Origin of the sequence: Sulfurospirillum sp. MES (assembly GCF_000789415.1) — a bacterium.
Lineage (GTDB): Bacteria > Campylobacterota > Campylobacteria > Campylobacterales > Sulfurospirillaceae > Sulfurospirillum > Sulfurospirillum cavolei.
In genome coordinates this window covers 1-56,332 of the sequence record NZ_JSEC01000003.1, presented here as the reverse complement: position 1 = coordinate 56,332, position 56,332 = coordinate 1, and the positions used below count along the sequence as shown (strand labels likewise).

59 protein-coding genes (1 of these 59 cut by a window edge) are annotated in these 56,332 nt (G+C 46.4%); 27 read left to right on the top strand and 32 right to left on the bottom strand.

The window, feature by feature from the left end:
• On the bottom strand, window positions 1-362 hold the 5' portion of the coding sequence (locus OA34_RS05955) for a PD-(D/E)XK nuclease family protein (RefSeq protein ID WP_039673431.1). 661 nt of this gene lie to the left of the window's left edge; 362 of the gene's 1,023 nt are visible here — the first part of the coding sequence; it begins with the start codon at window positions 360-362; the stop codon falls past the left edge of the window.
• A gap of 21 nt (window positions 363-383) precedes the next feature.
• Complete coding sequence (locus tag OA34_RS05950; protein ID WP_039673429.1) at window positions 384-668, bottom strand: hypothetical protein; 285 nt, start codon at window positions 666-668, stop codon at window positions 384-386.
• A gap of 82 nt (window positions 669-750) precedes the next feature.
• Between OA34_RS05950 and cutA the strand changes: the two genes are divergently transcribed.
• From cutA to OA34_RS05930, 4 genes are all read left to right on the top strand, one after another.
• A complete protein-coding gene (gene cutA, locus OA34_RS05945; RefSeq protein ID WP_039673427.1) occupies window positions 751-1,071 on the top strand; it encodes a divalent-cation tolerance protein CutA in 321 nt (106 codons plus the stop codon).
• 45 nt (window positions 1,072-1,116) lie between these two features.
• Window positions 1,117-2,277: a formate-dependent phosphoribosylglycinamide formyltransferase gene (gene purT / locus OA34_RS05940; RefSeq protein WP_039673425.1), complete on the top strand. Its 1,161-nt coding sequence runs from the start codon at window positions 1,117-1,119 to the stop codon at window positions 2,275-2,277.
• Window positions 2,278-2,347: 70 nt separating this feature from the next.
• Window positions 2,348-3,748: a chloride channel protein gene (locus tag OA34_RS05935; RefSeq protein ID WP_039673423.1), complete on the top strand. Its 1,401-nt coding sequence runs from the start codon at window positions 2,348-2,350 to the stop codon at window positions 3,746-3,748.
• Complete coding sequence (locus OA34_RS05930; RefSeq protein WP_039673420.1) at window positions 3,745-4,227, top strand: 2-thiouracil desulfurase family protein; 483 nt, start codon at window positions 3,745-3,747, stop codon at window positions 4,225-4,227. The genes OA34_RS05935 and OA34_RS05930 overlap by 4 nt, the downstream gene beginning before the upstream one ends.
• A 1-nt stretch (window position 4,228) precedes the next feature.
• Here OA34_RS05930 and OA34_RS05925 read toward each other — a convergent pair whose 3' ends face one another.
• From OA34_RS05925 to OA34_RS05910, 4 genes are all read right to left on the bottom strand, one after another.
• Entirely contained in the window at window positions 4,229-5,374 is a 1,146-nt protein-coding gene (locus tag OA34_RS05925; RefSeq protein ID WP_039673418.1) for an iron-containing alcohol dehydrogenase, read from the bottom strand.
• Window positions 5,375-5,451: 77 nt separating this feature from the next.
• Window positions 5,452-5,742, bottom strand: coding sequence for a YciI family protein (locus tag OA34_RS05920; protein ID WP_039673416.1), 291 nt, complete (start codon window positions 5,740-5,742; stop codon window positions 5,452-5,454).
• A gap of 8 nt (window positions 5,743-5,750) precedes the next feature.
• Window positions 5,751-6,110, bottom strand: coding sequence for an MmcQ/YjbR family DNA-binding protein (locus tag OA34_RS05915; RefSeq protein WP_039673414.1), 360 nt, complete (start codon window positions 6,108-6,110; stop codon window positions 5,751-5,753).
• On the bottom strand, window positions 6,100-6,675 hold the full coding sequence (locus tag OA34_RS05910) for a DNA-3-methyladenine glycosylase I (protein WP_039673412.1): 576 nt from the start codon (window positions 6,673-6,675) through the stop codon (window positions 6,100-6,102). The genes OA34_RS05915 and OA34_RS05910 overlap by 11 nt, the downstream gene beginning before the upstream one ends.
• Window positions 6,676-7,007: 332 nt before the next feature.
• Here OA34_RS05910 and OA34_RS05905 point away from each other — a divergent pair, with 332 nt between their 5' ends.
• From OA34_RS05905 to OA34_RS05895, 3 genes are all read left to right on the top strand, one after another.
• A complete protein-coding gene (locus OA34_RS05905) occupies window positions 7,008-8,501 on the top strand; it encodes a peptide-binding protein (RefSeq protein WP_039674000.1) in 1,494 nt (497 codons plus the stop codon).
• Window positions 8,502-8,588: 87 nt separating this feature from the next.
• On the top strand, window positions 8,589-9,599 hold the full coding sequence (locus tag OA34_RS05900; RefSeq protein WP_039673410.1) for an OmpA family protein: 1,011 nt from the start codon (window positions 8,589-8,591) through the stop codon (window positions 9,597-9,599).
• A gap of 24 nt (window positions 9,600-9,623) precedes the next feature.
• Window positions 9,624-10,424, top strand: a complete 801-nt coding sequence (locus tag OA34_RS05895; RefSeq protein ID WP_039673998.1) for a mechanosensitive ion channel family protein — start codon at window positions 9,624-9,626, stop codon at window positions 10,422-10,424.
• A gap of 7 nt (window positions 10,425-10,431) precedes the next feature.
• Here OA34_RS05895 and OA34_RS05890 read toward each other — a convergent pair whose 3' ends face one another.
• Window positions 10,432-11,226, bottom strand: a complete 795-nt coding sequence (locus OA34_RS05890) for a DUF4197 domain-containing protein (protein ID WP_039673407.1) — start codon at window positions 11,224-11,226, stop codon at window positions 10,432-10,434.
• A gap of 62 nt (window positions 11,227-11,288) precedes the next feature.
• Here OA34_RS05890 and OA34_RS05885 point away from each other — a divergent pair, with 62 nt between their 5' ends.
• Together OA34_RS05885 and nifJ are read left to right on the top strand one after the other, a co-directional pair.
• Window positions 11,289-11,933 carry an HAD family hydrolase gene (locus tag OA34_RS05885; protein WP_039673405.1) on the top strand — a complete coding sequence of 215 codons (645 nt, stop codon included), beginning with the start codon at window positions 11,289-11,291 and terminating at the stop codon, window positions 11,931-11,933.
• Window positions 11,934-12,151: 218 nt separating this feature from the next.
• Window positions 12,152-15,718, top strand: a complete 3,567-nt coding sequence (gene nifJ / locus OA34_RS05880; RefSeq protein WP_039673403.1) for a pyruvate:ferredoxin (flavodoxin) oxidoreductase — start codon at window positions 12,152-12,154, stop codon at window positions 15,716-15,718.
• Between the two features lie 57 nt (window positions 15,719-15,775).
• Here nifJ and OA34_RS05875 read toward each other — a convergent pair whose 3' ends face one another.
• Complete coding sequence (locus tag OA34_RS05875; RefSeq protein ID WP_039673401.1) at window positions 15,776-15,970, bottom strand: hypothetical protein; 195 nt, start codon at window positions 15,968-15,970, stop codon at window positions 15,776-15,778.
• A 178-nt stretch (window positions 15,971-16,148) separates the two neighbouring features.
• On the opposite strand from OA34_RS05875, the gene OA34_RS05870 reads away from it, so the two are divergent.
• A complete protein-coding gene (locus tag OA34_RS05870; protein ID WP_039673399.1) occupies window positions 16,149-16,892 on the top strand; it encodes a ferredoxin-thioredoxin reductase catalytic domain-containing protein in 744 nt (247 codons plus the stop codon).
• A 9-nt stretch (window positions 16,893-16,901) separates the two neighbouring features.
• On the opposite strand, the gene OA34_RS05865 is transcribed toward OA34_RS05870, so the two are convergent.
• From OA34_RS05865 to OA34_RS05855, 3 genes are read right to left on the bottom strand one after another with little or no spacing between them, the layout of a single operon-like run.
• Window positions 16,902-17,663 (bottom strand): hypothetical protein, encoded by a 762-nt coding sequence (locus tag OA34_RS05865; protein WP_039673996.1) that lies wholly within the window; start codon window positions 17,661-17,663, stop codon window positions 16,902-16,904.
• A complete protein-coding gene (locus OA34_RS05860) occupies window positions 17,656-17,895 on the bottom strand; it encodes a hypothetical protein (protein ID WP_039673397.1) in 240 nt (79 codons plus the stop codon). Before OA34_RS05860 ends, OA34_RS05865 begins: the two co-directional genes overlap by 8 nt.
• On the bottom strand, window positions 17,892-19,715 hold the full coding sequence (locus tag OA34_RS05855) for a Na/Pi cotransporter family protein (RefSeq protein WP_039673395.1): 1,824 nt from the start codon (window positions 19,713-19,715) through the stop codon (window positions 17,892-17,894). Before OA34_RS05855 ends, OA34_RS05860 begins: the two co-directional genes overlap by 4 nt.
• An 83-nt stretch (window positions 19,716-19,798) precedes the next feature.
• Between OA34_RS05855 and luxS the strand changes: the two genes are divergently transcribed.
• Window positions 19,799-20,302: an S-ribosylhomocysteine lyase gene (gene luxS / locus OA34_RS05850; RefSeq protein WP_039673393.1), complete on the top strand. Its 504-nt coding sequence runs from the start codon at window positions 19,799-19,801 to the stop codon at window positions 20,300-20,302.
• A gap of 95 nt (window positions 20,303-20,397) precedes the next feature.
• Window positions 20,398-21,606 carry a serine/threonine transporter SstT gene (gene sstT, locus OA34_RS05845; protein WP_039673392.1) on the top strand — a complete coding sequence of 403 codons (1,209 nt, stop codon included), beginning with the start codon at window positions 20,398-20,400 and terminating at the stop codon, window positions 21,604-21,606.
• 61 nt (window positions 21,607-21,667) lie between these two features.
• Here sstT and OA34_RS05840 read toward each other — a convergent pair whose 3' ends face one another.
• A complete protein-coding gene (locus OA34_RS05840) occupies window positions 21,668-22,078 on the bottom strand; it encodes a pyridoxamine 5'-phosphate oxidase family protein (RefSeq protein WP_039673389.1) in 411 nt (136 codons plus the stop codon).
• A 95-nt stretch (window positions 22,079-22,173) separates the two neighbouring features.
• On the opposite strand from OA34_RS05840, the gene OA34_RS05835 reads away from it, so the two are divergent.
• Entirely contained in the window at window positions 22,174-22,845 is a 672-nt protein-coding gene (locus tag OA34_RS05835; protein WP_039673387.1) for a rhodanese-like domain-containing protein, read from the top strand.
• Here the strand turns inward: OA34_RS05835 and OA34_RS05830 are convergent.
• The 4 genes from OA34_RS05830 to OA34_RS05815 form a co-directional block, all read right to left on the bottom strand.
• Window positions 22,842-23,267 (bottom strand): bacteriohemerythrin, encoded by a 426-nt coding sequence (locus OA34_RS05830; protein WP_039673385.1) that lies wholly within the window; start codon window positions 23,265-23,267, stop codon window positions 22,842-22,844. The genes OA34_RS05835 and OA34_RS05830 overlap by 4 nt on opposite strands.
• A gap of 40 nt (window positions 23,268-23,307) precedes the next feature.
• Window positions 23,308-24,825, bottom strand: a complete 1,518-nt coding sequence (locus tag OA34_RS05825; RefSeq protein WP_286682882.1) for an MFS transporter — start codon at window positions 24,823-24,825, stop codon at window positions 23,308-23,310.
• A 113-nt stretch (window positions 24,826-24,938) separates the two neighbouring features.
• Complete coding sequence (locus OA34_RS05820) at window positions 24,939-26,111, bottom strand: MFS transporter (protein ID WP_039673383.1); 1,173 nt, start codon at window positions 26,109-26,111, stop codon at window positions 24,939-24,941.
• An 87-nt stretch (window positions 26,112-26,198) separates the two neighbouring features.
• Complete coding sequence (locus OA34_RS05815; protein ID WP_039673993.1) at window positions 26,199-27,083, bottom strand: helix-turn-helix domain-containing protein; 885 nt, start codon at window positions 27,081-27,083, stop codon at window positions 26,199-26,201.
• Window positions 27,084-27,191: 108 nt separating this feature from the next.
• Here OA34_RS05815 and OA34_RS05810 point away from each other — a divergent pair, with 108 nt between their 5' ends.
• Genes OA34_RS05810 through dut form a run of 4 tightly spaced genes read left to right on the top strand, consistent with a single transcriptional unit; the run spans window position 27,192 to window position 30,840 of the window.
• Complete coding sequence (locus tag OA34_RS05810; protein ID WP_039673381.1) at window positions 27,192-28,589, top strand: PhoH family protein; 1,398 nt, start codon at window positions 27,192-27,194, stop codon at window positions 28,587-28,589.
• Window positions 28,586-29,359, top strand: coding sequence for a UDP-2,3-diacylglucosamine diphosphatase (locus OA34_RS05805; protein ID WP_039673379.1), 774 nt, complete (start codon window positions 28,586-28,588; stop codon window positions 29,357-29,359). The genes OA34_RS05810 and OA34_RS05805 overlap by 4 nt, the downstream gene beginning before the upstream one ends.
• Window positions 29,344-30,117 carry a patatin-like phospholipase family protein gene (locus OA34_RS05800; RefSeq protein WP_039673377.1) on the top strand — a complete coding sequence of 258 codons (774 nt, stop codon included), beginning with the start codon at window positions 29,344-29,346 and terminating at the stop codon, window positions 30,115-30,117. Before OA34_RS05805 ends, OA34_RS05800 begins: the two co-directional genes overlap by 16 nt.
• 24 nt (window positions 30,118-30,141) lie before the next feature.
• Entirely contained in the window at window positions 30,142-30,840 is a 699-nt protein-coding gene (gene dut / locus OA34_RS05795; protein ID WP_039673375.1) for a dUTPase, read from the top strand.
• On the opposite strand, the gene OA34_RS05790 is transcribed toward dut, so the two are convergent.
• Entirely contained in the window at window positions 30,837-31,379 is a 543-nt protein-coding gene (locus OA34_RS05790) for a 6-carboxytetrahydropterin synthase (RefSeq protein WP_039673373.1), read from the bottom strand. The genes dut and OA34_RS05790 overlap by 4 nt on opposite strands.
• Before the next feature lie 123 nt (window positions 31,380-31,502).
• On the opposite strand from OA34_RS05790, the gene OA34_RS05785 reads away from it, so the two are divergent.
• The 4 genes from OA34_RS05785 (at window position 31,503) to OA34_RS13590 (ending at window position 34,851) form a co-directional block, all read left to right on the top strand.
• Window positions 31,503-32,081 (top strand): 7-carboxy-7-deazaguanine synthase QueE, encoded by a 579-nt coding sequence (locus OA34_RS05785; RefSeq protein WP_039673372.1) that lies wholly within the window; start codon window positions 31,503-31,505, stop codon window positions 32,079-32,081.
• Window positions 32,081-32,749: a 7-cyano-7-deazaguanine synthase QueC gene (queC, locus tag OA34_RS05780; RefSeq protein WP_039673370.1), complete on the top strand. Its 669-nt coding sequence runs from the start codon at window positions 32,081-32,083 to the stop codon at window positions 32,747-32,749. The genes OA34_RS05785 and queC overlap by 1 nt, the downstream gene beginning before the upstream one ends.
• 192 nt (window positions 32,750-32,941) lie before the next feature.
• Window positions 32,942-34,264, top strand: coding sequence for a DUF2157 domain-containing protein (locus tag OA34_RS05775; RefSeq protein ID WP_039673368.1), 1,323 nt, complete (start codon window positions 32,942-32,944; stop codon window positions 34,262-34,264).
• Window positions 34,261-34,851 (top strand): GDYXXLXY domain-containing protein, encoded by a 591-nt coding sequence (locus tag OA34_RS13590; protein WP_286682881.1) that lies wholly within the window; start codon window positions 34,261-34,263, stop codon window positions 34,849-34,851. Before OA34_RS05775 ends, OA34_RS13590 begins: the two co-directional genes overlap by 4 nt.
• Before the next feature lie 27 nt (window positions 34,852-34,878).
• Here OA34_RS13590 and OA34_RS05765 read toward each other — a convergent pair whose 3' ends face one another.
• From OA34_RS05765 to OA34_RS05745, 5 genes are all read right to left on the bottom strand, one after another.
• Complete coding sequence (locus OA34_RS05765) at window positions 34,879-35,289, bottom strand: low affinity iron permease family protein (RefSeq protein WP_039673366.1); 411 nt, start codon at window positions 35,287-35,289, stop codon at window positions 34,879-34,881.
• A gap of 25 nt (window positions 35,290-35,314) precedes the next feature.
• Window positions 35,315-35,731, bottom strand: a complete 417-nt coding sequence (locus OA34_RS05760; protein ID WP_039673364.1) for an acyl-CoA thioesterase — start codon at window positions 35,729-35,731, stop codon at window positions 35,315-35,317.
• Between the two features lie 30 nt (window positions 35,732-35,761).
• A complete protein-coding gene (locus OA34_RS05755) occupies window positions 35,762-37,156 on the bottom strand; it encodes a sensor histidine kinase (RefSeq protein WP_286682880.1) in 1,395 nt (464 codons plus the stop codon).
• Window positions 37,156-37,827: a response regulator transcription factor gene (locus tag OA34_RS05750; RefSeq protein ID WP_039673360.1), complete on the bottom strand. Its 672-nt coding sequence runs from the start codon at window positions 37,825-37,827 to the stop codon at window positions 37,156-37,158. Before OA34_RS05750 ends, OA34_RS05755 begins: the two co-directional genes overlap by 1 nt.
• Before the next feature lie 67 nt (window positions 37,828-37,894).
• A complete protein-coding gene (locus OA34_RS05745) occupies window positions 37,895-38,563 on the bottom strand; it encodes a phosphate signaling complex PhoU family protein (protein WP_039673358.1) in 669 nt (222 codons plus the stop codon).
• Window positions 38,564-38,701: 138 nt separating this feature from the next.
• Here OA34_RS05745 and olsF point away from each other — a divergent pair, with 138 nt between their 5' ends.
• Entirely contained in the window at window positions 38,702-40,426 is a 1,725-nt protein-coding gene (gene olsF, locus OA34_RS05740; protein WP_039673356.1) for a bifunctional ornithine lipid synthase OlsF, read from the top strand.
• Window positions 40,427-40,447: 21 nt separating this feature from the next.
• Here olsF and OA34_RS05735 read toward each other — a convergent pair whose 3' ends face one another.
• From OA34_RS05735 to pstS, 7 genes are all read right to left on the bottom strand, one after another.
• Window positions 40,448-41,497: a methyl-accepting chemotaxis protein gene (locus OA34_RS05735; RefSeq protein WP_286682879.1), complete on the bottom strand. Its 1,050-nt coding sequence runs from the start codon at window positions 41,495-41,497 to the stop codon at window positions 40,448-40,450.
• Window positions 41,498-41,613: 116 nt separating this feature from the next.
• Window positions 41,614-42,048, bottom strand: coding sequence for a CHASE3 domain-containing protein (locus OA34_RS05730; RefSeq protein ID WP_039673354.1), 435 nt, complete (start codon window positions 42,046-42,048; stop codon window positions 41,614-41,616).
• A 141-nt stretch (window positions 42,049-42,189) separates the two neighbouring features.
• Entirely contained in the window at window positions 42,190-42,966 is a 777-nt protein-coding gene (locus OA34_RS05725) for a dioxygenase family protein (protein ID WP_039673352.1), read from the bottom strand.
• A 77-nt stretch (window positions 42,967-43,043) separates the two neighbouring features.
• Window positions 43,044-43,835 carry a phosphate ABC transporter ATP-binding protein PstB gene (pstB, locus tag OA34_RS05720; RefSeq protein ID WP_039673350.1) on the bottom strand — a complete coding sequence of 264 codons (792 nt, stop codon included), beginning with the start codon at window positions 43,833-43,835 and terminating at the stop codon, window positions 43,044-43,046.
• A 10-nt stretch (window positions 43,836-43,845) separates the two neighbouring features.
• Window positions 43,846-44,694 (bottom strand): phosphate ABC transporter permease PstA, encoded by an 849-nt coding sequence (gene pstA / locus OA34_RS05715; protein ID WP_286682878.1) that lies wholly within the window; start codon window positions 44,692-44,694, stop codon window positions 43,846-43,848.
• Window positions 44,687-45,553: a phosphate ABC transporter permease subunit PstC gene (pstC, locus tag OA34_RS05710; protein WP_039673348.1), complete on the bottom strand. Its 867-nt coding sequence runs from the start codon at window positions 45,551-45,553 to the stop codon at window positions 44,687-44,689. Before pstC ends, pstA begins: the two co-directional genes overlap by 8 nt.
• Window positions 45,554-45,616: 63 nt before the next feature.
• Window positions 45,617-46,612, bottom strand: a complete 996-nt coding sequence (pstS, locus tag OA34_RS05705; RefSeq protein WP_039673985.1) for a phosphate ABC transporter substrate-binding protein PstS — start codon at window positions 46,610-46,612, stop codon at window positions 45,617-45,619.
• Window positions 46,613-46,993: 381 nt separating this feature from the next.
• Here pstS and OA34_RS05700 point away from each other — a divergent pair, with 381 nt between their 5' ends.
• The gene (locus OA34_RS05700; protein ID WP_286682877.1) at window positions 46,994-48,028 is read left to right on the top strand and encodes a substrate-binding domain-containing protein; all 1,035 of its coding nucleotides are present in this window, start codon (window positions 46,994-46,996) and stop codon (window positions 48,026-48,028) included.
• 46 nt (window positions 48,029-48,074) lie between these two features.
• Window positions 48,075-48,884: a hypothetical protein gene (locus OA34_RS05695; protein WP_039673344.1), complete on the top strand. Its 810-nt coding sequence runs from the start codon at window positions 48,075-48,077 to the stop codon at window positions 48,882-48,884.
• Between the two features lie 8 nt (window positions 48,885-48,892).
• Here OA34_RS05695 and OA34_RS05690 read toward each other — a convergent pair whose 3' ends face one another.
• Genes OA34_RS05690 through OA34_RS05680 form a run of 3 tightly spaced genes read right to left on the bottom strand, consistent with a single transcriptional unit; the run spans window position 48,893 to window position 51,771 of the window.
• The gene (locus tag OA34_RS05690; RefSeq protein WP_039673343.1) at window positions 48,893-49,342 is read right to left on the bottom strand and encodes a YaiI/YqxD family protein; all 450 of its coding nucleotides are present in this window, start codon (window positions 49,340-49,342) and stop codon (window positions 48,893-48,895) included.
• A 7-nt stretch (window positions 49,343-49,349) separates the two neighbouring features.
• Window positions 49,350-50,480, bottom strand: coding sequence for a nucleotidyl cyclase domain-containing protein (locus tag OA34_RS05685; protein ID WP_039673341.1), 1,131 nt, complete (start codon window positions 50,478-50,480; stop codon window positions 49,350-49,352).
• Window positions 50,481-50,496: 16 nt separating this feature from the next.
• Complete coding sequence (locus OA34_RS05680) at window positions 50,497-51,771, bottom strand: O-acetylhomoserine aminocarboxypropyltransferase/cysteine synthase family protein (RefSeq protein ID WP_039673339.1); 1,275 nt, start codon at window positions 51,769-51,771, stop codon at window positions 50,497-50,499.
• 72 nt (window positions 51,772-51,843) lie between these two features.
• On the opposite strand from OA34_RS05680, the gene ciaB reads away from it, so the two are divergent.
• The 3 genes from ciaB (at window position 51,844) to OA34_RS05665 (ending at window position 56,001) form a co-directional block, all read left to right on the top strand.
• Entirely contained in the window at window positions 51,844-53,706 is a 1,863-nt protein-coding gene (gene ciaB / locus OA34_RS05675) for an invasion protein CiaB (RefSeq protein ID WP_286682876.1), read from the top strand.
• A gap of 85 nt (window positions 53,707-53,791) precedes the next feature.
• A complete protein-coding gene (locus tag OA34_RS05670) occupies window positions 53,792-55,237 on the top strand; it encodes an acetyl-CoA carboxylase biotin carboxylase subunit (RefSeq protein ID WP_039673337.1) in 1,446 nt (481 codons plus the stop codon).
• A 71-nt stretch (window positions 55,238-55,308) separates the two neighbouring features.
• The gene (locus OA34_RS05665; RefSeq protein WP_039673335.1) at window positions 55,309-56,001 is read left to right on the top strand and encodes an ABC transporter permease; all 693 of its coding nucleotides are present in this window, start codon (window positions 55,309-55,311) and stop codon (window positions 55,999-56,001) included.
• Window positions 56,002-56,332 lie beyond the last annotated feature (331 nt).

Genomic DNA, 56,332 nt, shown 5'->3' with positions numbered 1-56,332 from the left:
ATTAAGCACGTATTAAAATCCGTATTTTTTACAGTTCTTTTTAAATAATTGAGATAGTTACGAGGCTGATTTTCTGTCAGTGAGGTATAGACTTTATTTTTGACTTCAAAAATAATGTTTTTAGTATCCAATTTTAAAAAGATATCAGCTCTTCCAAAGCTTTTCGCTTTGAATTCCAATGGATACTCGGTAGAGAAATGATGGTGTTCAACGATTTCATTTTTCAATATCTCATTTTTTTGTTCAATAAAGTCCAAAAACTTTTTCATAAAGCTTTTTTCATTGAGTAAATTGCAAAAATATTCTTGAAAAATGACTTCTTGGTTTAAAACATTGTAGAGTATAAAATTTTTTCTTGACATAATTTGCCTTTAAACTCTTTATTAATATCCTGCTAACTCTTCAATCAGTGCTTTCACTTCCTCTTCATCAAAAAAAAGATTCATCTTTAACTCTTTTGCAAACGTTTTAAGCAAAGCGATTTTTTTCTCTTGACGTAACGCCGCATCGTCGATCTGCTCTAGCTCAGCCACCAGTTTTTGCGTGTAGTATGCTTTGAGTTCGGCTTGTTTTTGCTCTTTCGATTTGGGTGCTTTTTTCGGGCGTAAAATGACAATTAAGGAAAAAGCCGCTAGGGCGACGATGAGGGTATTGATAAAAAAATCCATAAAAATCCTTACATGTAAAGATGGGTTAATGAGGAACGCCTTATAATGATTCTACATTACTTCGACTTAGAAAAGGAAAATCATGCAGGCATTTTGTATGATCACGACCACGTTTCCCGATGAACAAAGCGCCAAAAAAGTCATAGCGCTTTTATTGGAGCAACGACTCGTTGCATGTGCCCAAATACTCCCTGTTCAAAGTTTTTACCGATGGGAAGGAGACGTGTGCGAGGAGACAGAGAGCCTTGTGATCATGAAAACAAAAAGCCATCTGTTTGATGCTATTCAAAGCTTGATTCTAGCGCATCACCCCTATGCGATTCCGCAACTTATTCTTATCCCGATAGAAAAAGGCTTACATACCTATTTACAATGGGTCGATCAAGAGACCATCGAATCTTAAACCGTTTTTGTGTAAAATCTCTCAAACTAACACAAAGAGGAAGCCATGCACTTTACAACTCCCCTTAAAAGTAACAGTACCAAAATCATGCTCGTAGGAAGCGGCGAGCTGGGCAAAGAGGTCGTTATCGAAGCCTCTCGTTTGGGCATTGAGACCGTTGCGGTGGATTCGTACCCCAAAGCGCCTGCGCACTTGGTCGCCAATCGCAGTTATGTGATCAACATGAAAAACAAAGAGGAGCTTTTGGAGGTGATCCGCCTTGAAAAGCCGACATTTATCTTGCCTGAAGTGGAAGCTTTGAGCATTGAAGCATTGATAGAGGCTGAGAAAGAGGGTTTTTGCATCATCCCCAATGCGGACGCGGTGAAAAAGACGATGAACCGCAAAAACATACGCGAGTTTGCCGCGGAGACCTTGGGGCTCAAAACCAGTGGCTACGTCTTTGTGAAAACGCTTGAGGCATTAGAAGAAGCGACAAAAGTGCTCGGCATCCCGTGCGTGGTCAAGCCTGTGATGAGCTCTTCAGGGCATGGTCAAAGTGTCATCCGAAGTGAGGCAGACATCCAAAAAGCATGGGAGATTGCCAAAGAAGCCAGAGGTGATGCGAGCGAGCTGATCGTCGAAGCGTTTGTACCCTTTGACTATGAGATCACGCTTTTAACCGTGCGCAACGGCAAAGAGACGGTCTTTTGCGAACCGATCGGGCATATCCAAGAAAACGGCGACTATGTGCTGAGCTGGCAACCTGTGCCGATGAAACCTGAAGTGTTAGCCAAAGCGCAGATGATGGCAAAAGCAGTGACAGACGGCTTGGGCGGTCGTGGACTTTTTGGCGTGGAGTTTTTTGTCAAAGACGATGAGGTGTACTTTAGTGAACTGAGCCCTCGTCCACACGATACGGGAATGGTCACGATGATCACGCAAAGCCAGAGCGAATTTGCCTTACATGTAAGAGCGGTTTTGGGCTTGCCACTTGATTTTACCTTTTATGGAGCGGGCGCGAGTGGGGCGTTTAAAAGTATGAATGAAGAGCATGTGCCAACCCTCACCATTCCTGAGAGTGCGTTTTCGAAAAATTCGTATGTTCGTATTTTTGGAAAACCTGTGAGCCATGTGGGGCGCAGAATGGCTGTGGCATTGGTGCTCGATGAGGTGGAAGCGGCGAAAAAACGTGCAAGAGAAATTGTCGCATCGATGGTCGGCTAACGCTTTAGTATTGATAAAAAATTTATCAAAGTGGGCTATAATAAAAGTAGCCCAAACGTAAAGAGTTTTTATGAATAAACATGTCGTTGAACAAACAGTCATTTTTTTTAGCGTCTCCAAATGGTTGCTTCTTTCTTCTGCCGTCGGTATTATGATCGGCGGCTTGATTTCCGTCTTTTTAAACATCCTCTCAACTGCCGAACAGACACGGAGTTTACTCCCGTTTCCGTTTTATTTCACGTTGCCCTTTGCGTTGATGCTAACGACGTGGATCGTGCGAACGTTCGATCAAAACGCGACGGGACACGGTACGGAAAAAGTCATCGAAGCGGTGCATAAACGCGACGGTTACATCAATGCAAAGGTGATCCCCGTTAAACTGGTCGCAACGGTACTCACGATCTTTTCGGGCGGTTCGGTCGGAAAAGAGGGACCGGGAGCGCAAATCGGTGCGGGAGCGGCTTCGTTTGTCGCAACCCTACTCAAATTTTCTAAATCCGACCGCCGAAAGCTTGTCATTTGCGGTATTAGTGCGGGCTTTGCTTCGGTATTCGGTACGCCCATCGCGGGGGCAATTTTCGGAATCGAGGTCTTAATTATCGGTGCGATTATGTACGATGTTCTTTTGCCCTCGTTTATCTCCGGTTTTGCGGCATTTATCACGGCTCAGGTGTTAGGCATCAAATACCATTACTACGACATCAATTTCTACCGTTCGTTTAACTTGGACTTTTCATTAATCTTACATGTCGTTTTGGCAGGCGTCTTTTTCGGCTTAATCGCCGATTTGTTCATTACGACGGTCAATAAAATCGAAGAGTACATCAAAGCCGTTCCGTACAATCGTTACCTGAAAGCCTTTGTTGCGGGACTGGTGATGGCACTCGTTTCGTACTTTTTCTCGGAAAGCTACTTAGGACTCGGTCTTGCGACCATTAAAGACGCCCTCAGCCCCAATCCGATGATTTCGGATAACGTTCATTGGTACGACGCTGTTTTTAAAACGTTTTTTACGGCGATTACTTTAGGCTCAGGCGGAAGCGGCGGTATTATTACGCCTTTGTTTTACGTGGGCGCGACGAGCGGTGCGGCGTTTGGCGATCTCATCGGCGGCAATCACGTCGCACTCTTTGCCGCGCTTGGGTTTGTCAGTGTTTTGGCGGGTGCGACCAACTCTCCCATCGCTTCCATCATCATGGCAGTGGAGTTGTTTGGCGTGCATATGGCAAATTACGCGGCACTGAGCGTGGTAATCGCCTTCTTGATTACGGGGCATCGTAGCGTTTTTCAGTCGCAAAAGTTGGCTCTGCGAAAAGCCGATAATATTACGATCGGCAAAGGCAACGACTTAGAAGATACCTCTATCAGCATCGATATGCGCGACATCGATAAAGTCAAGCGCCTGCGCAATCGCCTCCGCTATAAACGCTTGCGCTGGCAAGTTAAAAATGCCAAAGACGATTTTAAATGAGCCGACGAAAGATCGTGATCAGTGCGTGTTTACTCGGCGAAAACGTGAAATACGACGGCGGCAATAATGCTTTACATGTAAAGATCCTAGAGCAGTGGAAGGACGAGGGCGTTTTAGTGCCTTTGTGCCCCGAGGTGCTCGGAGGACTTAGCGTCCCGCGTCTCGCTTGCGAAGTTCTCCAAGGAACGAACCGTGTCGTCAACCGCATCGGTGAAGACGTAAGCGAGGCATTTTCAAAAGGGGCGAAAGAGAGCTTGCGCATCGCAAAACTTGAGGGCGTGTGCATGGCGATTTTAAAAGCCAGAAGCCCTTCGTGCGGTAAAGACATCATCTACGACGGTACGTTTACAAGCACGCGCGTGAACGATTCGGGCATTACATGTAAGCTTTTGCAAGAGAGCGGCATTGTCGTTTTTAGTGAAGAAGAGTTGAGTTTGGCTGAAGCGTTTTGGCATTCAAAGGGGAATGCTCCCCTTTGAGTTAGGCGTTGCGTAAAATCGCTTCAATCACGCTTTGGCTGTAGATGTGACTGACTCCTTGGCGCTCTGCCGCTTCTGCCACGTTCTGAGCAATCTTTTCAATAGCCTCTTTAGAAATCCCTGCTTCGCTTAAACTCACGGGCGCGCCGATTTTAGCAAACCAGTTTTTAAGCGCGTTGATACCTTCTTCCGCGCTATCTTTCCCAAAAAGTATTTTTGCAAAGCGTTTAAATTGCGCAGGATTTTGCGTGTGATACCAACGCATCCACGCAGGAATAACGATGGCTAAGCCCGCTCCGTGAGCAATGTTAAAGAGGGCTGAGAGCGAGTGTTCGATCATGTGGTTGGGGAAAACGTAGGGGTTGGTACCCGCTGTTGTGATGCCGTTGAGTGCTTGAGTTGCCGCCCATGTAAACTCTGCTCGGGCGTTGTAGTCGCTTGGATTTTGAAGTAAAATCTCCGTGGTTTCCATAACGGTTTGAATGATGCCCTCAACCATGCGCGACTGGAAATGTGGTTGAACAGTGGCGGTCAAATACCCCTCAATCACGTGCGCGATGATGTCAACGGCGGAGTAAGCAAGATAGTTGTTGGGCACACTTTGGGTGAGCACTGGGTTTAGAATGGAGAGTCTTGGATAGACATGAATCGACGCGATGTTGTACTTTTGCTGTGTTTGATCGTTGGTGACAACCGCAAAGCCGTTCATCTCGCTTCCCGTTGCGGCAAGCGTCATGATGGCATAGACAGGGAGCGCCTTCTCAATGCTCGCTTTGCCAATGAAAAAGTCCCAAACGTCACCTGCGTAAAGTGCTCCAGCCGCGATGCTTTTAGCACTGTCTAAGACCGAGCCTCCACCGATGGCAAGCACGGCTTGAACACTCTCTTTTTTTGCGAGCGCAATGCCCTCATTCACTTTTGAAAGAACAGGGTTGCTGATGATGCCGCCTAGTTCCACCCACGCGATGCCGTTTTCCTTAAGCGATGCGGTAACAGTCTCGTACAGTCCATCTTTTTTAATGCGCTCACTGCCGTAGCAGAGTAAGACTTTATGGATTGTGTCGTTTGCGATAGCTGTGCCGATCAGGGTTTCTTTGCCTTTTCCGAATTCTATTTTCGTTGGGTTGTGGTAGGTAAAATCAACCATGGTTTCTCCTTGTTTTTGAGTAGGATGCTAGGGCAAAGGGGAAAACGGCATTTTCCCCTTTTGACATGTCAACGTTTTTAGCAGTCGGCTAAAAAGGTTAGTTCGGGCGCGGTCATAGAAGGCGTAAATTCGGTCACCGTGTAAGTTGCTACGCGATGAACGTAAAAAGGATCGTGCGTTACCAACGCTTCAATCTCTTGCTTGGAAGACGCACGTGCTAAAATAATCCCGCCCGTACGAGGGTTTTGTCGTCCGGAAGCTAAGAAAGTGCCTTTAGCATAGTTTTCTTTGAGAAATGCAATATGTGCTTCAAGATGCGCATCGACCTCTTCGAGAGGTTTTTGGTAGGACACAAAAATAATAAACATAAAAACTCCTAGTGTGAATTGCGAATAAACGTTTGCATTTTTTGAGAGAGTGAGCCAAAGACCAGCTCATACGATTCGTCGATCCATTCAAGAATAAGCGCGTCGTCGACTTCGCCTTCGCAAATCACGGTGTTCCAATGCTTTTTATTCATATGATACCCCGCAATGACGCTAACGTACATTTCGCGCAATTCTCGAGCATAGTAGGGATCGCATTTGAGGTTGATACGCGGCGGAAGGCTCTCTTCGTCGATGAGGGCAAAGATCTTATTGCCGACTTTATAAACGGCGGTTGTGGCGTCAAAAGGGTACTCTTTAATCGCGCCGATGTGGTTGAGGCAGTAGTCGTTTAAAATTTCAAAGGTCATGGTGTTTGTACCGACAGTTGTTTTCGTGATCGTTCACCATACCGCACGCTTGCATAAACGCGTAGATCGTGGTCGATCCGACAAATTTAAACCCCCGTTTTTTCAGATCTTTGGTGATGGTATCCGAAATGGCGGAAGTACACGCGGCATGTTTATAATCCGCTACGTCGTTAACGATCGTTTTGCCGCCCACATAGTTCCAAAAGTAAGCGTCGATGGAGCCGTGTTCAAGGATGATGCGCTGAAACAGACGTGCATTGGCGATGATTGCTTCGATCTTAGGGCGACTTTTGATGACCTCTCCCGTTTGCAGGATCGAAGCGATCTCTTCTTCTCCAAAGCTCGCAACGCTTTCAAGATCAAAATTGGCAAACGCTTTACGATAACCGTCGCGTTTTTTCAGCACCGTGAGCCAACTTAAGCCCGCCGATTGCGTCTCAAGGCAAAAGAGTTCAAACAAAGCGCGCTCGTCGTGCAGGGCTTTTCCCCACTCTTCGTCGTGGTATGCTACATACACGGGATCACTTAATTTTACCCAACCGCAACGTGAAAAACGTGAACTCATATCGGTACTCCCTCAGCAAAAAATCCATGTAAAATTGTAGCGCACTAGAGTTAACGCTCGGACAATCGATCGTAAATAGGTTTGTCGATACGCTTTAAAAAAAGAGAAAATATCTCCTATTAACTTTTTGTTTACGAAAGATTAAGAGAGTGTTTAAACAACTTCTCTATACTTTCGTTACCAAGACAATTACCTCCTTTTTGTGAATCACTCAACCTTTTTAAAAATCAGCTTCCAGATTGCCCGGTCTGGAAGCTTTTTTTATGTTCAAGCAATACTTTCAAATCTTTTCTTCTCTTCGGTAAAACGATTCCGTGTGGTATAATTTTTCCATGAAAACACTTTTAATGTTCCTTTTTTTCGTGACATGTCATCTCTACGCCGGCACGTTACACCTGTCTTTATCCGCCAATCCGAGCCGACTCAATCCGATTCTTTCCACCGATTCGGCGAGTTCTTTGATTACGCAATGGATTTTTAACGGCTTGGTCAAATACGACAAAGACGCCAACATCGTTCCCGAACTAGCGGAAAGCTATACGTTTAAAGACGATACGACACTCGTCTTTCACCTTCGCCGCGACGTGAAATGGAGCGACGGTGTGCCTTTTAACGCACGAGACGTGCTTTTTACGTACGAGACGATTACGTCTCCTAAGATTTTTACTCCCTATGCTTCAGGCTTTATGCACATCTCACATGTCAAGATGCTCGACGAATTTAGCGTGGAAGTTAAATACAAATACCCCTATTTTAAAGCCTTGGAAGTATGGATGATGGAGATTTTGCCCGAACATCTGCTTAAGGGCGAAACCGATTTGATGACGAGTAAGTTTAACCAAGCTCCGATCGGTACGGGTTCGTATGTCTTACATCAGTTTCAAATTTCCAAAGACACCGTTTTAAAAGCCAATCCGACGTATTTTAAAAGTAGCCCGAAGATCGATACGATGGTCTTTCACTATCTTCCCGATCCCTCTTCGGAGTTTTTGATGCTCAAGTCCCGTCAACTTGATGTCGGAACGCTCACGCCTTTACAGTTGGAGCGGCAAGTCGATGCGGATTTTAGGGATTATTATACGATCTATGAAGAGATTTCGCATGTCTATACGTATATGGGGTTCAATCTTCGATCGGAAAAATTTAAAGACCCTAGAGTCAGAGAAGCCCTCTCTTTGGCAATCGATCGTCAAGAGCTGGTCGATATTTTGTATTTCGGTCACGGTAAAGTGTGCACGGGACCTTTTTTACCCGGAACGGGAGCGTTTAATACGGAAGTTCAAGCCCCAAAACACGATATTGCCAAAGCCAAAGCCCTTTTAAAAGAGGCGGGTTACGACGAAAATCATCCGTTTGAATTTGAACTCACCACCGGTTCCAATCGTACGGCGGCGGCGCAGGTATTGCAATACCAGTTGCAAAAAGCAGGCGTCGTGATGAAACTGCGCGCCCTTGAATGGCAAGCTTTTTTAAACACGGTGATTTTCCCTCGCAAATTTGAAGCGGTATTGATGGCATGGTCGTTGGGACTCAAATCGGACGCGTATACGATTTGGCACAGCGAATCAAGCCGTAAAGGCGGATTTAATTTCGTCGGTTACGACAATGCCGAGGTCGATCGTTTGATTAAAGAAGCCGAAAAAATCGTCGATCAAGAGAAATTCGATGCTTTATATCGCGAAATTTTTGCCAAGATCGTAGCCGACAATCCATACCTCTTTTTAGTGATTCCAAGCGAGATCACGGCGGTCAATAAGAAGATCACGCCCGTATCGACGTCGATTATCGGGGTGATGCATAACGAAAACGATTGGATTAAGCCGTAAATTTAATGTTCCTCGGCTAAGAGTTATGCTATAATTTAAAACTCACATATGAAATGTTAGAAATATTAGTTTAAAAAGGATAGAGTCATGAAGAAAACAGTGTTTTCATTGGCGGCATTGGCATCTTTGGCATTTGCGGCACCGACTGCATACAACTACGAAGTGACACCGACGATCGGCGGCGTTCAACCTGAGGGAAATCTCGATCTTAAAGAGCAATTGACGTACGGTTTACGATTTGGAATTAATCTTGACAATACCATCTTCGACCAATTCGAATTGGGTTACGATCGATCCGATAACGTTGATTACAAAATCGGTCACGACAGCACCGATTTTAACCGCTACTACGGTAACTTGGTTAAAGAGTACAAAATGTCTCCCGAAATGGCATTGTACGCTTTAGTGGGTATCGGTTACGAAGACGTTAAAAACGAGCAATTTGAAAACAGAGACAGTATGTTCGCACAATACGGCGGCGGCGTTAAATACTGGGTCACCGACAATTTTGCATTGAAAGCCGAAGTTCGTCACGGTATTAAATTTCACGGCGGCGACAACAACTTGTTCTATACCCTCGGCTTCGTCGTTCCTTTCGACGCTAAAACGGCTCCCGTCGTAGCGGCTAAACCCGAAGTAAAACCGGCTCCCGTCGTAGCACCGGCAGCTCCAAAAGATAGCGACGGTGACGGTGTTTACGATGACAAAGACAAATGTCCGAATACCCCAAAAGGTACCGTAGTCGATGCCGACGGATGTACGAAAATTATCCGTTTACATGTTAAATTTGATTTCGACAAATCAACGGTAAAATCAGAGTTTATGCCTGAAATCCAAAAAGTTGCAGACTTTATGAAACAAAATCCGGGTTACAACGTTGTTCTTGAAGGTCACACCGACTCAAAAGGTAGCGACGCTTACAATATGAAACTCTCCGATCAACGTGCAAAAGCAGTTGCAAAAGCACTTGAAAGTCTTGGCGTCAGCGGTGCTAAAGTTACGACGGAAGCCTTCGGCGAAAGCAAACCTGTCGCAACCAACGATACCGATGCGGGTCGTGCGGAAAACAGAAGAGTCGACGCAATTTTCAAAAAATAAGTTAAGAGGGTCGTGTACGTGCATATGGATTTGAGTTGGACGGTTGTCGTTAATTTTGTGACGCTTTACGGTGTCAAGGTGCTGGCTTCTTTACTCATTTTTTGGGTCGGGAAGAAGATCGCTTCTTTGTTGACGGCTATCGTCGTCAAAGGAATGCGCAAGTCCAAAATCGACGAAACCGTTACCAGTTTCTTTTCTAACGTCGTCTACTTCGGCCTTTTAGTGGTGATTATCCTAGCCGCGCTTAGCAATTTAGGGATAAACACCACTTCCTTCTTAGCGGTTCTCGGAACGGCGGGTCTTGCAATCGGTCTTGCGCTTCAAGGCACGCTTTCCAATGTCGGAGCCGGCATTTTACTCGTCTTTTTCCGTCCGTTTAAAATCGGGCATTCGGTTCAAATTGCGGGCGAAAACGGTACGGTCGAAGAGCTGAACCTCTTTAGCGTCGTTTTAAAAACGGCGGACAACAAACAGATTATTATTCCCAATTCTGCGGTCATCGGTAAAAATATTACGAACTTTTCGGCAAAACCGACTTCGCGTATCGACTTGGTATTTAACATCGGCTATGAAGACGATCTTCGTCTTGCCAAAGAGACGCTTCAATCCTTGATTGAGGCGGAAGATAAAGTCTTAAAAGAGCCTGTTCCTCTTGTTGCCGTAAGCGAGCTGGCACAAACGTGCGTGAAATTGACGGTTCGTTTTTGGGTTCAAAACGAAGACGCTGCTTCGGTTAGTTTTTCCTTGATCGAAAAAGTCAAACTGACGTTTGACGAGAAAAAGATCAGTATTCCCCATCCTCCTTTAAACCCTCAAACGTATTAAAGACCGATTATTTACCGAAGACTTGCTGAATAATCGAGCTTCCGCTTGCTAAAGGATTGCTACGCAAAGCTTTCTCTTTTTCGGCAATCATGTAAAAAAGTCCGTCCAAGGTTTTACGACCGATATACGCTTCGATATTTTCGTCATTTTCCGGAACGACGTCCGTGATACCGAACCCTTTTGCAATCGACGAGGCTTGTCCTATTAGCGCATTGTCTCCCAATTTCGACGAGGCATTCGTCGTACCCGAGAACTCTTTTAGGCTTTGATAAGAGCTCATAACTTTGTTTTGCGCTACGCTCTCTTTAATGATCGGCATCAGCGCGTTTAAGAGCTTGTCTTGCGATTTGGCTTTAAAATAGTCCGTTGCCGCGGTGTTGGAGCCTTTGATGATCGCATTGGCGTCGTCGACGCTCATGGATGAAATCGTATCGCTTAAGATAGAAGCCGTTTTAGGAATCGCCTTGCTAGCGGCGGTGTTCATCGTCGTTACGAAATCATCGACATAGCGTTTTCCTCCCACTTTTTCAGCCGCCGTCGCAATCGGTTTCAACGATGCGGGAAGCGGAATCTTAACGGCAGAGTTCTTTAAAAATCCGTCCTCTTTTCCCAAGAGCGATACGGCTTGATCGGCTCCCAGACTCAACGCTTCTTTGACGCCGGCAATCGAACTGCTCGATGATGCGGAAGAGGTGCTTTTTTGCGCCGAAGAGCTTGTACTCAGTGCCGAATTCAAGGTGTCTTGAAACGAAGCGGCGCACAGCAGTAGCGGGGCAATGAGTATCACGCTTTTGGTTAACATGTATCTCCTTTTTAATGCTCTTGCGATTATAATAGTGCTTTACATGTAAAAGGATGATTAAGGTGAAAACAAAAACGATTTTATTTGATCTGGACGGAACGCTTATCGATTCGACCGAAGCTATTTTGGAAAGTTTCGGCGTTGCGTTTGAGACGTTTGGAACGAGTGTTCCCGAAGACGAGAGCATTAAAAAACTCATCGGGCACCCTTTGGATTTGATGTTTACGATGCTCGGCGTCGACGTATCGCAAGCCGATGCGTACGTGGGGGCGTATAAAGAGCATTATCGCCTGATTTCGCGTCAAAAAACGACGTTGTTACCCTTGGCGTACGAAGCGATTACCTATGCGAGTCAAATCGCAACGCTCGGGATCGTAACGACCAAAACGGCACGGTATTCGCAAGACCTTTTGGAGCATATGGGCGTGATGCATCACTTTAAGGTTTTGATCGGACGCGAAAACGTGACTCACCCCAAACCGCACCCCGAACCGATCCAAAAAGCCTTAGCCGCGCTCGGTAGCGATCCTTCGCGTACGTGGATGGTCGGCGATACGCCGATGGATATTTTATGTGCGAAAGAAGCGGGTGTTCAAAGCGTCGGCGTTTTGTGCGGATACGCAAGCCGTTACGACCTCCGTCCTCATACCGATTGTATCGTTCGCGATGCTTTGGATGCCGTTAAGCTTATTGCGCAAGTAAGCTAAGATTGTTATATCTTTATCATATTTTTAGACTATGATTTTGAGTAGAGCTTGGTTAAACTTTTATTAAATCATCGAAGCCGAAGTTTCATTTATGAGTTATTAAGAGAACGCCAAGTAGAATGAGATAATCATCGATTACAGCGTATGGTTGATGCTTCCAAAGCCTGATTCTTGGGAAGTTTTCTTAAATAAACGAAACTAAAAGTAAGGGGAATTTAATGGCTAAAGTCATGAAAACAATGGACGGTAACGAAGCTGCTGCGTATGCATCGTATGCGTTTACCGAAGTTGCCGGTATCTATCCGATAACGCCTTCTTCACCGATGGCGGATTTTACCGACGTATGGGCAGCACAGGGCAAAAAAAATCTTTTCGGAATGCCCGTTAAAGTGGTTGAAATGCAAAGTGAAGGCGGTGCTGCGGGTACCGTTCACGGTTCGCTTCAAGCCGGCGCGCTTACGACGACTTATACAGCCTCTCAAGGTTTGTTGCTTAAAATTCCTAACATGTACAAAATGGCAGGCGAATTGTTACCGAGCGTTATTCACGTGAGTGCTCGTACGCTTGCGACGCATGCGCTTTCGATCTTCGGCGATCACCAAGATATTTACGCCGCACGCCAAACCGGTTATGCGATGCTCTCAAGCGGTTCGGTTCAACAAGTCATGGATTTGGCCGGCGTTGCTCACTTATGCGCCATTAAAGGGCGTGTTCCGTTTTTACACTTCTTCGACGGTTTTAGAACTTCTCACGAAATTCAAAAAATCGAAGTGATGGATTACGCCGTTTTTGATCGTTTACTCGACAAAGAAGCGGTTCAACGCTTCCGCGATAACGCCTTAAATCCTGAGTCTCCTAAAACGCGCGGTACGGCACAAAACGACGATATTTACTTCCAAGGCAGAGAAGCACAAAATAAATTTTACGACGCATTGCCCGATATCGTAGCGAACTATATGGACGAAATTTCCAAAGAGACGGGACGCGAGTACAAACCTTTTACCTACTACGGCGCGAAAGATGCCGATCGCATCGTCGTTGCAATGGGTTCCGTGACCGAATGTTTGAAAGAGACGATCGATTATTTAATCGGCAAAGGCGAAAAAGTAGGACTTATTACCCCGCACCTTTACCGACCGTTTAGCATCAAATACTTGATGGCGGTTATGCCCGATTCCGTTAAAAAAATTGCCGTATTGGATCGTACTAAAGAGGCAGGTTCTATCGGTGAGCCGTTGTATCTTGATATGCGTGCGGCTTTTTACGGACATGCCAATGCTCCGATTATCGTCGGCGGACGTTACGGTCTTTCTTCAAAAGACGTCGATCCGGCACAGATGTTGGCCGTTTTTGAAAACCTCAAAGCCGATGCGCCTAAAAACGACTTTACGGTCGGTATCGTCGATGACGTAACGTTTAAGTCTTTAGACGTGAAAGAAAAAATCAGCCTCGGCGACCCTGAAACTAAAGAGTGCCTTTTCTACGGACTCGGTGCGGACGGTACGGTCGGCGCGAATAAAAGTTCGATTAAAATCATCGGTGACGAAACCGACATGTATGCCCAAGCCTATTTCGCTTACGACTCCAAAAAATCAGGCGGTTTTACGCGTTCTCACCTTCGCTTCGGTAAAAAACCGATTCGCTCGACGTATCTTGTTTCCAATCCACATTTCGTCGCCTGTTCGGTCGCCGCGTACTTGGAACTTTACGACGTGGTCGACGGTATTCGCGAGGGAGGAACATTCCTTCTTAACTCTATTTGGGATGCACAAGAGACGATCGCTCGAATCCCGAATAAAGTCAAACGTATTCTTGCCAAACGCAAAGCCAACTTTTATATCATCAATGCAACCAAACTAGCACGCGACATCGGACTCGGTAATCGAAGCAATACGATTATGCAATCGGCTTTCTTTAAACTTGCCAACATCATCGATTTTGAGCAGGCTCAAACGTTTATGAAAAAACAAGCCTACAAAACCTACAGTAAAAAAGGCGAACAAATCGTCGAGCTTAACTACAAAGCGATTGATGTGGGCGCCAACGGCTTGATTAAAGTCGACGTCGATCCGTCATGGGCGAATCTCGTCGATGAGGTTAAGGTTCAAGAAGAGGTTAAATATAAAGGCACTCCGTTTGTTGAAGCAATCGCAAAACCGGTCAATGCCGCACGCGGAGATACGCTTCCCGTTTCGGTCTTTAAAGGTTATGAAGACGGTACGTTTGAACACGGTACGACCGAGTATGAAAAACGCGGTATCGGCGTTACGGTACCGAAATGGATCGAAGAAAACTGTATTCAATGTAATCAATGTGCGTTTGTCTGTCCGCACGCGGTTATCCGACCGTTTTTGATTAACGAGCAAGAGCTTTCCTTGGCACCTGAAGGCGTCAAAGTACATGCTTTAGATGCCAAAGGTAAAGAGTTCAAAGATCAAAACTTTAAATTTAAAATTCAAGTTTCCTCACTTGATTGTACGGGATGTGAATTGTGTGCCGAAGCATGTCCTACCAAAGAAAAATCGCTTGTGATGGTTCCGCTTCAAGAGAGCCTTGATGCGGGTGAGCAAGACAATGCCGATTACCTCTTCAAAAAAGTAAGCTATAAAGACGATATTTTAAGCAAAAGTAGCGTGAAAGGTTCTCAATTTGCGCAACCGCTCTTTGAATTTCACGCGGCATGCCCAGGTTGCGGCGAAACACCGTATATTACGCTTGCAACGCGATTGTTCGGTGAGAGTATGATGATCGCTAACGCGACGGGATGTTCGTCTATTTACGGCGGTTCTGCTCCATCGACTCCGTATCGTAAAAACGACAAAGGTCACGGTCCGGCATGGGGTAACTCTTTGTTTGAAGATAACGCCGAGTTCGGTTTGGGTATGCATGTCGCGGCGGAAACGATTCGCCATCGTATTCAAATGATTATGGAATCTTCTTTGGACAAAGCACCCAACGCGATTGCGGCACTCTACAAAGATTGGTTAGAATTTAGAAACGACCGTGAAAAAAGCGCACAAATTCGTGACCTTCTCGTTCCTTTGTTGGAAGCTAATCCGACGGCGGCGGGTGCGGAAGTCATTTTAAGCCTTAAGCAGTATATCGCCAAAAAATCACAATGGATTTTCGGCGGCGACGGTTGGGCGTACGACATCGGTTACGGCGGACTTGACCACGTGATTGCTAGCGGCGAAGACGTCAATATTTTAGTCTTAGATACCGAGGTTTACTCCAATACCGGCGGACAAAGCTCTAAAGCTTCACGTACGGGTTCTATCGCGCAATTTACCGCTGCGGGAAAACCGGTTCAGAAAAAAGATTTGGGTTATATCGCGATGACGTACGGTAACGTTTTTGTCGCACAAATTAACTCGAACGCCTCCGCGGCACAAGCGATTAAAGCGTTTGAAGCGGCTGAAGCGTATCCGGGCGTATCGTTGATTATTGCCTACTCTCCGTGTATTGCACACGGTATCAAAGGCGGTCTAAGCCAAGCGGGCAATCAAGGCGAGCTTGCAACCAAATGCGGTTATTGGCCGATTTATACCTACGATCCGCGTCTTGAAGAAGAAGGTCAAAATCCGATCAAGATTACCGGAAAAGAGCCGGATTGGGATATGTACGATCACTTCTTAATGAACGAAGTACGCTATGCGGCTCTTAAAAAGTCAAATCCCGTTGAAGCGGAAGCGTTATTTGCACACAATAAAAAAGATGCGCAACGCAGATGGAGACAGCTCAAACGTTTAGCAACGGCGGATTATTCTAACGAAAAAGAAGCTTAATTAAGTGAAACGAAGTAGAAGAGGAGGAGATTTTCCTCCTCCTTCATTGTGTAGTGTTTAATGATTTAACTCCGCCGCGACTTGGGCATTTGATTTGGCAACGTCGCCGCTTCCGTGAATGATATGCGGGATGCATCCCGTGCAAACGTGAATCTCTTCCCCGCCTTTCATTGCTTTAATAAATACGGCATTCGGGCTCTCTTCGCTCGTGCGCAAACAGACGTTACAGACTTGTACGTTATTGATTTCCATAAAAACTCCTTTGAAATTTGGCGTATTATAATGAAAAAAATGCCCGAAAAGATTGAGCAAGATCAAGTTTTGGCTTAGCTCATTAAACGTGCTTGCGATCTAACGCTAAGATTTAATCTCTTTACAATTCAAACTCTTTATAATACGATCCTTCAACGTATAAGATTAAGGAATGCGCGTGATAACGAAAATAGATATGAACTCAGCCGAATTTATGGCGGAATTTGAACGAACGCAAGCTTTTAGCGATAAGGTATGTCAACAATTTTCTTTAACGTATACGCCGCTTCATGACGTAAAAGAGTCGATACAACAAGGCTTAACGCGTAATAAACTGATTTACGGTAAGCGCTATTGTCCCTGTTTTATGGTTATCGGAAATACGAAAGAGGAGAGAGCAAAAGCCGGCAATCGTCTTTGCCCGTGCACGCCCGCACTCAATGAGGAGATTCCTCAAAACGGCGCATGCCACTGTACGCTTTTTTGTACGCCCGAACATGCGTGCGCCCTTGCCGAAGAAGAGCGGCTCAAAGAGGTTTCGCATACGCATTCACAAGGTTTAAGCAAAGAAGAGTGCGAAGCGTTAATACATCAAAAAGAGATTGACGCGGATGAACTTGAGGCTTTATTGGAAGCGCGAAGCCGAGGCATCGTGCGTTTTAATTTGGTCGATACGCGCGAGTGGATGGAGTGGGCACAATACCGTATTAAAGGGACGGACTATCTTGTTCCTACGACGAGTTTTTACGACGCTTTAACACAGCTCAAAGGTCACGAAAAAACTCCGACGATCGTGTATTGTTACAGCGGAAGCCGCAGTGCGTATTGCCAACGCGTACTCAAATACTTAGGCTATCAAACCGTCGTCAATCTCGGCAACGGAATTATGTCGTACAACGGAGAAATCGAAAGCGGCGAATAAAAACGATTTTTATAAGAAAAAAACAAGGCTGCTCATCGCGTCGATACCGATATCGACGGGCTCTTTCCCGACGAGGCGGGCACTGTTTTTGACGTGGAAAACGATTTGACTTAGAAGTACCTCAAAATTGGCGTTGGAAGCATCGAAAAGACTCTCTTTACGGCTTTGAATGCTCGGAAGCGATTCGAGCATTTGCCATGAGGGTATTTGTCCGGCATTGAGGCGGTTTTGCAGTTCGATTTGCCAGTTGTTTTGCCACGTGAGAAAAAGGTAGCGTCCTTTTTCGTCCTTGCCCGTTTTGATCTTCCATTTAATGACTTCAAGGTAGTAGTAAAGTTTTTTGAATCGCTCTTCGTCGTAGGAGAGCGTCGTGATTTGATGTCCGTCGCCGATACGGTAACTCTCCCAAAGCAGTTTATACATCCCTAAAATCAAAAAGTCGTTGCGTTCGGGAATCGTCGCACTTTTATCGAAAGCAATGCGTAAATAATCGTCGTAGGTGTGCAGCGTCACGCCGTTATAACTCAGCCGAATCGCGTTTGTGCGGTTTCGCATCTCCTTTAAAATCGTTTCTTGCGAGGATTTGCTGTAGTTGGAAGGATTGCGAAGATCGAGCTTTTCTTTGTACGCGATGAGGTTTTCGACGCTTTTTTTAAAGTCGTAATGCAAAGCGGTTGCCCCCTTGGTTTGCAAAACTTCCGAGACGCTTTCTTGGTTGGGGCTTGAACATCCTGCAAAAACGATCAACGCAATCACAATCCCTCTAATCATCGACAAGGTCTTTTCCTTTTTTGATCTGCTTTTTGAGAATTTTGATGCTGTCGCGAATCGATTCGCGTTTGAGAAGGTCGGTTTCGTTTTTCAGCTCTTGCTTAAGTAAAATGCGGCGAAATTTGAGTTTTCTCAGCAGTTCTTTAATGGATTTTTTTTGAGTAGATTCCGCATTTTGAGGCATAAAGCCGAATAACTCTTTGACCGTTTGTACAAATTTGAAGCCGTTCATGAGGAACTCCTTTGGCTTGAGGCGTGGGTAAGGTCGTTTACTTCGTTTTCGTTTAAGATCAATGCTTCTTTGCTTTCGCTCGATTCCGTGTTCGCATGTACGAAAAGAGCGTGGGCGACTTTGAAAAGCTCGGACGCGACGGTGTAGGCGTAGTTGGTATCGTTCATTAAAGACGTTGCCATCGTGTAGGTAATTTTGTTGGTACGAATCAGGTTATCGAGCGATTTATTGGCGGCAATGTCGTAGTTTTGTGCATCGAGTTTGAGTTTGCTTAAGAGTAAAACGGTGACGTCGTCTTCGGCGGTATTAAAGATCATTTGAACCGTTCTGAGGTATTTGATGAGGTTTTTGCGAATGTGGTTGTATTCGCTTTGGATGTATTCGTTGTCCGATTCAAGGTAGCGAAGCATATTTTTTTGCATATGTTTGGAGGCTTTAAACGCTTCGACCATGCCGATGGTAGCGTTTTTTATCGGGATAAATTGACGCTCGCTGATGTCGGAAAATTTGCCTTGCGCCATAATCGCAAAGGTAATAATTTTGCCGTAAATCTCTTTGATGCGACGCTCGTAGTAGGCGTCCATATTGACGTAAAGGGGGTCTTTGCGATGCGTGAGAATATCGTCGATTGCCATACCTGAGCTAATATCTTCTTTGGTGACGCTGATACCTTGCGCGATGATGTCGCAAACGTTGTTGTAGAGGTGTTTGGTCTCTTTAAAAAGGGTTTCGTACGCCGTATCGGGAAAATCGAGCGCGACGTCGTTAATAAACAAGACATCGTCCCGTGCGTTTTCATCGGTTGCTTTTTGTTTGAAGAAATGATCGAGTAGGCGAACCAAGCCTTGTACGAGCGGAGCGAACAAAAGCACGCACGTAAAGTTAAAGTAAGTGTGGTAAAGAGCGAGTTTGAGCGTCTCGTCGTATGTTGAAATACCGAATAACGGCGCACTCAGATCGATCAAACGGATAGATTGCGGAACAAAACCGACCAGAAGAAGTCCGGTAAGCGTATTGATCAAAAAGTGGGCGGTTGCCAATTTTTTGCCGTCGTCTCCGGCACCCAGTGCTCCCAAAACGGCGGTTACCGTCGTGCCGATATTGGCTCCGATCGTCAGGGCAACGGCATTTTCGTAGGTAATTTGCGACGCCGAGAGTGCGGTTAAGATGAGCACCAGCGAAGCGTGCGAAGACTGCATAACGACGGTCATTCCCGCTCCGATCAGTGCAAAAAGCACGATGCCCGTATAGCCGTCGGCGGCGTATTGCGTCAGGTCGATCGTCTCCTTAAACGCGTCAAATCCGTCTTTCATGTACGCGATGCCCAAAAACGAAAAACCGAGTCCGGCAAGAGCGTACCCGATGCCTTTGAGTCGTTTGCTTTCTTGAAAGATGAAAAGCATTCCAAACACCAGCATCGGAAGCGCGTAGGTCGCGATGTTGATCTTTAGCCCCAATCCCGCGATCAACCAGATACCCGTCGTCGTGCCGATGTTGGCTCCTAAAATAATGCCGATACCTTGTGCGAGTCCTATGAGTCCGGCACTGATAAACGAGATGGCAATCACGGCGACCAAACCGCTTGATTGCATTAAGGTCGTAATGATCGTTCCGAAAAGAATATTTTTATAAAGCGTATCGCTCATCGTTTTAAGGAATTTATCGAGCATCCCGCCGATAAAAAAACGAAAACCTTCTTCTAGATTTTTCATTCCGAAAAGAAAAATCGCCACGCCCGCGGCAATGAGAAGCAGGTTTTTGCTTTGGAAAAATGTATAGGAAAGCAGAATAATTGCACCGAAAAGTAGCCAGCGTTTCACGAAATTTCCTTTACATGTCAAGGGTTGAAGCTTAAATTATTGTACACTTTTTTCGGTATAATTGCCCAAAAAAAGGACTTCAAATGCCATTACTCGATAGCTTTTGTGTAGATCACGTCAAAATGCCGGCCCCTGCGGTCAGAGTCGCTAAAACGATGAAAACGCCCCACGGCGATGCCATCACCGTGTTTGATCTTCGTTTTTGTAAACCCAACCAAGCGATTCTTCCTGAGCGCGGGATTCACACGCTCGAGCATCTGTTTGCGGGCTTTATGCGCAACCATCTCAACGGAGAGGGCGTCGAGATCATCGACATTTCGCCGATGGGGTGTCGTACCGGTTTTTACATGAGCCTCATCGGCACGCCTGAACCTCAACGCGTGGTCGATGCATGGGCGGCGTCGATGCAAGACATCTTACATGTCAAAAGTGAAAGCGATATTCCCGAACTCAACGTTTACCAATGCGGAACCTACAAAATGCACTCCTTGCAAGAAGCGCACGACATCGCCACAACGATTTTAAGTACGTCCATCGGCGTGATGGACAACGAAGCGTTGAAGCTCGACAGGTCGAAAATACAGTAATTTAACACATCCATAAGAACCTTTTTTATATGATTAGTCTCTTTTTTTAAAGAAAAACTTAGAGTACACACATTTTATGAGTAAGGAAGGTTTTTATGGAGCGTTTAGTCGCGCGGTACAAAGAGGGCAATCTCATTGTTCTCATTCTTTTAGGTATGGTTTTGGGCGTTATCATCGCGTTCATTTCTCCGACGGCGGCACAAGCCGTTTCGATTTTGGGCAAACTCTTCGTCGGAGCGCTCAAAGCGGTAGCTCCGGTTTTAGTTTTAGTGCTCGTCTCTACGGCGATCGCAACCAAAGAGGTGGGGGCGCAGACGAATATTAAGCCTATTATTTTCCTCTATGTGATCGGTACGTTTTTCTCGGCGTTGATCGCGGTGATCGTGAGCTTTGCGTTTCCCGTAACGTTGGTGCTCTCCAGCGGCATTGACGCGAGCTTAACACCGCCTCAAAGCATTGTTGCGGTCATCAAAGGCTTTTTGGTCAGTATGGTAGACAATCCCGTTAACGCACTCGCTAAGGGCAATTATATCGGCGTGTTAACATGGGCGGTTGCCGCAGGTATCGCGCTTCATCACAGCGGAGCTCAGACGAAAGCGGTTATGAAAGACGTCAGCGATGCCATGACCAAGATTGTTCAAGCGGTTATTCGTTTAGCACCGTTCGGTATTTTAGGATTGGTTGCGGAGACGTTTTCGGAAACGGGCTTTACGGCACTTTTAGGCTACGGTAAATTACTGATTATTTTGGTCGGAACGATGCTTTTCGTTGCTTTGGTACTGAATCCGCTGATCGTTTACGTGAAAACCAAACGCAATCCGTATCCTTTAGTGTTGACATGCTTGAAAGAAAGCGGCGTAACGGCATTTTTTACGCGTAGTTCCGCGGCGAATATTCCCGTCAATATGGCATTATGTAAAAAACTAGGGCTTCACGAAGATACGTACTCCATTTCCATTCCTTTGGGTGCAACGGCAAATATGGCGGGAGCGGCGGTGACCATTACGGTCTTAACGTTGGCGACGGTCCATACGTTGGGTATCTCGGTCGATATTCCGACGGCGTTATTGTTGAGTGTCGTTTCTAGTATCGCCGCGGCGGGCGTTTCGGGTGTTGCGGGTGGATCGTTGCTTTTGATTCCTTTAGCGTGCGGCCTGTTCGGCATTAGCGATGAGATCGCGATGCAAGTGGTCGCTATCGGCTTTTTGATCGGCGTCATTCAAGACTCGACCGAGACGGCACTGAACAGCTCAACCGACGTCGTGTTTACCGCGGCATGCTCGGACGAACCTATCAATTTGTAAGAAAAAGGTGCTTGCGGGTTTTTCCCGCAAGTGCTTTACATGTAAACGCATTTCCCCTATTTTACGAAGCAAAAAACTCCAGCTTTTTACCGAATCCTAAGGTGTTATCCGTAAATTTCAAGTACGAAATGGTGATGCTCCACAGCACAGGATTCAGCGCGATCGCATAGGGAAAGCGCTTCAAATAGGCTTTTTTCTCTGCTTCATCGGCTTTTTGAAAAACACCTGTAAATTGCACCCCTTGAATTTTCCCCACGATCTTGGTCTCTAACGCTACCGTTCCTGCAACATGCGCATTTTCCAACGCCTCACGTCCGTGTCTGGTTTGTGCATCCGTGGCGATGACAAACGTGGCGGACTCTTTGATAAACGCGTAAAAACAGCTGGTGCAGTAGGGCATATTGTTCTGACATGTGGCAAGGGTAAGCAGATGGTGTTCGCGAAGAAACGCCTCTATTTTGGGATCAAGCATGATTTTTCCTTTGAAAAAAAGTATAACATATTTTTTTGTTCGCTTTTAAATAGCAAGGCGATTATGATAAGCAAACAACTTTTAAAGGAGATGCGATGTATCGACGGTTGGCTTTAGGCGTGCTTGGCGTGTACGCGTTTGCGCAAAATCCTCAGGTGTTGGAACATACGGGCATTCAGACGACGCACGACGGAAAACCTGTCACGATCGAGCGGAACATTCCTCGCGAATGTTTAAACGTGCATATCTCGCCTGAAGATATTTTCAGCGGAAATTTTGCGGGCAAAGATGTGCCAAGCGTGTGCCAAAAGAGCGTGGTGACGACGGTGGGAAAAATCCAGCCGATGCAGTTAGACCCCAAAATCGTAACCGTCGGTGAAGTGGAAGTGTTGGATTTTATTCAGCATAAATTAGCCAAAAATCCCGATCGCTATATTTTGGTCGATGCCCGAAAACAAGAGTGGTTTGAGCAGATGAGCATTCCTTCAAGCGTGAACATTCCTTTTGACGAAGTGGCGTACGATGCCGATTTTCCCGAAGATTTTGAGCGTGTCAAAAAACTGCTCGGCATTGCCTCAAAAGGAGGAAAGCTTGACTTTTCGCATGCCAAAACGGCTCTGATTTTTTGCAACGCTTCGTGGTGCGCTCAATCGCGTATGATGATCGATCAATTGATCAAGATAGGGTATCCTAAAGAGAAAATTTTGTGGTATCGCGGCGGTTTGCAAGACTGGGTACTCTTTGGCTTTAGTACGACCAAACCTTAAAGTGCGTGGTGGGAATCTTCTTCCTCCACGCAAGTGCTTTTACGCCACTTCTCGATCTTAAGATCGTTTTCCAAGATATGCTCGACCAGCCATTTTTTGGCGATCATTTTCATGCTTTTTTGAAGTTCGGCGATGCTTTTTTTCTCTTTGAGAATTTTGGTCATGCCCTCAATGATGGTTTCGTGAAACTTCTTGTGTTTGTCGTACAGCGGGTAGTCGAGGCTTTGCATGTATGCCTCTTCTTCTTTGAAGTGCTTTGCCATGTAGTCGAAAAACTCTTTAAAAAGCCTGCCCAGTTCCGCTTTGTCCGCTGATTCGGGCGTTAATGCTTGAACGGCGTTTGCCAGATCGAAAAGCTCTTGATGTTGCCGATCTAACAGTGCGTGACGCAAGCTAAATTTTTCGCTCCATTCTATCAACACGACGATTCCCCGTAAAGTTTTTGTGCTATTGTAGCACGCTTTAAACGGTTTTTCCCTTTCTTGAAGAAGCCTTTTTAGGCAAAAGATAGATTGCTAAAAGCCCGCTCAAAATGGAAAAAAGACATCCGACTATCATCGTATGAAAAATGCCCTCGATAAAAGCGTGATCGACGCGGAAAAAGAGGCTTTCGCGAAGGGCGAGATCGGGAAGTGCGCTAATGGCTTGATGTGCCGTTTGGATAGAGGTTTGAAGGGCTTTGGAAAGTGAAGCGTCGACTTCAATCTCTTTGACATGTAAAAGGTAAATGCGGTTGACGTAACTGCCCAAAACGGCGATGCTCATCGCCGCGGAGAGTTCGATGGTCGTGTCGTTTAAGGCACTGCCCACACCCGCTTTTTGAGGAGGAATCGAGCCCATAATGGAGTCGGTGGAGGGCGGCATTGAAAGTCCCATGCCCAAACCGTGAACGAAAAAACCGATTAAAATTGCCCAAAGCGGCATATGCACGTCGATTGTGACGACAAAAATCGCCATACCGAGTCCTGAGATAATCATGCCGCCGCCGATACTTAAAGGCATGCCGTATGTTGCGACGGCACGCGGAGCCGACTTTGAGCCGATTGCCACGCCCAGCGTCATGGGCATTAGCAAGAGTCCCGCTTCCAAAGCGTTGTAACCTTGTACGGTTTGAAACAGTTGGGAGAAGAAAAACATGGAGCCGACCATGCCGAAAACGATGAGCGCAATGGCGAATGAGGGAATCGTAAAGGTGCGTTTTTCAAAGAGTTCAAACGGGATCATCGCATGCGTGCAACGTCTCTCCCAAACGATAAAAAGAGCGCAAAAAAGCACTCCGAATGAGAGGCTGATATACACGCTTTTATCGCTCCAGCCGCGCTCACCCGCCTCGATGATGCCGTAAGTAAGCGCAAACAAAAAGAAGATGCACAAAACCATACCGAGGATGTCGGCTTTTGTGTTGGGATTGGACGATTCGGGCAGGATTCGCGTTGCGGCATACCATGCCGTAACCCCGATGGGGAGGTTGATAAAAAAGACCCAATGCCATGACGCGTATTCGATGATAATGCCGCCGACCAGCGGTCCTAAACCTTGCGATAGTCCAAAGATCATCGACCAAAGTCCGATGGCTTTCATGCGCTCGGTGGTATCGGTAAACATGTATGTGATGATGGAAAGCGTGGAAGGCATAATGAACGCTGCTCCCAAACCGCTCAGGGCTCGAAAGAAAATAAGCTCGGTGGTGGAACTTGAAAGCCCCGCTCCCAAGGAGGCAAGGCTAAAGAGGGCGATGCCGATTTTTAAAAAGCGTTTGCGACCCCATTGATCGCCTAGGGCGCCGATGGTAATTAAAATGGAAGCAAAGACGAGAATATACATGTTCACGATCCATTGAAGTTCGCGCATGCTCGCAAAAAGGTCGTTTGAAATGGAAGGGAGCGCGACATCAAGAACGGTGTTATCCAGCGTGATGATCGACATAGCAAGGCAGAGAACCCCAAGGGCTTTCCACCTTTTTTCGTGTGTGTAAGGCATACAAATCTTTCCTAAAGTCTTAAAAGTGTAATGAGTATTACAAATAAGAATACTACCAAAGATTCTTAGGTTACGAATCCTTGGCGGGAGAGAGTGTTTACATGTAAAAAGGTTTAGAGCGTTTTGGAGTGCTTGGAAGAGAGGGCGCTGTAGAGAATGATAGCAAGAGCGATCACACTTAAGCTAAGCAGTTGCAAACTGACCAACGCCCAACCGCCGTGCTCCCAACAGTAAACCCCAATGGCCGTTCCCAGTGCTCCGCCTAAAAACATCGAGCTCATGTACGCCGTGTTGATGCGGCTGTGGGCTTTTTCATCCAGCGTGTAGATCTGTGCGAGGTTGTTGATTTGCACCGCTTGAAAACCGATGTCTAACAACAATGTGGCGATAATAAACGCCGCAAGTGAATCCTCAAACACTTTCATCAGGATGATGCTAACAACGATCATCGCTATGGAGAGAATTTTGGTGAAGGTTGGATTGATCTTATCGGCGATTTTTCCGATGTAAGGCGCTAGCAGTGCTCCCGCAACGGCAAGAATTCCAAAAAGCCCGATGACGTCACTGTTAAAGTTAAACGGTGCAAGCGAGAGTTTAAACGTGAGCGTCGTCCAAAAAGAGCAAAAGACACCAAATAACACGGTGATGAGAAGGGCGTTGGCACGTAAAAGAGCAAAGCGTTTGAGCTGATACACGCATGACGCCAAAAGTGAGCCGTAGCTTTGCGAAAAGTGGGGTTCGATGTTCGGTAAGGTTTTGGCAATGCCGACCATGCAGGCAAAAACCAACACGGATGAGAGCGCAAAGATGCCGTGCCAGTTTCCAAACCACTCAGTCACATAACCACTGAGCGTTCGAGCGAGCAAGATGCCTGTGAGCAGGCCGCTAAAGATGGAACCGACGACTCTGCCTTTGTCTTTGCCGCTCATTGCCGCTGCCATTGGAATGACGATCTGTGCGGAAACCGCAAAAAGCCCCGTAAGAAGGCTTAGTGCATACAGTGCGTAGAGGTTCTCCACAATGCTAAGACCCACAAGAGAGAGCGCTAAAAGTAGATGCGAGATCAACAGCAGTTTTTTACGGTTCATCTTATCGCCCAGAGGGCTTACAAAAAAGAGTCCTAAACCGTAGCCGATTTGCGAAAAAGTGGGCAAGTTTCCCACTGCCAGTGCGCTTACATGTAAATCTTGAGCGATCGTGTTTAAGATGGGTTGGTTGTAGTAAATGGTTGCGACGTTAATGCCAGCCACCGCTGACATCACGTAGATTTGTTTGGGTGAAATCATCCTTTTCTCCTTGGTTGAATGCTGATGAAATCATACCAAGTAGAGTCACTTTCTTCGGTGCTAGGTTCAAACAAAGGATTGCGCAAATCAAACATTTTGAGTTTGTCTATAATTTTGCAGTGTTTGATTGAGCTTTTTTTTGAAAAAGTGGATGAAGTGTGCAGACTCTTCATACCCTAACGCATACGCGATGTCGCCTACACTCCACGAAGAGTGCTTGAGCAAGATCTTTGCTTCCTCCAAAACGCGCTCGGCAATGCGCTCCGTGGTCGTTTTCTCGCTGAGCTCTTTGAGCGTTCGGTTGAGGTGATTGGGATGAATGTTCAAAAGCCTTGCAAAATCGCTTGGATTTTTAAGCTCCAGCCTCTCGTAAGGCGAGGTGATGGGAAACTGACGCTCTAAGAGTTCGTTAAAGAGTGCATCGATTTTGCGCTTTTTATCGCTTTGCGCTTCGGCGGTGATGGAAGCGGGTTGCATTTTCAGTGCTATGTGGATGAGCTCTAGCGTTTTGGCACGTAAAAGATCGTCTTTGTACGCGTAGTCTGAGTTCATCTCCAAAAGCATCTTCTCAAAGATCGTCTCCACTTCGTGGGCGCTCTCATCGCTCAGTAAAAAGAGCTTAGGATGCTCAGGGCGGTAGAGCGGGTAACTTCTCAGTGCGCCGTAATGGTGAAAAAACGCCTCGGTAAAGATGCAAAAATAGCCGCACTTCTTCCCATCGAGCGACTCCCAACTGTAAGGCACCAGTGGGTCTGAAAACATCAGCGCGAAATGATCACTTTGCAGGGTCTTGTCGGCATAATGCACTTTGTGCTTGCCTTTTAGAAAAGTGATCTTAAAATAGTCCTTGCGACTGTAGGGAATCTGCGCGCACTCTTGCCTCGTGAAGACATTAAAGTGCCCAATACCGTTTTCAATATTGTGCGGCAGTGGTTTGGCGATGCGTTGGTAAAAGGCTTCCAGTGTTTCCATAGCAAAAGTATACTCAAAAAAAGAGGCCTCGTTTGTGCAATAAAAATGCACCCCTTTTGTTACCAAGTTGATATAATGTTTGCATACAATTGTGTCGAAAGGAAGCGGATGTCAGTCAAGAAAGTTTACGTGCTCGATACGAACATTATCTTGCACAATACCAATTTCATTAAAGAGTTGTGCGACAACGGCAATAACATCATCGTTATCCCCGAAACCGTACTGATCGAACTGGAAGACTTCAAAAAGAACTTTACCGAACTAGGCTATCAAGCCCGAAGTTTTGCGAGAATGCTCGCGTCGTGTAAAGTCGTCGAAGTCGATAGCAACGCAGACGTTCGTGTCGTGAAGATGCGTTTTGAAGACACGATTGCTATTCATCTCTTCTCTAAAAACAGTTACGAATCCGATATGAACGCGACGTTCCTCAACGAATCCAACGACAAGCGCATCGTTGAAGCGGCCGCGGCGGCAAAAGAGTATTACGCGAAATACAAAGTCATTTTTCTCTCCTTAGACGTTTACGCGCGTATGTTCGGACTGTTTCACAACGTGACGGTCGAATCTTTACGCGAAGATCGAAGCGACGTTCCCGAATTTGAGTTCGTCAAACAGCTCAACGTCGATTCGGCACTCTTTAATACGCTCGATAAAAAGCTGATCGGCGAATACGATCCCGAGCATAAAAGCGGCAATTACAGTTACGAATTTATGAGTTCGGACGGGAACAGTGCCCATGCGATTATTTCTCCGGGCGGCATTATTCACATGTTAAACGAAGAGCTCGATTTTAGGGGCTTGGAAGTCAAACCGATCAACCTCAAACAAAAGTTTTTTATGAAAGCGTTGCTTTCTAACATGTACGACATTCACGTCATCGACGCGCGCGCGGGAAGCGGTAAAACGTTGATGGCGTTTGTCGCGGCGATGCGCTTAGTGAGCAAAGGCAGTTACGAAAAAATCGTCTATGTTCGCAACTCCATCGAAAGCGTCGATAAAGGTGCGGATGTGGGTTACCTTTCCGGCAACGACGAGAAGTTTCGCATCTACAATATGGCATTGTACGACACGTTAGAGTTTATCGCCAAGAAGAAGATGAAGCGACGCGACAGTACGCAAGAGCCGCAAATGGCGATCGAGAAAAAAGTGCAAGAGCTCATCACCAAATACAACATCGAAAAGCTTTGGCCGGGGGAAGCACGTGGTCGAACGCTTTCCAATGCCATCGTCATCTTAGACGAGTGGCAAAACAGCTCCAACAACACGACGCAACTCATCTTGTCGCGCTTGGATAACAACTGTAAAGCGATCGTCATCGGCTCCAACCGTCAAATCGACAACATGTACCTCAATCGGTACAATAACGGCTTAACGTCGCTTTTGAAGCAAACTAAAAAAGAGCAGACGCACATCTCTTTGTTTGCCATCGAGCTGGACAAATCGGTACGCGGGAAGTTCTCGCACTTTGCCGATGAAATTTTCGGAGATACCGATAAACACAAATGACCAAATATTCGTTTGCCCATGAAGACGAGGTTGTCTCGTTTCGTTCTATCTTTATTTCCGATGTTCACTTGGGCACGCGTTTTTCGCAAGCAGGCGAATTGTTGGAGTTTTTCAGACGCACGCAGTGTGAAAATCTCTATTTAGTCGGAGACATTATCGACGGTTGGGCAATGAGGCGAAAACTCAAATGGGCGCAATCGCATTCAGACGTGATTCAAAAAATTTTGAGAAAAGCCCGAAAAGGTACGAACGTCTATTACATCACGGGCAATCACGACGACTTTTTGCGCTCGTTTTTGCCTTTGGGCTTGGGCGATTCGATTCGTATTTGCGACGAAGCGGAGTATATCGGGCTCAATCAAAAGCGTTATTTCATCACGCACGGCGATTTTTTCGACAGCGTGACGATGACCAAACGGTGGTTGGCGATTTTGGGCGATATGGGGTATGATTTACTGCTCAACATTAACCAAATCCTCAATTGGTTCCGTAAAAAAATGCGCTACCACCGTCATTGGTCACTCTCCAAATACGTTAAAGACCATGTCAAAAGTTCCGTTTCGTTCATTACCGATTTTGAGTCGATCTTAAGCGAGCATGCCAAACGCCACCGTTACGAGAGGGTTATTTGCGGGCATATCCACAAAGCCGAAATTCGCACTATCGACGGTATCGAGTACCTCAATTGCGGCGATTGGGTCGAGTCGTGTACGGCGATCGTCGAGACCTTGGATGGCGAATTTAGGATTATTCGATGGCTGGGGCACTAAGCGTATCCTTAGCCCTTTCCGGCGGTGCGGCACGGGGCGCGTTTCATCTAGGCGTGATTGCGGCGTTGGAGCGTCACGACGTTCACATCGCCGCGATTTCAGGCACGAGTATCGGCGCGGTCGTCGGAGTCGGAATCGCTTCTGGGATGAGCGCGTTTGATCTGATACGCTTGTTTAAAAGCGATGCCTTACGAGCTGTTTTCGGTTTCAACTATTTTCGCAAAGGCCTTTTGCGGATTGACGAAAAAGCGGCGATTTTACGTGAAATCGCACCGATTGAGCGGCTGGAAGATATGCCAGTAGCGATGTTTATTACCTGCGTCGATTTGCTGAGCGGCAACAAAGTCTGCTTTTCCAAAGGCGAGGCGACCAAGCTTGCCGTTGCGAGCTCCGCACTCTTTCCGATCTTCCGTCCGATTGCGTACGAGAACTACATGTTAATCGACGGAGGCTTTATGGACAACCTTCCGATCTCGCCTCTTTTGGAATTGGAGTATCCGATTATCGGCGTTAACCTTCATCCGATCGACGCGAAAGCCAAACACGATCTTCATTCGATTTTGAAAAGAGCACTCTTTTTAGCGTTTACGGCGCCGGTTCAAGCCCAAATCGCCAAGAGCGATCTTTACGTGAGCGACCCTTCGCTTTCGAACTTCGGATTGTTTACTTTTAGCGAAATGATGCGTTGTTTTGAGCTAGGATACCGCGTCGGAAGCGAATCCGTTTTGACTTTTATGGAGCAACAAAGTATAATCTAGCGTTTTTAAGAGTAAGGAAAAGAGATGACAAGCAAAGAGTATTTATTTCAAATGTTCTCCCTCCAGCAAAAACTGAACGATGAGACCAACGGCATCGGCTGGGAAAACGGATATACCAAACACAACCGCATGATTAACTGGAAACGATGTATTTACATGGAGTGCGCGGAGCTCATCGATAGTTTTAGTTGGAAACATTGGAAGAACATCAACAAAGAGACCGATTGGGATAACGTGACGGTTGAGATCGTCGATATTTGGCATTTTGTGATGAGTTTATTGCTGGAAGAGTATAAAACCAATCTCAAAGGCGATTTGGATCAGTTGATCCACGACGTACTCGACGTTCAAGGTTTTGAAGCGTTTACGAAAGAGCCCTTGTTGACCGCTTCGACCGATCCGATGGAGCTGATCAACGACATCGAGAACATCGTCCACGAGATGACGGGATTTGACGTTGATTTATTCGACGGGTTGCTTCGCAAGTATTTTGCGTTGGCACGTAAATGCGGCATCAATCTCAAAGTGCTGTACAAATTTTACGTCGCCAAAAACGTCTTGAACCAATTTAGACAAGACCACGGCTACAAAGAGGGAAGCTATAAAAAAGTATGGAACGGTAAGGAAGATAACGAAGTGATGCTCTCTTTTTTAGACGCCCAAGACGTTCCGGGCACGGAAGCCCTTTACAAACGACTCGAAAAGGCTTACGCGAAAGCTTAAGCCTGATTGTAAACGATACTTCTACTTTTGGGAGTTTCCAAAAATTCGATATGGGAAACTTCCACTCCTAAACGGCTCATTTTTTGCGAAACGATCCCCAAAAGCCACGTCGAGATATTTTCGCTCGTCGGCACGAAATCAACGATAATATAACCGTCATAAAGCTCTACGATAAAAGAGGGCTCGTCTTTGACGCGGGTAAGATCGGGAATTTTATAGCCCGCTTCATGCTCGATGAGGTGCTGCTTGTCGGCAAAATGAGGCAATAAAGTTTCAAAAAGAGGATCGTGAATATCGATGATGAATTTATGATCGAGCGTGTCGTCTAAAAAGCGTTTAAACCAATTGAGATGATGAAAGTCGGTCACCATACCGTCTTGAAGCTTCGTACTTTGAAGGTAAACGACGATTTTCCCTTGGTGTCCGTGCAAATGACGGCACGCCAAACACCCCGTAAGCGCAAACTCCGAATCGAGCTGCTGCGACCAAACACGGTGTCCGTAACAAAAATCAAACTCTTTACTGATTTGCCATAGCATAAACATGTCACCTTATTTTAAAGTAAGAAATGATACCCAAAAAGAGATATAAAGAAAATTTTTGACGTGCTTTTTAGTGAAAATAGACTATGATAAAAGTATCAAAATGAGAGAAAGAACGGTATGTTAAACGTCGTTGAAATATTTTATTCTATTCAGGGCGAGGGTGCGCAAGTCGGCGTGCCTTGCGTTTTTATTCGCTTGCACGGGTGCAATTTGGCGTGTTCTTTTTGCGACGAGGAGCTTCATAAAGGTGCGTACGAGCGTTTGACGTTCGAGGCGGTTTTGGAGCGCATCGCCGCGTATCCTTCCAAAAACGTCATTATTACCGGAGGCGAGCCGAGTTTATACGACCTTCGCGATTTTATCGCCGTGTTGCATTCTCACATGTACCGCGTCGGCGTCGAGACGAACGGGTATAATTTCGCGCATATCGCCGATGCCGATTGGATCACGTACAGCCCGAAAGATTGGGACGCGATCGCTCTAAGCGGTTACGACGAGATCAAGTTTGTGGTCGACAAGGACGCTTCGGTGGAAAAAATTGCGGCGTTTCAAAGCGATAAAGCGATGTTCATTCAACCGCAAAATAAGCCGCACGCGCCTGACATGTCAAACGTTCGTTTTTGCCTCGAGTTTGTGATGCAACACCCTCAATTTACGTTTAGTGCGCAATTGCACAAATTTTTAGGAGTCGAGTAATGAAAAAAGCTTTGGTCGTTTTTAGCGGAGGACAAGACAGCACGACCTGCCTTGGATGGGCGAAAAATCGTTTTGATTACGTTGAGACGATTACGTTTGATTATGGGCAAAAGCACCGTGTCGAAATCGCACAGGCGCAAAAGATCGCCGAAATCTTACATGTTAAAAATACGGTACTAAGCCTAGATGCTTTTTCACAGCTCAACGACTCGGCGTTGATCGATGCGACGCAAGACATTAGCGCGCATCACAAAACGCACACCAATCTTCCCGCCTCGTTCGTGCCCAACCGCAACGCCATTTTCTTTACGCTAGCGCATGCGTTTGCCCAAAAACAAGGCATCGAGCATTTGGTCATCGGCGTCAATCAGACCGATTATTCAGGCTATCCCGATTGCAGAGAGCCGTTTGTCAAAGCGTTGGAACTTGCGCTTAACCTTGGCAGTGAGGCTAACATCACGTTTCACTATCCGCTTATGCACCTCACCAAAGCGCAAACGTTTGAACTCTCAGAGGTTGAGGGCGTGTTGGACTTGGTGATTGACGAGTCGCATACGTGCTACAACGGCGTGCATACGCACAAACACGCATGGGGTTACGGTTGCGGCGAATGCCCCGCGTGCGTGCTACGAAAACAAGGGTTTGAGGCGTTTTGCAAAGACGTATAATGCTTTACATGTAAGCGTCACCAAGCGAGGGTGCATGAACTGGAAAAAGTAGTGTGCCTAAAGATTGAGGGCATATACCAAACCGAGAAAAAGAATTCATAGCGATGCGATGACGCGGTAGTCTATCGCCGTGGAACCTCAAGCGATTTTAGAGATTTTATCGTTGATTGATCTTTACATGTAAGGATTTTTATGAGCAAAGAAACTTACCGATGGCTTGCAAAAGAGCTTCCTTCGTGGGTTAAAGAGGGGCTTGTTAGCGAGGGGAATGCGCAAGCACTTTTGCAGCGTTATGAGGGTGAACAAGCCTCTTCTTCGGGTACGGCATTTAGCCTCTTAGGGTTTGTTCTTGTGGGACTGGGGATCATCTCTATTTTGGCGTATAACTGGGACGAGCTTGGGCATTTGGAGCGCACGCTTTTGGCGGTTTTGCTTTTGGTAGGCGCGCAAGCGTTTGCATTTTGGGTAAGGCGTTACCGTGCAAGCGACGCGGCACTGCGTGAGGGAAGCGGCGTCTTTTGGTTTTTGATGACGGGTGCTTCGCTTGCGATCATCGGACAGACGTATCATTTGGGCGGCTCGATGCTGGATTTTCTAAGTGTCTGGCTGTTGCTCTCTTTGGGAATTGCGTGGGTGCTTCCCTCTTCGGGCGCGGCATTTTTTCAGATGATTTTATGGACGTTTGTGTGGCTTGGAAGCCGAGATGAAATGCGTGAGGTGTTTTCTTCGGAGCACTCCTTTTTAAGCCCGTGGATGCTTGCCTTGCTTGCTCTGAGTTGGTTGGGTTTTTATGCGCTACGGTACCGCAAAGAAAGAAATGCGCATGCGACGCTTCTGCTTGGTTGGGCACTTGCCGTGTGCGTTTTGGCGGTAGGTTCCGTTGAAATGCTTATGGCAACCTATCCCGAGCAAAATGTTCGTATGCTTTGCATGCTTTTTGCCCTTTTCTTTGCTATCTATTATCTTTTGGGGAAGATGTATTTTTTTTGGGGAGAAAAATCATGGCAACGTCCTTTTGAGCGTATGGGTAAACTAGGAGCTTTGGTGCTTGTGTTGGCGCATGTCTCTTTCAATGCCGGCACATGGCTCTTAAGATTTGACTTAGAGCCTACGCGCTACAACAGCCTTTTGGGATTGTTGCTCATGCTGCTTTTTGGCGTACTGTTGATTTTGTTTATTCGCAAAGAGCAGAAGCTTCCCTCGGAAATACTTGTGTGCGCCGTGCCTATCATCGTGTTAGGGTACAACCTGTTACACACGATGCCCTATAGTGCGATGCTCTTTGTGAATGCTTCGGTAATTTTAGGGGCAGGGTGGATGATTTACTGCGGGATTAAAGAGGTGACGCTCGGACTGGTCAATCAAGGGATGATCGTGATCGCCTTGGTGATCTGGATTCATTTTTTCAATGCTAACTTTGATCTGGTTGCCAAAGGCATGGCGTTTATCGTCACTGGCATTCTTTTTTTAAGCCTCAATGCCTTTTTGAAACGCCGTTTTAGGGGTGTGGCATGAAACGAATGCAACGCCTTTTAGGAATTCTTTTTGGTTTCATATGCGCGGTGCAACTGGGCGTGATCGGATGGAGTATTTGGAGTTACGAGCGCATTTTAAAGGAAGGCGAAGTCTACTTTTTTAACGTTTTACCTCTTGATCCTTACGATGCGTTTCGGGGGCGTTACGTGACGCTTCGTTTTGAAAATGCGAACAAAGCACCCGCCGGCGACACGACACCGCAGGAGCATCTTTCCAAAGCCTATGCGATGTTGGAGCACACGCAAGAGGGCGATCGCATCAAAGAGGTGCGTTTTTCCAAACCCGTAAGCGGAAATTTTTTGGAAGTGAACGTGTATTCTGCGATGGCGACGCAAAAAGCCGATGTCTCAAATACGGTCTATTTTTCACTCCCGTTTGATCGTTTCTACCTGCGAGAAGATAGAGCACCCAAAGCCGAGCGCATTTTGAGAATGCGCGACGTAAACGTAAGCGTGAAAGCTTCTTTGCGCGTTTTAAACGGAAAAGCGGTGATTGAAAATCTCTGGATAGAAGGCGTGTCTTTGGTCGAGTGGATGCGTCGGCACGAAGAAGCGCGTTCGCGTTAAACGCCCGAGGCGTCTTGACATGTAAGCCTATTCGTCAAGCGTATCGGTGTCGATGTTTCCTTTTTGAAGCGCTTGTCGTGCTTTTTGTGCGAGCATTTCATAGTGTTTGCGAAATGCGTCGATTTGGTCTTCTTCGAGCTCTTCCAAGTCCAGTAAGGCGTTGTGCGCGCCTTTGGTAACGCGAATCAGCTCGTCAAGTTTCACTTGCATCGCTTCTGTGTCGCGGTTTTGCGTGTTTTGAATCACAAAAACCATAATAAACGTAATGATCGTCGTTGAGGTATTGATGGCGAGTTGCCACGTATCGCTGTAGTGAAAAAAAGGACCGCTCACAAGCCAAACGACGATAAGAAGGATCGAGAGCGCAAACGTCGCGGATTTTCCCGTGAGTTTAGCAATATACTTCGTAAATTGCGAGTACCATGTATGCGAATTCATCGTCCCTCCTTGTCGCGTTCGGGGATTATTTTTGTTCGATTCCTAAAGCTAGGAGCTCGTTGGCGGTATGCGGAATGGGTTTTTTGTTGCCTTCGTTATCCACGTTGACGTAGGTAATAACGGCACTCGTGACATGTAAGCAGCGGCGCGTGCCCTCGATCGAGCGTTCGGAGTTGACTTCGACTTGCGTCGTGATGGACGTCGTACCGACCCTGATGATTTTAGCGTAACAGCTCAAAATATCGCCGACTTTCACCGCTTCTTTAAACTCCAAGGAGTTGACGGCGACCGTGACGACGCGAGAGACGTTGAGATCGCGTGCGGCAAGACTGCCGGCAATGTCGATTTGCGACATAATCCATCCGCCGAAGATATTGCCGGCGGGATTGGTATCTTTGGGCATCGCGACGATTTTAATACGGGGTTCTCCCATGTTGTACATCATTGACCTTTATAAACAAATTCGAGCGTATCATAATACAGAATTGTTTGAAGGCAATTTAAACGAAAAATCAGATCCGACGCCTAAGCTACTTTGTATCTCCAAAGCGGTGTTGTGCAGTTTTAAGATGTAACTCACGAGAGCGAGTCCAAGCCCCATCGAATTGTCCCATGAATGCGAGTTGGAGCGGTAAAATTTGTGGGTAATTTTTTCGATCTCCTCTTCTTTGATGCCGATGCCTTGATCTTTGACATGTAAGACGTCTTCTTCGATGCTTAGGCTGATCGTATCGTCGGAATATTTGAGTGCGTTGTCGATGAGATTGGAGACGACGATCTCCATCATCGTGCGGTCCGCATAGATGCTATAGGTTTCGGGTAAAGCGCAAACAATGTTGCGCGAAGGGTTTTTTTCGCGAAAGCTTTGCGCGACGTCGTTGAGGACTTTTACGATGTCAAACGTACTGTTTTGCGCGGTAAAATCGCCGTTTTCAAATTTGGTCGTTAGTGTTAAACGGTCGATCATCGTGGAGATTTTTTGCGCGTTTTGCGCGATTTTGCCTAAAAAGCGCTCTTTAATTTGCATGTTCGCGTTGGGATCGTCAAGCAGCGTTTGTGCATAGCCGACGATAGAGGCGATGGGGTTTTTAAATTCGTGGCTGATGGCGGAGATGACGTCGCTTCGTTGTTGGGAAATGAGCTTGATTTTGGCGGTGTATTTGCGTTTTTGTTTGGCGCGTTTTTCCAGTTTCGCGGCAAGCTTTTTCAAGTAGTTGGCAATTTCAAAAAATTCCAAACTAAAGTGCGACGAAATCGTAATGCGGTACTCTTTATCGGCGATTTGTTGAAGGTTTTCGACGATTTTATCGATCTCTTGGCGTATTTTTTTACTGAAAAGATACGCGCCGTAAAGTCCCGCAAGAAGCGCACTGCCGAAGATGAGCGTCAGTTTTGTCCATAAGGCGTAAAAGTTGTGCATAATCGTATCGATGTTGATCGCAAGGCGTAAAAAATAGGTTTGATCGTGCATCGAAAAACGGTGAGCGACGTACAAAAGGGTACTACCCAGCGTGTCCGAAAAACGTGAAGAGGTTCCAAAAGGCGTCTTTTCGGATTTGAGTATTTCTTCGCGGTGAAGGTGGTTGTCCATCGTCTCTTTGTCGTGGTCGCTGTCGGCGACGACCGCGCCTTTGGCGTCGATGAGCGTAAAGCGAATCTGCGTCGCCTCTTTAAAACGTTTGGCAAAAGCATTCAGGTCGTCCATCTCGGGGAGTTCGCGCACCAAAATTTGGATGTGCGATTCTAAGCGGCTTTGGTAATGCTCCATATTGTCGTTTTGAATCGCGACGTAACTCACGATGCCGCACAGAAGCAAGGTTGCGATAAACAGGGCGATAAACGAGCGAACGATGTGTTGATGAAGCATTAGCATAAACTGTATCCTACGCCCCAAATCGATTTGATGTACTCTTTTTCTTTGGTGGGGTCAATCTTTTGTTTGAGGCGGTTGATGGCGACGTTGACCGTTTTATCTTGGAAAAAGTCGTCGTTTTTCCAGACGTGTTCGAGTAAAAATTCGCGACTCAAGACCGAACTTTTGTTTTCGATAAGCGTGCGCAAAAGATCAAATTCGAGTTTGGTGAGTTCTACGGCTTTGGCATCGACGTGAAGCGTGTGGGCGTTCAAATCCAAGACCAAATCGCGGTACGACAAAAGAGCGTTGTTTTGCGGAGAAGTCCGCGCTAAAACCGCTTTGATGCGAAGGAGGAGTTCTTTCATATTGTAAGGTTTGGTAACGTAGTCGTCGCCGCCGCGTAAAAATCCTTCTTCGACGTTTGTATCGCTGTTTTTAGCGGTTACGAAAATGACGGCTTGGGTAAAACCTTTTTTGCGTAGGCTCTCGACAAATTCGCTGCCTTCGATTCCCGGAAGGTTGCGATCGACGATTAATAAGTCGATCGGCTCTTCGTTCAGACACTTTTCGACGTTTTTCGTGTTTAAAAATCCGAGCGTTTCGTAGCCTTCTTTTTGCAGATGGTACTCCAAAAGCTCCAGTAAATCCTCTTCGTCTTCAATAATCAAAATGCTTTGTTTCATTGTTCCTCTTAATGTTTACGCGTTTGGCATGATGCGTGCGTACCACGCCAAGCGCGCCCCGATGTTTTTAATACGTTTTCATCTCTCCGCCCACGCGCGCGAAAATCATCAGTTGTACGATGCTCACGCTGCGATCCGCCATACGCTCTAATTTGCGCATCGTACTTAAAATCTGAATAAAATCGGCGGATTGGTCGATCAATTTGGCGATGTCGCTTAAAATATTTTTTTCCAAAATCGAGTAAAGATCGTCGCTTTTGCTCTCTTCGACTTTGACGCGGCGGTAGGTCTCTTCCAAGGCTTCGCGGTCGCTGACGCTCAATGTTCCGATCGAAAGCGTTACCGCATGAATCGCCGTTTTGCAAAGGTGCATAGAGTATTCGTGAAGGGTCGTAAAGGGAATTTCGCTTTGGAGATGAGCGATCATACGTTTGCTGAAGCTGCGAATATTTTCGGCTATCTTAACCAATTCGTTCGTGATTTTTAAAAAAGCAACCATTTTACGTAGATCTTTGGCTTCGGGACCGAAAAGTGCTAACGCGACGACGATTTCGTTATCGATGGCATTGGCCTGCGCTTCGACGTTTTTAAGAAGCGTTCGAGCCGATTCAAAGCGGGAGATATCTAAATTTTCGATACCGCAAAGCGCTTTTTCGCCTGCCATCGTGATTTCGGAGCCGAGATCTAAGAGCATTTGCTTGATTTGAGCAAGTCTCTCTTCGTATTTTTGAAGCATTGATTTTCCTTAGAATAATTTACTTCCATTGTAAAGGTAAAACATTACAATATGGTAACATAAAAATGCCCTCATCGTTACCGTCTTGTAATGAGCCGCTCTTATAATCGACGTTAAAATATCCCTTAAAGGACTGCCATGGTTGACGTCGAAAAAACCTTAAGCCTTAAATATCCTCGCATCGTCTATTATCCCGCCGTGATTCGTAATCTCATCGTTTATTGTTTGAAAAAAGTCTTACATCAAGACGAGATTAACGACTTTTTAATTCACGGTGAGGCGTATCGGGGTTTTGATTTTGTGGAAGCGGTTTTAGAGTACTTCAACTTCGGTTATACGGTTTCCAATAAAGATAAAGCGAATATTCCCTCTTCAGGACGCGTGATTATCGTCGCAAACCATCCTTTAGGCGCGCTCGACGCATTGGCTTTGATCTCGCTCGTCAAAGAGGTTCGCCGAGACGTTAAAGTGCTTGCCAACGACGTTTTGATGCAAATTGAGCCTTTAAACGCGTTATTGATTCCGATCGACAATTTAAGCGGAACGACGGCGAAAGAGTCGATAAAAAAGGTGTACGATGCCTTGGAAAACGACGAAGCCCTCATCGTGTTTCCTTCCGGCGAAGTGTCGCGTGCGCAACCGACGGGGATTAAAGATACAAAGTGGAAAAAAGGGTTTTTGAAATTTGCGCAAAAAACCAATTCGCCGATCTTGCCTGTTTTTATCGACGCCAAAAATTCGCCGCTTTTTTACACCCTTTCGATGGTCAATAAAAAACTCTCCACCTTTTTGCTGGCGCGCGAGATGTTCAAAAAACGCTCCAAGATCATTCACTTCAAAATCGGCGAGATGATTGCCTATAAGACGATCGAGAAGTCGGGGTTTAGCGACCATACGGTGCTCAATTTGCTCAAAAAGCATCTGTATAAAATCAGTAAAGGCAAGAAAGGACTTTTCAGTACCCAAACGGCGATCGCGCATCCTGAAGAGCGTAAAGCCATTCGTGCGGAATTGAAAAAATCGACGCTTCTAGGCGAGACGAACGACGGTAAAAAAATCTTTTTGTACGAATGCGAAGAGGGGTCGATTTTGATGAAAGAGATCGGAAGGCTTAGGGAGTATACGTTTCGCAAAGTCGAAGAAGGGACCGGTTATAAGCGCGACGTAGACGCTTTTGATAAGCACTACAAACATATCGTTTTATGGGACGATGAAGAGCTGGAAGTCGTAGGGGCATACCGTATCGGCGAGGCGGATTTTATTGCTCGGTATTTCGGCGTGGAGGGATTTTATTCGCATACGCTTTTTGAATTTACCGACGCTTTCGAGCCTTACATGCACAATGCGATTGAGCTGGGACGAAGCTTCGTACAGCCGCGTTATTGGGGAACGAGGGCATTGGATTATCTCTGGCAAGGTATCGGTGCGTATTTGTACCAAAATCCGCATGTGCGTTACATGTACGGTCCGGTAAGCCTGAGCGACGTCTATACGAAAATCGCGAAAAATCTGATCGTGACGTTTTATTCACTCTATTTTTCGACTTCCAAAGAGCTTGTGCGTGCACGAAGCGGCTTTTTTATGAGCAAGGCGGAAAAAGAAGAAGCTCTCTCTTTCTTCGGCGGAAAAGATTACAAAGAGGATTTCGCCGTTTTAAAAGAGCAGCTCTCGCATATGGATTTAAGCGTGCCGACCTTGTATAAACAGTACACCGAATTGTGCGAAGAGGGCGGTATTTTATTTTTGGATTTTAACATCGACAAAGACTTTTCCAACTGTGTCGACAGTTTTATCTTAGTCGACATCGCCAAGATCAAAGAGGCAAAAAAAGCGCGGTATATCAAAGGCGAGTCCAAGCCTTGATGGAGGCTTGGATGCTCCATTTTAAGCGGTTTTAAACGTTGAGAGAGCGTTGCTTAAATTGGTGGAGAGTTTGGCGAGGTGTTCTGCTGCGCTGGCGATCTCTTCGACACTTCGGGCATTAATCGAGGTTAGCTTGTGGATCGTCGCCACACGCTCTAGCATGACGTCCGCTTCTTTGCTTCCGTGTTTGGCTTTTTGAGCGGAGCTTTGTGCAACGGCGGACGTTTCGTTCATACTATCGACGGTTTTCAGCATTAAGCGTTGAGTGTTTTCGGCGCGATTGCCGAGTGCTTGAATCTCTTGGGCGTTCTTCTTCATCAGCTCGGAAGTCGTTGCAACCGACTGGGTGATGAGGGCTACAGTGGAGTGGCTTTCCACAAGGCTTTTTTGTGTACGTTCGGCGAGCTTGCGTACTTCATCGGCGACGACGGCAAATCCACGACCGTGCTCTCCAGCGCGCGCGGCTTCGATGGCGGCGTTGAGTGCTAGTAGGTTGGTCTGATCGGCAATATAGGCGATGACTAAAAGCACTTGTTGCACTTGCGTTACTTCTTGATCGAGTTGTTCTAAACGTGCGGAAAGATCGGTTTGATTGAGGACAACGGCTTGAAGGTCGGACGATACGGCAAGCACTTCACTAGAAGCGTTATGCAAATCATCGGCGACATTTTGCATGATCGTTCCCGCGTGATGGGCATTGTTCTCGCTTTCGTGTAAAATGGTTGCAACGTTTTGCGTTGTTTTGACCGCATGGTCGACTTCTTTATCGGTCTCTTCGGTGCGTTTGCCAATTTGAAGCGAAGTCGAAGAGAGTTCTTCGGCGACGGCGGCATTTTCCGTTGCGGTGCGTTTGGCATCGTCAATCGCGGTGCGTAATTGATCGAAAAGTGCATTGATCGTTCGCATGATGTCAGCGATCTCGTCATTGCCGATGCTTTCAATCGGACGGCTTAGATCTTTGGTTCGCCCGATGTACTCGCACTCTTGAGCCGCTTTGGAAAGCGATTTTTTGATCTTCAGGGCGATAAATCTAAAAAGAAACGTCGTAAAACCTAAGATGAGAAGTGCCACCGTAATGCCGATGTGTTGCGCTTTATCAAGCTTGGCATCTTCTTCGTGTTCGATCAGTTTGGAAAGTTCATCGGAATTTTTGGAGATCGCAATAAACGCGGTTCGTCCGATGTTGGTCAGCTCGGTAAATTTCTTTCCCTCAGACGTGGCGAGAAATTCCGGGAGTTGGTTGTCTCTTTGTATTTTTTCAGCATCTCAAAGCGTGGCGTACTGGAAGCTTTAAACTCCTCAACGCCTTTTGCGATGCGTTCTAAAAGTTCGATCTCTTGAGGAGAGCTAAGCATAGTCTTAAGCTCGTCGATGGCTTGAATAAGGTTGGTTTGTGCTTGATAGGAATCGTCCATAAATTTTTGAGCGTAGGATATCTGATACCCTCTGGAATACATCAAAAGCTCCGCCGTATAACGCGGCAATTTGCCGATAGTTTGCACTTTTTCCACGGCGGTTTGCGCGTGAGAGCCGTTGTGTATGAGCAAATAACTGAGTCCCAAAGTTCCTGTAAGAATAATGACCAGTAAAAAAAGTAGTTTGGCTTGAATCGTCTGAAACATAAAATTTCCCTTACAATCAATAGCGCGTTTTAAACGCCTTTTACATTGTAATTTGTCTGTGTGAGATTTGGCGTGAGATAGGAGCAAAACGAGCGTGACATGTCAAAAATCGGCTTGATCGACGCTCGTTAGGAAAAAGCGCTAATGAAGCATAAATCCTCTCATCGAAAGGCTGGCGTTTTGGAAAAAAGGCGTTAATACGCTTAGCGTATCGTCGGCTCTGCGCGAACCTGCCGTATAAAGAAGCGGTACATAGTGATCGACGCTCGGATGGGCGGTTTTAAATGTTTCGCATCGACGTTCTATATCGATCAGACTTTGTATGTCGTTTTGCACAAAAGCATGATCGATATACGCATCGACGTTTTGCGCCCATATCGGCGGCGTTGCATCGATAGTGTAAAAATCGACCGTTCCCAAGTTGTGCGTGACGTTTCCGCTGGCGATGAGCATGACTCCCTCATCGCGCAAAGAGGCGAGTTTTTTACCTAAAGCGACATGTTCGTCGAAACGTAAATGTTTATTGATGCTCAGTTCTATCACGGGAATGCTGGCTTTGGGAAAGAGGTAATAAAGCGGCATCCAAGCCCCGTGATCCAAGCCGCGTTCGACCATAGGGATACCGCCTAAGAGATCGCTAACGTGTTTGGAGAGCGAATTATTGCTCGGGCTCTCGTAGGAGAGTTCGTACAAAGAGGGCGGGAAACCGTAAAAATCGTAGAGTGTTTCGTAGGTAATGCCCGAAGCGATGCTTACGGCCGTTTGATCGGCGTACCAATGCGCCGAAACGACTAAAATCGCTTTAGGAAGCACCAAGCGGGTGCTGAGCGTTTCCAACGCTTGCGTAAAACGGTTGTCCAACACCAAGTTCATCGGCGAGCCGTGGGAGATAAAAAGGCTCGGCATCGTTTGCGTCATCAACGTATCCTTTGTCGAAAAACGTATTATAACGGCAAAAGATTAACAATCGATAAAAAGCAAAGGAAGATCGGAAATTAACCGAATCTTCCCGTGATGTACTCTTCGGTCAGTTTTTCTTGCGGATTGACGAACATATTTTTCGTATGGTCAAGTTCGATGAGCTCGCCCAAATACATAAACGCCGTATAGTCTGAAATTCGCGCGGCTTGCTGAAGGTTGTGCGTAACGATGATGACGGTAAGTTGCTCTTTGAGTTCGATAATAAGCTGTTCGATCGAAATGGTCGAAATCGGATCGAGTGCGGAGGTCGGTTCGTCGAAGAGAAGAACCTGAGGTTCAACCGCAACGGCGCGTGCGATACACAAACGTTGTTGCTGACCGCCCGAAAGCGCGGATGCACCGTCTTTAAGTCGGTCTTTAACTTCGTCCCACAACGCGGCACCTCGAAGGGCTTTTTCGACTTTTTCGGCAATGACTTTTTTATCTTTGAGCCCTTGAAGGCGAAGTCCGTAGGCAACGTTATCGAAAATGCTCATCGGAAACGGGGTCGGTTTTTGGAAAATCATACCGATTTTCATACGAAGCGCGATAAGGTCGGTCTCTTTGGAAAGAAGATTTTTATTGTCCATATGAAAGTGAATTTCGCCTTCGTAGCGGTTTCCCGGATACAAATCGTGCATACGGTTGAACGATCGAAGCAAGGTCGTTTTACCGCATCCGCTAGGACCGATCAGTGCGGTGACTTTTTTCTGCGCGATCGGCATATTGACCGCTTTAAGGTTGGGTTCGTTTTTACCCGCATAGTAAAAGTTAAAGTCTTTGACTTCAAGTTCGAGAGGATCGGTAATGGTCGTGATGGTAGACATCGATTTCCTTTTAGCGTTTTTTACGTTTGATAATAATGCGTCCGATGATGTTCACGGCAAGAATGGTAAATGCCAAAATAGCGGCACTTGCCCAACCGATGGCTTGCCAGTCGTGAAACGGACTCATCGTGTAGTTAAACATGGTCACTGTCAATGAGGCGATGGAATCGTTCATATCGGTCGAGAAAAAGTTGTTGTTAAAGGCGGTGAACAGTAACGGTGCCGTTTCGCCGGCTACTCTGGCAACGCCTAGCAAGATACCGGTCGTAATACCCGTTATAGCCCCTTTGTAGACGATTTGGACGATAACTTTCCATTTGGGAGCACCCAGAGCGTAAGCGGCTTCGCGAAGTTCTCTTGGAACGAGGGCTAACATGTCATCGGTCGTTCGGATAATGACCGGAATCATAATGATCGCAAGCGCGATGCTTCCCGCCCAACCGGAAAATTGACGAAATGGCATGACCAAGATACCGTAGACGAAAACACCGATAATGATGGAAGGTGCTGACATCATAATATCGGAAATATCGCGCGTGAAATTGGCAAAACGAGAATTTGCACCGTATTCGCTTAGGTACGTTCCTGCTAGCAATCCCATCGGTACGCCGATCATCGTCGAGCTTACGGTGAGCATCAAATGTCCCACAAGCGCATGGCGTAAACCGCTCGGTTCAATGCCCGGAGGTGCACCGTCAACGCTAAAAATTTCCCAAGAGATGTGCGACAATCCGTTAAACAGTAAAATACCCAAAATCCAAAAAAGGAAGAAAATGCCTAAAACCGTCGCAAAAGAGGCTAAGGAGAGGGCAATGATATTATTGATTTTGCGTTTTTGATACGAGGATTTATTAACCATTTTTTCTCACTTTACGTAAAAAGACGAATTTGGCTACGGCGATGACGCCGAAGCTCAGTACGAATAAGATCAGTGCCAAGAAAAAGAGGCTCGAATAGTACAAATCGCCGTCGGCTTCGCTAAATTCGTTTGCCAAAATGACCGGAATACTCGTGGCGGGTTCTAAAATGGAAGAAGGCATACGTGTGGCGTTTCCCATAACGAAGGTTACCGCCATCGTTTCACCCAAAGCCCTTCCTAAAGAGAGAATAATCGAGCCGATAATGCCCACTTTGGCAAACGGAATCACGACGTCTTTAATTACGTCCCATTTGGTCGCTCCCAGTGCGTATGCCGATTCTTTGAGAATATCAGGCGTCGTATCCATCGCGTCTCTTGAGACCGCGGCGGTAAAGGGAATAATCATAATTGCTAAGATAACGCTCGCCGTCAACGTTCCGATTCCCGAACTGTGCGTGAGTGCTTGAATGACGGGCACGAAGAAAAAAAGTCCCCACATACCGTAAACGATGGACGGGATCGCCGCTAAAAGCTCGATCATCGTACCGATCAGCGTTTTGATTCCGCCTCGAACGATTTCGGAAAGAAAAATCGCAATACCCAAAGCGATAGGCGTGGCTAACACCATAGCGATAGACGTACTGCTCAGAGTTCCGTAAATGGCGGGAAACGCGCCGAATTGCTCGACGTTGGGTGCCCAGTTGGTATCGAAAATAAATTTAAAACCGAGTTTATCGATTGCCAGTTTGGCATGATCGTAGAGAACGTAAAAAATACTCACTAAAATCACTAAAACCGAGATCGACATCAATCTCGCGAGGTTGCCGAAAATAAAGTCGCCGATATTAAAATGCTTCATAACGAAGTGGTTTCCTTCACAAGGAGATAAGGTGTCGCGGAGCTTAAGCCCCGCGAGTTAAAATTATTTTGCGCCGTTGGTTTTCAAGTAAGCTTCGATGGCTTCTACGGTCGGTTTAGGAAGTGGGATATAGCCCAATTTTTCAGCTTCCTCCGCACCTTTTTCAAACGCGAACGTAAAGAATTTTGAGACTTCTTTGTTTTCAGCCGCTTTTTCTTGAGGTAAAAGAATAAACGTTGCCGCTACGATTGGATACGTATTTTTACCCGGTTGTGAAGCAAGGATTTGATAAAAGCCCTCTTCGCCTTTCCATTTTGCGTTCGCCGCAGCCGCCATAATATTTTCGGTCGTTGCTTTTACCCACGTACCCTCGGCACTTTGAAGCGTTGCCATCGGAAGGTTATTTTTTGCAGCATATGCCGTTTCGATATAACCGATAGAGCCCGGAGTTTGTTTGATCATATTGGTCACGCCTTCGTTACCTTTTCCGCCGATACCTACAGGCCATTGAACGGTTTTACCCAAGCCCACTTTTTCATGCCATGTTTTACCCATTTTATCAAGCCAGTAGGTAAAGTTCCATGTCGTACCGCTTCCATCAGATCGATACGCAATCGTGATTGTTTTATCCGGAAGAGCTACGCCTGCGTTGTCCGCGGCAATTTTAGGATCGTTCCATTTGGTAATCGTGCCTAAGAAAATGGCTTCGACGACGGCATTAGAAAGTTTAACTTCTTTGCCTTCAAGTTCGGGAAGGTTGTATGCTAAACAGATGGCACCGACAACGGCAGGAAATTGAAGGAGTTTGCTCTCGCCCAAGCGTTTAGCTTCAAGCGGTTCATCGGAAGCTCCGAAATCAACCGTACGCGCTTCGATTTGTTTAATACCGCCGCCGGAACCGATAGATTGATAATTGACTTGTACGCCGGTTTGTGCTTGGTAATCGTGCGCCCATTTATAATAGATCGGAGCCGGAAAGCTAGCACCCGCGCCGTTGATTTTATCTGCCGCTACAAGGCTGACTGCCGCTAGAGCTGAAAGAAGTAACATTCTATTCATCTTCATTGAAATTCCCCTTTGCTGAAGTTTGATATAACAAGAGGCATTCTAATAGGAATTGGTTACCGTTTGATTACATGTAAGACCCTTTTTGAAGTGTGACATGTCAAAAAAGAAACGTAATCGCATCGTAATGAAATCCCTTTAATATAGCGTTTGCAATTGCATCGGATCAAAAAAGTTTAAACGTCCAAGCGGCGAGCGTAGGTGTTTGGGCTTTGCCTAAACACCGTGATGAAAAAGATGAAAAACAGTGGGTGCGGCATTTGAAAACTTCTGCCTCGAACGAGGCAAGCTTTAGTGCCCAAGCGGCGAGCGTAGGTGTTTGGGCTTTGCCTAAACGCCGTGATGAAAATAAAAAGAAGGAGCGTTAGGATGAACATGTCAAAACGTGTTATCGTGTGGTTGTTGGGCATTGCCTCTTTAAGCGGCGTTGCCGTTGCGAGAGATCAAATTTATATCGTCGGTTCTTCGACGGTTTATCCGTTTACGACCTACGTCGCCAAGGCATTTGCCGCGAAAAGCAATCCGCTTCCGCGTGTCGAGTCGACCGGAACGGGCGGAGGAATGAAACTGTTTTGTGCCGGCGTAGGCCCCGATACGCCCGATATAACGAATGCTTCACGCCCGATGAAGCAAAGCGAATATGAAACGTGCGTCAAAAACGGCGTGAGTGACATTACCGGTATGAAAGTCGGATTTGACGGCATCGTATTTGCCCATTCACAAAAAAATCCCGACATATCGCTGACGCGCGAACAGATTTTTCTAGCGCTTGCCGAAGAAGTTCCCTCTAAAGACGGCAAAAGCTTGGTCAAAAATCCGTACAAAACATGGAATGAAATCGACCCTTCGCTTCCCAATCGCAAAATCGTCGTTTACGGCCCTCCGACAACTTCTGGAACGCGCGATTCTTTCGAAGAGATGGTCATGGAGCATGCTTCTAAACATTTTGACGCGTACGGCGATCAAAAAGGCAAATACAAAGCCATTCGCCAAGACGACGTGTATGTTCCCGCGGCGGAAAACGATGATTTGGTCGTGCGTAAACTGACAAAAGACCTCGAAGCGTTCGGTATTTTCGGTTATAGCTATCTTGAAGAGAACGCCGATAAAATCCAAGGCGCACACGTCGACGGCAAAGACCCCACTTTTCAAACGATCTCTTCGGGCGAATATCCGATAGCGCGAGGGTTGTATCTTTACATCAAAAACGCCCACCGAAACGACGTTAAAGGCATGGACGCGTTCATTAAAGTGTACACGAACGCAAACATGATAGGTCTCAAAGGAGCACTGCAACGCATCGGCTTGATTCCGATGGACGAGCGCGAATTGAAAAAAGTGCAAGTCGCCGTTTGGGCTCAAACCAAACTGACCGAAGCAATGGTCAAGAAAAATACGATTTTACCCTAAGCTATCTTGCCTTCGATAGGGCACGCTTTTAGAAAGGAAACACGGAATGCAACGAACGATTTTAGGATGCGCTTTTGCGTTGGTAGGCACGGTAGCCCTTACGATTGCGGGCGTCCATGTCATGCAATCGCAAAGCCCCTCTCAAACGCAAAAAGCGACGCTTGAGACGCTTCATTCGATGAGCCCGACGCTTATGAAGTTACGTTTGGACGTGAAAGAGTATATGATCGTCCAAGATAAAAAATACCTGATCGATTTCGATCAAGAAGCCAAACGTCTGTACGCGCTCTTAGACACTTTGGACGCGCAATCGTCTCAGGACAAAAACCGTGCGCAAACGATCGATGCCTTGCGTCGCGATATGCAAGCTTTTGATCGTTTGTTCAAAGCGATCATCGCGCTTGAAGAAGAGAATGCCAAGATCGAAGTGGAGATTTTCGTCAAGTACGATGCCTTATTGGAAGAGCATCCCAACCGTATTTTGTTTCAGGCGTTTACCGATAACGATCCGATGAGCGGCAACAGTGCGGCGCATCTTTTGGACGCGGCGTTGAAGTATAAACTGGCCGTAGCGTCGTATTCGCTCAATAACAGTGAATTTTTCTTGATTCGAACCAAAGAGATGAAAGACATCGTTAAAAAGCATGCCGACAAGATCGAGCTTTTAGTCGACAATAAAGAGAGCGTCAAGCGCATTAAAGCGTTTAAAGAGGTTTTCGAGACCTATACGCAAGGGTTTGATCGTTTGGCAAGCAACATTCAAGCCAAACGTAAAAACGTAAGCGACGCCTTTGACGACGTGGTGCCGCGTATGATGAGCCGTTCGCAGGCTCTTTTGTTTGCATCGGAGAAATAAAGCGGCGTTTAAAACGAATATTTTTGTAAAAGGGCGTTGAGCGTATCGGCAAAAGCGCGTTTTTGCTTTTCACCGATCGCGCTTGGTCCGCCGGTAATTTCACCCGCATCTCTGAGTTCTTGCATGAGATTTCGCATCGCAAGCAGGCTTTTGATATTGTGTTCGTCGTAGAGCGTTCCTCTAGGGTCGAGTACCAAAACTTCTTTGTCGACGAGTCGATTTGCCAAAGGAATATCCGCCGTCACGACCAACTCATGGGGCTTAACATGTTCAAAGATATAGCGGTCGGCTTCATCGGCTCCTTGGGCGACGACGATCCTATGAAGGTGCGACGAGGCGGGCAAAGGGATGGGTTTGTTCGCGACGAAATAGGTCGTAATCTCGCGTTTGGAAACGGCGCGCAGCAAAATGTCTTTCAGTAGGTTAGGAAAAGCGTCGGCATCGACGTAAAGTGCCATACGTCGTCTAACTTCGATGTTTGAGTTGATGGCGTAGTTCCATCAAGAGCCCGTTTTGGCGCATGGCGATGTACTGATGAATTTTGGATTTCATAAACGCGTTGGGTTGAATCGCAAGCACAAGCGTTTCGTTGATGAGGCTAAAAATCGTCGCATCCGCGCTAATCATCGTTAAAAAGCCTTTGTCGCTGGGCAGTTGAAAACGAATCTCAAACGTCTCCTCCAAAAGTCCCTTTTGTAAAATCTTTTCAATATCGCCCAATTTGACGCGAAGCACGATCGCACTTTCCGATAGATTGTCGATCATACCGTCGAAGAGTTTGATTTTCGTGCGTAAAAGTGTCGCGTTAATCGCTTTTTGCGGTTGAATGCGGATGTAGGAGCGATCAAGCGGCGAAGCGTCTAAAAATTCAAGTTGCGTCAAGACGACCAAGGATTTTGCCGGATCGACTTTGATGATTTTGGCTTTGATGACGTTAGGGATTTTGTCGTGTTGTAAAAACGTAAAGTGTTCCAAGCCGTAGTAATGAATTTTGGGCGTCGTAATTTTCAGTTGTGCTACGCCCTCGTCGAAGTGGGCGACGCTGGCTTCTTCTTGAATGGGAATACCGTTGTAAAGATTATGCAACGTGACGCGTTTGTCTTTACGCAAGATAGCGGCTAAGACGTCGTTTTGGGTATGCGTTTCGTAAAAGTCAAACTCCAAGGTGCCGTAAAAAATCTTTTTGCGCGTCGAAAGTTTGGACATAACGTAGTATTTATCGAGCCGATCCATCAGGCTTTTGTACGTATCGCTCGGATCGTAAAGCGTGATGCCGATGCTTTTGAGCTCGACTTTAAAATAGACCTTCAAGGCGTGCTCTACGTGTTTCATGATTTTTTTGGCATGGTGCAGTTTCGTATCGCGCAAGATGACGACGAAGGTGTCGTTTGATTGTTGCAAAATCGTTTGAAACGAGAGTTCCGAATGCATAAACGTGATCACGTCTCGGAAGAAAAAGCCGTCTTCGACATCGACCTCAAAGCCGAATTTTACCAAGCAAAACGGGCTTTCGTGCATTTTGGCGAAGTTGATAGCGGCTTCGAGAATCCCTCGATTGAGATACGTGTTGATCGTTTCGTAACGGCTCGTGTTCATGCGGATCCTTTGCGTGCTAAATCGTACGAAGTGCTTGGTCGAAATCGGCGATAATATCGTCGATATTTTCGAGTCCTACGGTAACGCGAACCAAATCTGGCGTCACGCCGGCTTTGAGTTGTTCTTCGTCGCTGAGTTGACGGTGCGTCATGCTCGCCGGATGCAACACGCCCGTGCGAACGTCGGCGACATGTACGACGATGGCGGCAAGTTTGAGTGCGTTCATCACTTTTTCGCCTTCGTCCCTTCCGCCTTTAACGCCGAACGTTAAAACGCCGCTCGCGCCTTTGAGGTACTTTTGCGCTAATGCGTAATCTTTATGCGAAGGGAGTGCAGGATAGTTGACCCAGCCGACTTTGGGATGCGCTTCTAAAAACGAAGCGAGCTTTAAGGCGTTTTCGCAATGCCTGTCCATTCTGACATGTAAGGTTTCCGTGCCGAGGTTGGTTAAAAAAGCATTCATCGGCGTCAAGTACGAACCGATGTCGCGAATCCACTGAACGCGGGCTTTGACGATGTAGGCGAGATTGCCGAATTTTTCGGTATAGACGATGCCGTGGTAACTTTTGTCGGGTTCGGTAAATTCGGGAAATTTACCGTTACGCCAGTTAAATGTACCGCCGTCTACGATCACGCCTCCGACGCTGATCGCGTGACCGTCGAGGTATTTGGTCGCCGAGTGAATGACGATGTGCGCTCCGAGTTCCAGCGGGCGGCAAAGGTAAGGCGTGGCAAACGTATTATCCACGATTAAAGGGACGTCCATCTCGTGCGCCAAGGCGGAAAATTTTTCAAAATCGAGAACGTCAAGTTTCGGATTGGCGATGGTTTCGCCGAAAATCGCTTTGGTATTGGGTCTGAAAAACGTTTTGAGTTCCTCTTTGGAGAGGCTTGCGTCCACGAGCGTGACGTCGATACCCATTTTTTTCAGCGTGTTGGTAAATAACGAAACGGTTCCGCCGTAAATCGCACCTACGGCGATAAAGTGGTCGCCCGAGGAGCAAATATTGGCGATAGCGATCGTCGAAGCGTTTTGCCCCGAAGAGGTAACCAATGCGCCCACACCGCCTTCGAGGGCGGCGATTTTGTTTTCTAAGGCTTCACATGTAGGATTGGAAATACGCGAATACATATGCCCCGGCGCTTCCAAATCGAAAAGCATCGCAACTTCTTTGACGCTGTCGTATTTGTACGTAGTGCTCTGGTAAATGGGAAGGACGCGCGGCTCGCCGTTTTTCGGCTCCCACCCGCATTGAATGGTTTTGGTTTCAATCGCCCAGTCGTGTGACATTATGTATCCTTTAAAGCGTTCATGAGATTAAATGAGATAAAATTATACTTAAAAAAACACGAGAATGAAGTGATGAAAGCAAAATTTTTAAACGATTGGGCGCGATTGTACGAAATCGTAGCGATGCGCCAAAAAGAGTTGGGCGATTATTTCGGCTTGGTCGAGCACGAAGCGTTTGACGTCGATGTTGCGACGCTGATCGATGCGTTTTTGGAAGAGGTCGAGTTGGCTCAAACGCGCGACAATCGCGTCGCGGCGTTAACAAGACTGATCAATCTCCGAGACGACCAACTCGTTCAGGCGTTGGAAAAAGAGGGCAAAGACGCCGTCTTTATCGCGCAAGCCAAAGAAAAAGCTTATCTTTGGGTGAAAGCGTTTTATATGAAACGCCACGCGTCGTTGATCGAAACCGTCGAACAAGAGGCACTTTTTTCGCCGTTTTACCGACGTGTTTTACAAGGCGTACACGAAATAGGCGTCGCAATGAGCGAATGGCAATCGCAATGGAACGAGCACATCGTCAACACGATCAATCCGCTTTTGGAACTGGAATACGAGCGCGACGGACAAAAAATCGCCGCGATGCTCCACGAAAAGGGGCTCTTCGATCCCGATCCTTGCGGTGAAGAGGGCGATCGTTCGTATTCCGTACTGCAAAAAGTCGAAAACGGTTATATCGCTCAGGCGTACGCAACGGCATTTCCGCGCGAAGTCGCAAGCGTACGCGCGGCAATCGGCTCTTTGGTTGAAGACTTAAACGCTTTGGACGATCTTGTTTGGGGACAAAAAGAGGCGTACGTACGCTATTTTCAAGCCTTGGATCAAGCCTTCGGCGAAGAAGACCGCACGCAATTGATCGCCAAATGGGCGAACGTGGATCGAACATGGATGGATATGACCGCTCCGATTCAAATCGGACACCCTTTAGAATACTATGAAGACCATTACAAAAAAGCGGTTGCCCTCGAGTGGGACGTCAGGCTTTCACGCCCCGAACACCAAAGCGCCGCAACGACGTATGCGCGAATCGAGCAGACGTTTGTGCGTTTGTACGACGCTTTAGGCTCGACGCAAACGCATGTGAGGGAAAATGTCCTCTCCAACTTAAAACGCGTGCAACTCTATATCGGTCGTCCGGCACTTTTTTACGCGGCGGAGTTCAACGGGCTTTTTTCCGCACAAGTCGTTCCTAACGACGAAACGGTAAGCAAGGAGCGCGGCAAAAAGATTTTTGCGTTTGCCGATAACGTTTTGGACGCCCAACGCGCCAAGCCTTTTTTGAAAATCCATCACGAAGTTTTCGGAAAAGCCTTTATCGACGAAGAACGCGACATTCTCTTTCATCGTCCGGATTTGTGGCATCGCATCTACGAAGTCGGTACGATCGGGCATGAATACGGGCATATTTTGTGGATGGACGAGGGAACGGAAACCCGAATGAATCGAAGCGGCGTTTTTAAAAATATCGAAGAGTTCAAAGCGACGACGGGCGGTTTGGTCGCCTTTTTTATGCACGAAGATGCGACGCTCAAAAGAGCGCTTTTAAGCGATACGATCAAACGAAGCGTCGGATTGATCGCGTGGATGAAAACAAGCGAAGTCGAGCCTTATTATTGCGAAGGATTGATCCATTTAAACGGATTGTTCGAAAGCGGCGTTTTACGATTTGACGAAACGTTATGCATCGATCAAAGCGACGCGGTGTATGAAAAACTCAAAAGTTGGTATCTTCAGACCTATACCGATTTGGCAAAACATTACCTTGCCCAAAACGATGCAAAAATCTTTTTAGATCGCTTTGCGTCTCAAAATGCCGAAGGTTTATACATGCCTTGCCGTACGGACGTGAAGCGGTTTGTGGAGTATTATTGGCATTTGCATCAAACGATCGGAAGGCAGATCGACGAGCAGAGTAAACGCTCCGATTGGCTTTGAAAATGTCAAAAAAATGTCTTAATCATTTTTTAATTGGGCATTTTAGTGCTATAATAACACCCTTAATTTCTTTGGGGAGATAGTTGTGCAAACACAAAAAATAAAAAAAGTGCTCATCGCAAATCGCGGCGAGATTGCGCTTAGAATTATTCGGGCATGTCAAGAGTTGGAAATCAAAAGTGTTTGTATTTTCTCTACGATTGACGCGAGGGGCGTTTGGGTACGCAAGGCGGACGAGTGTTATCTGATCGACGGCGATCCGATTCAAGCCTATTTAGACTACGAGCGAATCGTCGCTTTGGCGAAAGAAGTAGGCGCGGATGCCATTCACCCGGGATACGGTTTCTTATCCGAAAATCCTGATTTTGCGCAACACTGTATCGATAACGGCATTACGTTCATCGGTCCAAAACCTGAACACATCGCACTTTTCGGCGATAAAATGGCGTCTAAAGTGGCGATGAAAGCCGTCGGTGTTCCGGTCGTCGAGGGAACGGATACGCCGATTACGGATATTACCGAAGCAACGAAAATCGCTAAAGAGATCGGTTTTCCGGTCATCATCAAAGCGGCATTCGGCGGCGGCGGTCGCGGTATGCGTATCGTCAAAAAAGAAGAAGAGTTTGCTTCGATGTTTGAAGCGGCAACGCAAGAAGCGAAACGCTTTTTCGGTAGAGGCGATGCGTTTATCGAAAAGTATCTTTCCAATCCCCGCCACATCGAAGTCCAAATCGTCGCCGATAAATACGGCAACGTCATTCACTTAGGCGAACGGGATTGTTCGATTCAGCGAAAGCACCAAAAAGTGGTTGAAATCGCTCCGAGCCCAAGACTTAACGAAGAGATTCGCAAAGAGTTACTTCGTACGTCTAAAAAAGCGATGATCAAGCTCGGTTACGAAAGCGTAGGTACGATCGAATACCTTGTGGACGAAGACGACAACTTCTACTTTATCGAGATGAATACGCGCGTTCAAGTCGAACATACGATTACCGAGCAGATTTCGGGCGTGGATATTATCTACCGTATGATTCGTATTGCAGAGGGTCAACGCTTGCCGTTTATGCAAGAGGACATTAAATTTAGAGGTTATGCGATCGAATTTCGTATTAATGCCGAAGATCCTAAAGTCGGTTTCATTCCTTCCTCCGGACGCATTACGCGCCATCTCTCCCCCGGCGGTCCGGGCGTTCGTATGGATTCGATCGGTTATAAAGATTATATCGTTCCGAGCAATTACGACTCGATGATCGGAAAATTGATCGTGACGGGACTTGACTGGGAAGGAACGGTTCGCCGCGCAAAACGTGCGTTGAACGAGTTTATTATTTGGGGTATTCCTACCAACGTTCCGCTTCACCGCCAAATCGTTCGCGACGAAGACTTTAAAGCGGGTATTTTCAATACGACTTACCTTGACCATAAATTACCGACCTTTACGCTAGATGCACTTCACGATATCGAAGAAGACGAAAGCAAAGAAGAGTACATCGCGGCAATCGTCGCAGCATTGAAACAACGCGGTCAATAGGCTCTTTTCGTAAAAATTCTTAACAACGATTCGAGAAGTGCCGCGCTTCTTGAATCGTTCCTAAGGTTCTCATGCAGACCATCGCTTTATCGCATCTGCTTTTTATGATCATTCCTTTAAGCATTGTCGGATATGCCTATTATCGATGGGTCGGGAAAAAAGGCGAGATCGCGCAAGCAACGCTTCGTATGAGCGTTCAATTGATCCTCGTCGGATACGTTTTAACCTCTTTGTTTGAGACGAATACGCTTTGGATGCTCTCTTTACTGCTGATCGTGATGGTAACGACGGCTTCGTTTATCGCGAGACGCAATATTCCCCAAAAAGATTTCAAAACGTTCGGGCTTATTTTGGTTTCCATCGTTTTGGGAGGTTCGTTTAATTTAGCGTGGGTTTTATGGGTTGTCCTTGAATTAAACAATCCGTTTGACGCTAGGTTTGTGATTCCTTTGGCGGGAATGATTTATGCCAATGCAATGAATGCCCTCTCTTTAGCCGCCGAACGCTACGAAAAAGAAAAAGAACATCTTCCTCATGAAAAAGCACGTTCGATCGCGTTTAAAGCGTCGATGATCCCTCAAATTAATCAATTTTTAGCAGTAGGCTTCGTTTCGCTTCCGGGGATGATGACCGGACAAATCCTCTCCGGAGTCGATCCTTTAGTTGCCGTTCGTTATCAAATCGTCGTTATGGGAATGGTTTTATGCAGCGGAGCGATGAGCAATATTATTTATTTGGCGTATTTACCGCGTTTGTACAAATAGCCTTCGTTTTTTGACATTTTTTTCGTCCATTTTGTCACACTCTTTTGCTTGAATTAAGCTAGATAGGACTACAATTTTAAAGAATCCTTTATAATATATTTTAGTATTTTTTCTTATCTATGCTGTCATGACAACGCTATTAAGAATAAATGATGCATCGTTTGTATTTTGCTTTCGCGCTTTGCGTTACGGTGATTTCTGTGTGTGTGACTCCCTCTTTTGCGCTCGAGCCGTTAGTGTATGCTGCGCCGAATCCGCCCTTTAGTTTTCGCGATAAAGGCGAGATTAAGGGCTTAAGCGTCGATCTACTCGAAGCCAGTCTTTCGACGTT

Bases quoted from the DNA above. Each gene is read 5' to 3' on its own strand.
- pstB (WP_039673350.1), bottom strand. From the start codon at position 43,835: ATGTCTACCATCACGACCATTACCGATCCTCTCGAACTTGAAGTCAAA.
- OA34_RS05725 (WP_039673352.1), bottom strand. From the start codon at position 42,966: ATGACGCAAACGATGCCGAGCCTTTTTATCTCCCACGGCTCGCCGATG.
- OA34_RS05915 (WP_039673414.1), bottom strand. From the start codon at position 6,110: ATGACCTTTGAAATTTTAAACGACTACTGCCTCAACCACATCGGCGCG.
- OA34_RS05665 (WP_039673335.1), top strand. From the start codon at position 55,309: ATGCAGACCATCGCTTTATCGCATCTGCTTTTTATGATCATTCCTTTA.
- OA34_RS05815 (WP_039673993.1), bottom strand. From the start codon at position 27,083: ATGGAAACACTGGAAGCCTTTTACCAACGCATCGCCAAACCACTGCCG.
- OA34_RS05950 (WP_039673429.1), bottom strand. From the start codon at position 668: ATGGATTTTTTTATCAATACCCTCATCGTCGCCCTAGCGGCTTTTTCC.
- OA34_RS05805 (WP_039673379.1), top strand. From the start codon at position 28,586: ATGACCAAATATTCGTTTGCCCATGAAGACGAGGTTGTCTCGTTTCGT.
- OA34_RS05730 (WP_039673354.1), bottom strand. From the start codon at position 42,048: ATGTTTCAGACGATTCAAGCCAAACTACTTTTTTTACTGGTCATTATT.
- OA34_RS05760 (WP_039673364.1), bottom strand. From the start codon at position 35,731: ATGTACAACATGGGAGAACCCCGTATTAAAATCGTCGCGATGCCCAAA.
- OA34_RS05690 (WP_039673343.1), bottom strand. From the start codon at position 49,342: ATGGCACTTTACGTCGATGCCGACGCTTTTCCTAACCTACTGAAAGAC.
- OA34_RS05680 (WP_039673339.1), bottom strand. From the start codon at position 51,771: ATGTCACACGACTGGGCGATTGAAACCAAAACCATTCAATGCGGGTGG.
- pstS (WP_039673985.1), bottom strand. From the start codon at position 46,612: ATGAATAGAATGTTACTTCTTTCAGCTCTAGCGGCAGTCAGCCTTGTA.
- queC (WP_039673370.1), top strand. From the start codon at position 32,081: ATGAAAAAAGCTTTGGTCGTTTTTAGCGGAGGACAAGACAGCACGACC.
- OA34_RS05775 (WP_039673368.1), top strand. From the start codon at position 32,942: ATGAGCAAAGAAACTTACCGATGGCTTGCAAAAGAGCTTCCTTCGTGG.
- OA34_RS13590 (WP_286682881.1), top strand. From the start codon at position 34,261: ATGAAACGAATGCAACGCCTTTTAGGAATTCTTTTTGGTTTCATATGC.
- OA34_RS05695 (WP_039673344.1), top strand. From the start codon at position 48,075: ATGCAACGAACGATTTTAGGATGCGCTTTTGCGTTGGTAGGCACGGTA.
- OA34_RS05835 (WP_039673387.1), top strand. From the start codon at position 22,174: ATGTATCGACGGTTGGCTTTAGGCGTGCTTGGCGTGTACGCGTTTGCG.
- ciaB (WP_286682876.1), top strand. From the start codon at position 51,844: ATGAAAGCAAAATTTTTAAACGATTGGGCGCGATTGTACGAAATCGTA.
- OA34_RS05905 (WP_039674000.1), top strand. From the start codon at position 7,008: ATGAAAACACTTTTAATGTTCCTTTTTTTCGTGACATGTCATCTCTAC.
- OA34_RS05840 (WP_039673389.1), bottom strand. From the start codon at position 22,078: ATGCTTGATCCCAAAATAGAGGCGTTTCTTCGCGAACACCATCTGCTT.
- purT (WP_039673425.1), top strand. From the start codon at position 1,117: ATGCACTTTACAACTCCCCTTAAAAGTAACAGTACCAAAATCATGCTC.
- OA34_RS05930 (WP_039673420.1), top strand. From the start codon at position 3,745: ATGAGCCGACGAAAGATCGTGATCAGTGCGTGTTTACTCGGCGAAAAC.
- OA34_RS05800 (WP_039673377.1), top strand. From the start codon at position 29,344: ATGGCTGGGGCACTAAGCGTATCCTTAGCCCTTTCCGGCGGTGCGGCA.
- OA34_RS05745 (WP_039673358.1), bottom strand. From the start codon at position 38,563: ATGCTTCAAAAATACGAAGAGAGACTTGCTCAAATCAAGCAAATGCTC.
- OA34_RS05810 (WP_039673381.1), top strand. From the start codon at position 27,192: ATGTCAGTCAAGAAAGTTTACGTGCTCGATACGAACATTATCTTGCAC.
- OA34_RS05895 (WP_039673998.1), top strand. From the start codon at position 9,624: ATGGATTTGAGTTGGACGGTTGTCGTTAATTTTGTGACGCTTTACGGT.
- cutA (WP_039673427.1), top strand. From the start codon at position 751: ATGCAGGCATTTTGTATGATCACGACCACGTTTCCCGATGAACAAAGC.
- OA34_RS05765 (WP_039673366.1), bottom strand. From the start codon at position 35,289: ATGAATTCGCATACATGGTACTCGCAATTTACGAAGTATATTGCTAAA.
- OA34_RS05755 (WP_286682880.1), bottom strand. From the start codon at position 37,156: ATGCTTCATCAACACATCGTTCGCTCGTTTATCGCCCTGTTTATCGCA.
- OA34_RS05920 (WP_039673416.1), bottom strand. From the start codon at position 5,742: ATGTTTATTATTTTTGTGTCCTACCAAAAACCTCTCGAAGAGGTCGAT.
- OA34_RS05910 (WP_039673412.1), bottom strand. From the start codon at position 6,675: ATGAGTTCACGTTTTTCACGTTGCGGTTGGGTAAAATTAAGTGATCCC.
- luxS (WP_039673393.1), top strand. From the start codon at position 19,799: ATGCCATTACTCGATAGCTTTTGTGTAGATCACGTCAAAATGCCGGCC.
- OA34_RS05685 (WP_039673341.1), bottom strand. From the start codon at position 50,480: ATGAACACGAGCCGTTACGAAACGATCAACACGTATCTCAATCGAGGG.
- dut (WP_039673375.1), top strand. From the start codon at position 30,142: ATGACAAGCAAAGAGTATTTATTTCAAATGTTCTCCCTCCAGCAAAAA.
- OA34_RS05890 (WP_039673407.1), bottom strand. From the start codon at position 11,226: ATGTTAACCAAAAGCGTGATACTCATTGCCCCGCTACTGCTGTGCGCC.
- OA34_RS05875 (WP_039673401.1), bottom strand. From the start codon at position 15,970: ATGGAAATCAATAACGTACAAGTCTGTAACGTCTGTTTGCGCACGAGC.
- OA34_RS05860 (WP_039673397.1), bottom strand. From the start codon at position 17,895: ATGAACGGCTTCAAATTTGTACAAACGGTCAAAGAGTTATTCGGCTTT.
- olsF (WP_039673356.1), top strand. From the start codon at position 38,702: ATGGTTGACGTCGAAAAAACCTTAAGCCTTAAATATCCTCGCATCGTC.
- OA34_RS05935 (WP_039673423.1), top strand. From the start codon at position 2,348: ATGAATAAACATGTCGTTGAACAAACAGTCATTTTTTTTAGCGTCTCC.
- pstC (WP_039673348.1), bottom strand. From the start codon at position 45,553: ATGAAGCATTTTAATATCGGCGACTTTATTTTCGGCAACCTCGCGAGA.
- sstT (WP_039673392.1), top strand. From the start codon at position 20,398: ATGGAGCGTTTAGTCGCGCGGTACAAAGAGGGCAATCTCATTGTTCTC.
- OA34_RS05820 (WP_039673383.1), bottom strand. From the start codon at position 26,111: ATGATTTCACCCAAACAAATCTACGTGATGTCAGCGGTGGCTGGCATT.
- OA34_RS05825 (WP_286682882.1), bottom strand. From the start codon at position 24,825: ATGCCTTACACACACGAAAAAAGGTGGAAAGCCCTTGGGGTTCTCTGC.
- pstA (WP_286682878.1), bottom strand. From the start codon at position 44,694: ATGGTTAATAAATCCTCGTATCAAAAACGCAAAATCAATAATATCATT.
- nifJ (WP_039673403.1), top strand. From the start codon at position 12,152: ATGGCTAAAGTCATGAAAACAATGGACGGTAACGAAGCTGCTGCGTAT.
- OA34_RS05865 (WP_039673996.1), bottom strand. From the start codon at position 17,663: ATGATTAGAGGGATTGTGATTGCGTTGATCGTTTTTGCAGGATGTTCA.
- OA34_RS05750 (WP_039673360.1), bottom strand. From the start codon at position 37,827: ATGAAACAAAGCATTTTGATTATTGAAGACGAAGAGGATTTACTGGAG.
- OA34_RS05925 (WP_039673418.1), bottom strand. From the start codon at position 5,374: ATGGTTGATTTTACCTACCACAACCCAACGAAAATAGAATTCGGAAAA.
- OA34_RS05900 (WP_039673410.1), top strand. From the start codon at position 8,589: ATGAAGAAAACAGTGTTTTCATTGGCGGCATTGGCATCTTTGGCATTT.
- OA34_RS05785 (WP_039673372.1), top strand. From the start codon at position 31,503: ATGTTAAACGTCGTTGAAATATTTTATTCTATTCAGGGCGAGGGTGCG.
- OA34_RS05790 (WP_039673373.1), bottom strand. From the start codon at position 31,379: ATGCTATGGCAAATCAGTAAAGAGTTTGATTTTTGTTACGGACACCGT.
- OA34_RS05700 (WP_286682877.1), top strand. From the start codon at position 46,994: ATGTCAAAACGTGTTATCGTGTGGTTGTTGGGCATTGCCTCTTTAAGC.